Source organism: Cupriavidus gilardii (assembly GCF_008801915.1).
In the GTDB taxonomy this organism is placed as follows: Bacteria; Pseudomonadota; Gammaproteobacteria; order Burkholderiales; family Burkholderiaceae; genus Cupriavidus; species Cupriavidus gilardii.
On the sequence record NZ_VZOV01000002.1, the window covers coordinates 565,646 to 619,389 of the forward strand.

A 53,744-nucleotide genomic window follows, 5' to 3' on the forward strand; every position below is an offset into this window, starting at 1 on the left:
GAACCCGGCGACGGTCGAACGCGCGGTGCAGCTATCGCACGACAAGTATTGCTCGGCGTCGATCATGCTGGCCAAGACGGCCGAGATCAGCCATAGCGTCGAACTGGTCGAGGTGTAAGACCGCAGGCTCGATACCGGCGCATCGGCGCGGTGGAGGCGTTCCCGGTGCGGCGCACCGGGAAGCGAATTCGAAGCGAAGCAGGCCGATAAGCCGGATTCTGTGCGCGACGCGCGGGCCTTGCGGTCCGCGCGTGCGTGACAACCATTCCTCTAGGCCGACCGTTACCGGCCGGCTCCAGCTCCCTACCCGCAGACTCGGCGGGCCGCTTCATCGTCTGCCTATTTGGGATTGCTCCGGGTGGAGGTTACCGCGTTTCACCCTTCGCACCGGGCAAACCCGGCGCGAAGACTCGTCTCTGTGGCCCTGTTCCGCACGTTGCCGTGGATGGCTGTTAGCCACCACCCTGCCCTGTGGAGTCCGGACTTTCCTCCCCTCGCCCGTTGCCGGGCGAGCAGCGGTTGTCTGTCCTGCTTCGCGGGCCGCAGTCTAGCACCTTTGCATCGGTCCCGCCGGTTCCGCCAGCCTCGTTGGCGCCGCGGCGCCCAGGGCGGAACACCGTGGTGTCGTCGTAGAAGGCGGCGTCGGCATTGGCCGGCCACCAATGCGGGATGCCGAGCACCGGCAGCGGCGCGAAGCTGCTGCGGCCGCGCAGCTCGGCCCGCGCCAGCATGTCGGCCAGTGGCCCATCCAGCGTCTCCGGCGTGGCCGGACGCGGATCGGCGGGCGCCATGGCGACCGGCCAGGCGTGCGCGGTGATGGACTTGTAGGGCGCGACCAGCTTTTCCAGCAAGGCATGGCCGAACGGCACCACGGTGCAGCGGCCGTGCCACGCATCCCGGCCCTCGATGAACAGCTCGCGCCAGCGGAAGCCGCGCAGCGCCGCCTCCAGCCGCGGCTCCTCGCTGACGAACAGCACCGCGTTCTCGTCGAACAGCGTGGCCGCGTCGCGCAACGGCCCGCGCGTCGGCTGCACGCCCTCCGCGGCAATGGCCTCGGCCTGCAGCCGGTTCAGCATCGCCTTCGTGCGCGGGAAATGCAGCCAGATCAGGCCGTTGAAGAGATCGTGCAGGTTGTCGCGCGTCGGCACCTCGCCGTGCGCGTGGATATGGGCCTCGTAGGCGCTGCCGGTCGGCAGCGCCTGCTGCGGGACGAAGCGCAGCGGCAGTCCGGCGGCATTGGCCAGCCCCTGCGCGGTGGCAACGGCGTCGAGCACGGCATGGACCGGCCGGCCCTGGCGGACCTCGGCCGCGATCGCGGCGCCCGTCCCGGCGAACGGCGCGAACCAGGGCCGGGACCAGTCGATCCCGGCCAACTGGAGCTTCAGGTCCCCGCCGGACTGCAGACCGCCGGTGGCCCGGCCGCCGTCCCGTTCACCCACCGCTCAGGCGGCCAGCGCCGCCTTCCATTGCAGCGTTTCGCCGCCGCGAAGCGGCACCAGTTCCGTCTCGCCATACGGCAGCGCTTCGGGCAGCTGCCACGGCTCGCGCCGCAGCGTCAGCGTACCGGTGTTGCGCGGCAGGCCGTAGAAGTCGGCGCCGTGGAAGCTGGCAAAGCCCTCCAGCTTGTCGAGCGCGCCGGCGGCATCGAAGGCCTCGGCGTACAGCTCCATCGCATGCAGCGCGGTATAGCAGCCGGCGCAGCCGCAGGCGTGCTCCTTCAGGCCGCGCGCGTGCGGCGCGCTGTCGGTGCCAAGGAAGAAGCGCGGATTGCCGGACACGGCCGCGGCGACCAGCGCCTGGCGATGCGTCTCGCGCTTGAGCACGGGCAGGCAGTAGTAATGCGGGCGGATGCCGCCGATGAAGATCGCGTTGCGGTTGTACAGCAGGTGATGGGCGGTGATGGTCGCGCCGACCGGCCCTTCGGCCTCGCGCACGTAGTCGGCGGCGTCCTTGGTCGTGATGTGTTCGAACACGACCTTCAGCGCCGGGAAGTCTCGGCGCAGCGGCGTCATCACGCGCTCGATGAACACCGCCTCGCGATCGAACAGGTCGATCTCGCTGTCGGTGACCTCGCCGTGCACCAGCAGCGGCAGGCCGACGCGCTGCATCGCTTCCAGCGCCGCGGTGCGGCGGCGGATGTCGGTCACGCCGGCATCGCTGTTGGTGGTGGCGCCGGCCGGGTACAGCTTGACCCCATGGACGAAGCCGCTCGCCCTGGCGGCGACGATCTCGTCGGCCTGTGTGTTGTCGGTCAGGTACAGCGTCATCAGCGGCTCGAACGACAGGCCGGCCGGCAGCGCGGCCAGGATGCGCGCGCGATAGGCCTCGGCCTGCGCCACCGTGGTGACCGGCGGCTTCAGGTTCGGCATCACGATGGCGCGGGCAAACTGGCGGGCGGTATCGGGCAGCACCGCGGCGAGGGCGGCGCCGTCGCGCAGGTGCAGATGCCAGTCGTCGGGGCGGGTGATGGTCAGGGTCTGGGTCATGACTTCGGCAAATCGAAAGCGTAGGGATTGAGCGGGCGGCGGTGGGCGAACGGCGATCGGCGATCGGCGATTACAGGATCAGGATGGCGCGGTAGTCGTTGACGTTGGTGCGGGTCGGACCGGTCACGACCAGGTCGCCGATCGCATCGAACAGGCCCCAGGCATCGTGCGCTTCCAGCTGGCGGCGCGCCGGCATGCCGGCCGCCTCGGCGCGGGCCAGCGTGTCGGGGTCCGCGAGCGCGCCCGCATTGTCCTCGGAGCCGTCGATGCCGTCGGTATCGGCGGCGATCGCGTGGACGCCGGCCACGCCTTCCAGTTCGATCGCCAGCGACAGCAGGAATTCGGAGCAACGGCCGCCGCGGGCGCGTCCGGCGCCGTCCTTGGGCAGCGTCACGGTACATTCGCCGCCGGAAATCAGCGCCACCGGCGCGGCAAACGGCGCATTGTACGCGCGGATTTCGCGCACCAGCGCCGCGTAGACGCGCGCCACCTCGCGCGCCTCGCCGGTGACGGTGTCGCCCAGGATCACCGGGGCCACGCCCTGCGCGCGGAACACCTCGGCGGCGGCGGCCAGGCTGCCGTGGGCGGTGGCGATCATGCGGTTGTCGACGCGCGCGAACAGCGGATCGCCGGGCTTCGGCGTCTCGGCGCGTTCGCCGCGCGCGCCGGCTTCGAGATAGGCCCGCACAGCCGGTGGCACGCGTGCCTCGTAGCGGCGCAGGATCGCCAGCGCATCGTCATAGGTACTGGGATCGGCAACGGTCGGGCCGGAAGCGATGGCGCTGGGATCGTCGCCGGCGACGTCGGAGACGATCAGCGTGGTCACCGGCGCGCGGCTGGCCTGGGCCAGGCGCCCGCCCTGGATACGCGACAGATGCTTGCGTACCACGTTCATCTCGGTGATCGGCGCCCCGCAGCGCAGCAGCTCCTGCGTGGTCGCGCGCAGATCGGCCATCGACACGCCGTCGGCCGGCAGCGACAGCAGGCTGGAGCCGCCTCCCGAGACCAGCACGATCAGCCGGTCCTCGGGGCCGAGCGCCTGCACGCGGGCCAGGATCTCCGCGGCGGCGCGCTCGCCGGCCTCGTCCGGTACCGGATGGCCGGCCTCGATGACCCGCACATGCGCGGTCGGCAGACCGTGCGCGTAGCGCGTGACCACCAGCCCTTCCAGCGCCACGCCGGCGCCGGCATAGGCGCGTTCGACCGCCAGCGCCATCGACGCCGCGGCCTTGCCGGCGCCGACGACCAGCGTGCGGCCCTGGCGGCTCGGCGGCGGCAGATGCGCGGCGACGATGCGCAGCGGATCGGCGGCCGCGACCGCGGCATCGAAGCTCGCGCGCAGCAGCGCGCGCGGCTCCACGCCCAGCGTGGCGGCCCCGCTCACAGGGCTTCCGCGATCGCGCGGCCGAGGTCGGCGGTGCCGGCGCTGCCGCCGATATCGCGCGTCAGCGGCGCGTGCGCGGGTCCGGCGGACAGCACCGATTCGATCGCACCGAGCACGGCGGCGCCGGCATCGGCATGGCCAAGGTGTTCGAGCATCATCGCCCCGCACCAGATCTGCCCGATCGGATTGGCAATGCCGCGGCCGGCGATGTCGGGCGCCGAGCCATGGACCGGCTCGAACAGGCTCGGAAAGGTCCGCTCCGGATTGATATTGGCCGACGGCGCCACGCCGATGGTGCCGGTGCACGCCGGCCCGAGGTCCGACAGGATGTCGCCGAACAGATTGCTGGCCACCACCACGTCGAACCAGTCCGGATGCAGCACGAAGTTCGCGGTCAGGATGTCGATGTGGTACTTGTCGACCTTCAGGCCGGGATAGTTGACCGCCATCGCCTCGACCCGCTCGTCCCAGTACGGCATCGTGATCGAGATGCCGTTGGACTTGGTGGCCGAGGTCAGATGCTTCTTCGGACGCTTGCTGGCCAGCTCGAACGCGAACTTCAGGATCCGGTCGACGCCGATCCGGCTCATCACCGTTTCCTGGATCACGACCTCGCGTTCGGTGCCCGGGAACATGCGGCCGCCGATGCTGGAATACTCGCCCTCGGTGTTCTCGCGCACCACGTAGAAATCGATGTCGCCGGGCTTGCGGTCGGCCAGCGGGCTGCGGATGCCCGGCATCAGCCGGACCGGCCGCAGGTTCACGTACTGGTCGAACGCGCGGCGGAACTGCAGCAGCGAACCCCACAGCGACACATGATCGGGCACTGTCGCGGGCCAGCCGACCGCGCCGAAGTAGATCGCGTCATAGCGCGAGAGCGTATCGAACCAGTCGTCCGGCAGCATCTTGCCGTGGCGGGCGTAATAGTCGCAGCTGGAAAAGTCGAAGTGGTCCCACTGCAGGTCGATGCCGAAGCGGCGCGCGGCGGCGTCCATCACGCGGACGCCTTCGGGCATCACTTCGGTGCCGATCCCGTCTCCAGGGATCACGGCAATCTTGTATTGGCTCATGGCGGAGGGCTCGTTGGAGGCGGATTGAAGCGGATCGACGGGCGATTCGGCCGTGCCGGCGGACCGCGCCGGCAGCCGTGGACGTGCTTGGCAGAACGCCCGGCCCGGCGGGATAATGTCGCAATTCTATTGCAATCGGCCGGCCCTCACGCCGACCCGGTCCCACGCCATGTGCCAGCTGCTCGGCATGAACTGCGCCACGCCGACCGACGTGACGTTCTCCTTCACCGGCTTCGCCGCGCGCGGCGGCGTCACCGATCATCATGCCGACGGCTTCGGTGTCGCGTTCTTCGAGGACAAGGCCTGCCGGCTGTTCATCGACAACCAGTCCGCCGGCACCTCGCCGGTGGCGGACCTGATCAAGAACTATCCGATCAAGTCGAAGAACGTCATCTCGCATATCCGCAAGGCGACCCAGGGCACGGTGCGGCTCGAGAACTGCCATCCGTTCATGCGCGAGCTGTGGGGCCGCCACTGGATCTTCGCCCACAACGGCGACCTGAAGGGCTTTTCGCCATTCCTGTCGGGCGTCTATCAGCCGGTGGGCGACACCGACAGCGAGCTCGCGTTCTGCGCGCTGATGCAGGGCCTGCGCAAGCGTTTCCCGGGCTCGCAGCCGCCGCTGAACGAGCTGTGCCACGCGCTGGCCGACATCACGCGCGAGATCACGCTGTACGGCGTCTTCAACTATCTGCTGAGCAATGGGCAGGCGCTGTTCGCGCACTGTTCGACGCGGCTGTATTACCTGGTGCGCCAGTGGCCGTTCTCGACCGCGCATCTGATCGATGCGGACCTGTCGATCGACTTTGCCCAGGTGACCACGCCGGAAGACCGGGTGGCGGTCATCGCCACCGCGCCGCTGACCGACGACGAAGTGTGGACGCCGTTCGCGCCGGGAGAATTGATGATGTTCGAGGCGGGGCAGCCGACGATGACGCTGACGGTGCCGATTCCGCCCGAGGTGCAGGCGCGCAACGCGGCCAATTCGGCCTGTACTTGAAGGGAAAGCTGGAGGGAGGTTTGACTCCCCCTCGCCGGCTTGCGGGAGAGGGGGTGGGGGAGAGAGAAATCAGTGGCGCAGCGGCTGCTGCGGTTGTTGAAACGACCTCCCTCTCCCCGGCCCTCTTCCCCTGAAGGGAAGAGGGAGAACCGCCGGGACAGCAAGGACCTCAGTGCTGCAGGATCTTCGACAGGAACTGGCGCGCCCGCTCCGAACGCGCCTCGATATTGCCGAAGAACTCCTCCTTCGGCGTGTCCTCGACGATGTGGCCCTGGTCCATGAAGATCACGCGGTTCGCCACCTTGCGGGCAAAGCCCATTTCGTGGGTCACGCACATCATCGTCATGCCCTCGTGGGCCAGCTGCACCATCACGTCGAGCACCTCGTTGACCATCTCCGGGTCCAGCGCCGAGGTCGGCTCGTCGAACAGCATGCAGATCGGATCCATCGACAGCGCGCGCGCGATCGCCACGCGCTGCTGCTGGCCGCCCGACAGTTGCCCCGGATACTTGTTGGCCTGGTTCTTCAGGCCCACGCGCTCCAGATACTTCATGCCCTTGGCCATCGCCTCGTCGCGCGAGCGGCCCAGCACCTTGATCTGCGCGATGGTCAGGTTCTCGGTGATCGACAGGTGCGGGAACAGTTCGAAGTTCTGGAACACCATGCCGACGCGCGAACGCAGCTTCGGCAGGTCGGTCTTCGGTCCGCCGACCGAGGTGCCGTCGACCAGGATCTCGCCCTTCTGGAAGGGCTCGAGCGCATTGACGGTCTTGATCAGCGTGGATTTGCCCGAACCGGACGGGCCGCACACCACCACCACTTCGCCCTTGGCCACGCGGGTGGTGCAATCGGTCAGCACCTGGAAGGAGCCGTACCACTTGGAGACATTATTGATTTCGATCATACAGCCACCTTTTTCTGGTATCGCTTGACCAGCAACGATGCGGAAAAACAGATCACGAAATAGACCAGACCGGCGAACAGCAGCATCTCGACGATGCGGCCATCGCGTTCGCCGATGCCATACGCCTGTCCGAAGAAATCCGCCAGCGCGCTGACGTAGACCAGCGAGGTATCCTGGAACAGGATGATGCCCTGCGTCAGCAGCAGCGGCACCATGTTGCGGAACGCCTGCGGCAGCACCACCAGCCGCATGGTCTGCCCATAGGTCATGCCGAGCGCCTGCGCCGCGTACATCTGCCCGCGCGACACGCTCTGGATGCCGGCGCGGATGATCTCCGAGTAATAGGCCGCCTCGAACAGCGCGAACGCGACCAGCGCCGAGGTCATCCGCAGATCGGTCGCCGGCGACAGATTGAAGATCGACTGCAGCACCTGCGGAATGATCAGGAAGAACCAGAGCAGCACCATCACCAGCGGTATCGAACGGAAGATGGTGACGTAGCCCTGCGCGAACCAGTTCAGCGGCTTGACCGAGGACAGGCGCATCATCGCCAGGATGGTGCCCCAGACGATGCCGACCACCACCGCGGTGGCGGTGATCTTCAGCGACACCATCATGCCCTCGCCGAGCACGTGCAGCGTATCGGCGTTGATCGAGGTGAAATCGAATGAATAAGCCATCGCGTTCCCCTTACTTGCTGCCGATGAAGCCCGGCACGCGCGTGCGCTTTTCCACCCAGCGCATTCCCAGCATGACGACGATATTGATCAGCGCGTACATCAGCGTGACCGCGATGAAGGACTCGTACGGCCGCGCCGTGTAGTCGACCAGCTGGCGCCCTTGCGCGGCCAGTTCCAGCAGGCCGATCGTCGACGCCACCGCCGAGTTCTTGAAGATGTTCAGGAATTCGGAGGTCAGCGGCGGCACGATGACGCGGAACGACATCGGCAGCAGCACGTAGCGATAGGTCTGCGGCAGCGTGAAGCCCATCGCCAGGCCGGCGTTGCGCTGTCCCGGCGGCAGCGAGTTGATGCCCGAGCGCACCTGTTCGCAGATCCGCGCCGCGGTAAAGGTACCGAGGCAGAACATCGCGGCCAGGAATTGCTGGGTGAACGGATTCATCTGCTTGATCGATTCGCCGAACGGCAGCAATTCGGGAATGACGAAATACCAGATGAACAGCTGCACCAGCAGCGGAATATTGCGGAAGATTTCGACGTAGGTGGCCGCGATACCCGACAGGAATTTATTCGGAACCGTGCGCAATACGCCGAGAATCGAGCCGATGATCAGGGCGATCACCCACGAAGTCAGGCCGAGCGCGATGGTGACCTTCAGACCGGAAATCATCCAGTCGAGATAGGTCTCGTTCATCGCGGCTTCTTCGAGGAATACACCCCAATGCCAGTTGTAATTCATGATGCGTCCTCAAAAAGAAACGGAAGGACATGCCTTCGCGCACGCCTTCCGTTTCACACGCGTGACTGAAGCCGAATCAGTCGAGCGCCTTGTCGTTCGGGTTCTTGATCAGCGCCTTCATGTCGTCGGACATCGGGAAGTCCAGGTTCAGGCCCTTCGGCGGCACCGGCTGGGTGAACCACTTGGCGTAGAGGTTGTTGATCTCGCCGGTCTTCATCAGGTTGGCGATCACGTTGTCGGCGACCTTCTTGAACGGCGCATCGTCCTTGCGCAGCATGCAGCCGTACGATTCGCGCGACTGCGGCTTGCCGGTGACGATCCAGTCGGCCGGGTTGCGCGCCTTGGCGCGCTCGCCGTACAGCAGCGCGTCGTCCATCATGAAGGCGGCGGCGCGGCCCGACTCCAGCGTCAGGAACGACTGGCCGTGGTCCTTGGTGCTGATGATGTTCATGCCCAGCTTCTGCTGGTCGTTCATCGTGCGCAGCAGGCGCTCGGACGTGGTGCCGGCGGTGGTGACGACGTTCTTGCCCTTCAGGTCGGCCCAGTCCTTGATCCCGCTGTCCTTCTTGGTCATGAAGCGGGTGCCGATGATGAAGATGGTGTTGCTGAAGGCGACCTGTTTCTGGCGGTCCAGATTATTGGTGGTCGAGCCGCATTCGATATCGATGGTGCCGTTCTGCAGCAGCGAAATGCGGTTCTGCGAGGTGATCGGAATTTCCTTGACCTGCAGATTCGGCAGTTTCAGCTGGTCCTTGATCGCCTCGACGATCTTGACGTTGATGTCATAGGAATAGCCGACGGTGCGGACGCCGCCGAGGTTATAGCTGAAGGGAATCGACGATTCCCGCACGCCCAGCGTAATGACACCCGTGTCTTTGATCTTCTTCAGCGTGCCGGTCAATTGCTCGGCCGCTTGTGCGGTACCGCACAGCACGCCTGCCGCAATCATCAGCGCAGCCAGTTTGGCAACCTTCATAACATCTCCTTGACCATGAGAGAAAGGCGGGACTCTAACAAGAAACGTGCCGCCGACGAAATAGTATTGCGCAAGCCGACGCTCGGATACAACGGGTATTTCCCTAGCCGCCGCTGTCCGGCAATCGGCTGCGCCACGCGGCTGTAATAAAAAAAGCGGCAGCCGGAATTTTCCGGCTGCCGCCTCGCTGTTGTCCGGACCCTGTCTTGGTGCATCGCAACATCCTGCTTGCCCCGACGCGGGTCCGATCGCCCCGATATCGCGCGTGGCGATCAGGGATACAGGCCGCGCATTTCGCGCGCCTGCAGGATACGGGTACAGGCAATGATGAACGCCGCGGTCCGCAGCGTGACCTTGTTTTCCTGCGCGACCTGCCAGATCGAGCGGAATGCCTCTTGCATGATCCGTACCAGCCGCTGATTGATCTCCTCTTCGGTCCAGAAGAAGCTGGAGAAGTCCTGCACCCACTCGAAGTACGACACCGTGACGCCGCCGGCGTTGGCGATCACGTCCGGCGCCACCAGGATATTGCGCTCGCGCAGGATGTCGTCGGCCTCCGGCGTGGTCGGACCGTTGGCGCCTTCGATGACCATGCGGGTCTTGATGTGGGGCGCGTTGGCGGCGGTGATCTGGCCTTCCAGCGCGGCCGGGATCAGGATCTCGCTCTCGGTCTGCCAGAACTGCTCGGCGCTGATCGTTTCGGCGCGGAAGCCCTCGATGGTGCCGTTGTGCGACACGTGTTCGATCAGCGCCGGCACGTCCAGGCCGGCCGGGTCGAACAGCGCGGTCTTGTGGTCCTGCACCGCGATGACCTTGGCGCCGGCCTCGTGGAACAGCTTGGCGGCGACGCTGCCGACATTGCCGAAGCCCTGCACGACGATGCGCGCGCCCTTGATTTCGAGGCCCAGGTTGCGCGCGGCCTCGGCGCCCACGACGAACACGCCGCGGCCGGTCGCCTCGCGGCGGCCCAGCGAGCCGCCCAGCGAGATCGGCTTGCCGGTGACGACGCCGGTCGACGTGCTGCCTTCGTTCATCGAATAGGTGTCCATCATCCACGCCATCACCTGCTCGTTGGTGTTGACGTCCGGCGCCGGGATGTCCTTGTTCGGTCCGATGATGATGTTGATCTCGCTGGTATAGCGGCGCGTCACGCGCTCGAGCTCGGCGCGCGACAGCTTGCGCGGGTCGACGCGGATGCCGCCCTTGGCGCCGCCGTACGGCACGTTGACGGCCGCGTTCTTGATCGACATCCAGGCCGACAGCGCCATCACCTCGGACAGCGTCACGTCCTGGTGGAAACGCACGCCGCCCTTGCCCGGGCCGCGCGAGGTGTTGTGCTGGACGCGGTAGCCCTCGAAGTGGGCGATGGTGCCGTCATCCATCTCGATCGGCACGTCGACCACCAGCGCGCGCTTGGGGCGCTTCAGCGTCTCGACCCAGCGGGCCAGCGAGCCCAGGTAGGGCGTCACGCGGTCCACCTGTTGCAGATAGATGCCCCAGGGGCCGAGGTTGTCGGCGTTCAGATAGGAGGGAACGGAATGCGCGGAGGCGGTGATGATCGGCGAATCGGAAGACATCGTGGAAATCCGGAAATGGAATGGCGACAAGCTTAGGGGCGCCGCCCCGCGGAAATCCAATGCCGTTTGTTCATTCGGTCATGCAGGAAATGCATAACCTTCGAGCGGGCAACGCACCCTTCCAAGGTGGGGTGCGGGCGGGTCTTCCCGGCGGTCCCGGCCGACTCAGGCCGCCCCGCCCTCGATCGGCGCGGCGCCGGACGACAGGCTGGCCCAGATGCGGTCGACCAGTTCGCGCTTGCGGCGCAGCTGGCTGCCGCGCCGGTCGTTGCCATGCTCGCCGGGGCGCGCACGGTACAGCCGGATCTCCATCTCGATCGACAGCGGCGCCGCGCGCGGCCCCTCGGCCCGCACCAGCCGGCCCTGCGCGACCTCCTCGCGCACTGCGCTCTCGGGCAGGAAGGCCAGCCCGTGTCCGGCCAGCGCCATCACCTTGAGCGCCTCGGCCATATCGGTCTCGTAGCATTTGTCCAGCTTGAACGACTCGCTGGTGTCCGACAGCAGCATCTCCACCATGCGGCCGAGGAAGGCATTCGGCGTATAGCTGAGGAAGGACACCGGCTTGCGGTCGGTGCCCGGCAGCCGGTACAGCGGCTTGCCGCTGGCGTCCGGCACGCTGAACGGCGACATCCGCTCGACGCCGAGCACGAGCATGTCGTAGTGCGAGGGATCGAGCTGGATCGCCTGGCGCGGATGGTGGTAGACCATCACCAGGTCGCAGCCGCCCTCGACCAGCATCAGCACCGCGTCGTGCACGTTCAGCGCGCGCAGCCGGCAGGCCAGCGTGCCGACCTGCCGCTCCAGCGCCTTCAGCCATTCGGGGAAGAAGGTCAGCGACAGCGTGTGGGGCACCGCGAATTCCAGCATCTGCGCGTTGGCCGAGCGCTGGCCGCGCATCAGCGCGCGCGTCTCGCTGACCTGGGCGAGCATCGCCAGCGCCTGCTCGTAGAACACCTTGCCGGCCGGCGTCAGGCTGGTCGGATAGCTGGAGCGGTCGATCAGCTCGGTACCGAGCCAGGCCTCGAGCGACTGGATGCGGCGCGAGAAGGCGGGCTGGGTCACGTGCCGCAGCTCGGCCGAGCGCGAGAAGCTGTGCGTCTCGGCCAGGCTGACGAAGTCTTCAAGCCATTTGATTTCCATGGCGCATTATCCCCCGGCGGTCACCGGCGCAAAAATATTCCAGAACGACCTGATAAATCGGAATATCATCCTCCAATGGATCGCTTCGGCACCACATTTTAGATCGGCTTGCTCGGCCCCGCTGGCTATGATCGGACCCATCCGGTCCCATGTCACCGTTCTCTCCTGCGGAGTCCCCATGCCAAGCCTGCACGCCGAACCGAAGCCGCGCCCGTCCTCGTCCCTGCCCACCGGCCCGCAGGCCGCGCTGTCCGCGCTGTCGCCGGCGCTGGCCCGGGTGTTCGACGACAGCGCGCGGACCGTGGCGGCGCAGGTCCAGGCCTGCCTCGGCGACGACGCCGACGCGCTGCTGGCGCTGCTGCCCGCGGCCGCGCGTGCCGGCAGTCCGGAAGGCTATACGCGCCATCTGGTCTATGCCGACCCGATGGCGCGCTTCTCGGCGATGCTGCTGGTCTGGCGCCCGGGGCAGGCGAGCCCCGTGCATGGGCACCGGACCTGGTGCGCCTACCGCGTGCTGCAAGGCACGCTGTATGAGCAGCACTACCGCTGGGACGAGGCGGCGCAGCTGGCGCGGCCGAGCGGCGGCGCGATGCGCGAGACCGGCGCGGTGTTCAGCGTGCCGGCCGGGCTCGAGCATATCCATTCGCTCGGCCATCCCGGCCGTGCGGATCGGGGAGACGGTGCGGCCGCCGACGTCGCCATCTCGCTGCATCTGTACGGCGTCGAGGCCGCGCAGATCGGCACCGGCGTCAACCTGCTGGTGGCGGCCGGCTAGCGCGTCGCGATGCGGTGGCGCGCTCAGGTGCGCCGAGGCCCGCCGGTTCGCGATCCACCGAACCCTGGCAACACCGACGGAGCAAGCGCAATGGATCGATTCGACCGATATGACCGCCAGATCCTGGCCGAGCTGCAACAGAACGCCGACCTGCCGGTGGCCGAACTGGCCGAACGGGTCGGCCTGACCTCGACGCCATGCTGGCGCCGTGTGCAGAAGCTGCAGGAAGCCGGCGTGATCCGCAAGCGCGTGGCGCTGCTCGATCCCGCCAAGCTGAACGTCGGCGTCACCGTCTTCGTGTCGGTCCGCACCAACCAGCACAGCGCGAAGTGGCTCAAGACCTTTCACGGGCTGGTCGCGTCGATCCCGGAGGTCACCGAGTTCTACCGGATGGCGGGCGACACCGACTACCTGCTGCGCGTCGTGGTGCCGGACATCGCCGCCTACGATCGCGTCTACAAGCGGCTGATCCAGGGTGCCGAGCTGGCCGACGTCAGCTCGAGCTTCGCGATGGAGCAGATCAAGTACACGACGGCGCTGCCGCTGGAGTACGTCTGACCTGGCGGGCCATGTTTCTGCTCCCCTCTCCCGCCCTCTCCCGCCCGCTGCGGGAGCGGGGATGGGGAGAGGAGAGACAACCGGGCTGTATCCCGGCCCTTCACCCGCGATGCGCCCAGCCGGTCATCCGCTTCTCCAGCACGGCGAACAGCTCGTACATCGCCATCGCCATCACCGCGATCACCACCAGGCCGGCGAAGGCCAAGGGCATCTTCATCGCCGAGCCGGCCGATACCAGCAGATAGCCGATGCCCTCGTTGGCCGCGTTCATCTCCGACACCGTGGTGCCGACGAAGGCCAGCGTGATCGCGACCTTCAGCGACGCGAAGAAATACGGCATCGCGCGCGGCAGTCCGACCTTGAACAGCACGTCGGTGCGCCGGGCGCCGAGCACGCGCAGCACGTCCTCCAGTTCGGGCTCGAGCGTCGCCAGCCCGGTGGCGATATTGACCATCACCGGAAAGAACGAGATCAGGAACGCCGTCAGGATCGCCGGCCCGGCGCCGAGGCCGAACCACACCACCAGGATCGGCACGAAGGCGGCCTTGGGCAGCGCGTTGAACGCCGTCATCAGCGGATAGCCGGCCGCATACGCGAGCCGCGACGACCCCATCAGCAGGCCCAGCACCACGCCGACTGCGATCGCGATGCCGAAGCCCACCATCGTGGTCCAGAAGGTGCGCCACGCATGGGCCGCGATCACGTCCCAATAGTCGACCAGCGATACCACGATGGCCGCCGGGCTCGGCAGGATGAAGTCGGACACCTCGAAGATCATGCAGGCGCCCTGCCACAGCAGCAGGCAGGCAGCCAGCAGCAGCCAGGGCGCGACGCGCTCCACGCGCCGCTGCGTCGAATCGGTCAACGTGGTCATCTCAGTGCTGGCGGACATGGCCGATCTTCTCGCGCAGCGTGTGCACCAGATCGGCGAAGGGTTCGGTATAGGTCAGTTCCAGATCGCGCGGACGCGGCAGCTCGATCGGCTTGCGCATCAGGATGCGGCCCGGCCGCTGGCTCATCACGTAGACCGTATCGGCCAGGAACACCGCCTCGCGCAGATCGTGGGTGACCAGGATCACGTTGAAGCGTTGGGCCTGCCACAGGTCGCGCAGCACGCACCACAGTTCTTCCCGCGTGAAGGCGTCGAGCGCGCCGAACGGTTCGTCCAGCAGCAGCATGCGCGGCTCGTGGATCAGCGCGCGGCAGATCGACGCGCGCTGCTGCATGCCGCCGGACAGCTGCCACGGGTACTTGTCCTCGTAGCCGGCCAGGCCCACGGTGCGCAGCAGCGTGCGGGCGCGCTCGACGTATTCGTCGCGGCGGGCGCGCAGCGTCGAGCGGTAAGGCTCGACGATCTCGAGCGGCAGCATCACGTTCTGCAGCGTGGTGCGCCACGGCAGCAGCGTCGGCGCCTGGAAGGCCATGCCGACCATCTTCAGCGGCCCGGTCACCCTCTCGCCGGCGATCCTGACCACGCCGCGCGTGGCCGGCTTCAAGCCGGTGGCCAGCTTCATGAAAGTCGACTTGCCGCAGCCCGACGGCCCGACGATCGCGATGAACTCGCCCGGCTGGACCTGCAGCGAGATGTCCTCGACCGCGAACTCGCCCTTGCGGGCGAGCTCGTCGTTGTAGGCCAGCCAGACGCGATTGAAGTCGACGAACGGGGCTTCGGCGTCCGCGCCGGGCGGCGCGGACGGTGCGGCAGCGAACGCAGCGGTTTCCACCGTCATCGCAGCACGTCCAGTTCCGCCGCCGACGGCAGATAGGCGTCGGTCCACAGCGCATCCGGGTTGATCCGGCCCTTGGTGCCGAACGCATCGGCGACCTGCGACGCCATCAGCGACAGCCGCGGCTTGTTGACGCGGCCGAAGCCCTCGGCCTTCGCGTCGGGCGACCTGACTACGCTGTCGAGCGCCAGCTTCAGGCGCCGGACCTCGAGCTTCTCGTCGATGATGCCGTCGCGCGCCTTGACAGCCTTGATGCCCTCTTCGGGCCTGGCGATCACGTCGCGCGCGGACTTGGCGAAGGCGCGCAGGAAGGCCTTGACCGCCTCGGGGTTCTTCTTCAGGAAGTCCTCCGACGCGATCACCGCATTGCCGTACAGCTTGACGCCGTATTGCGGGTACGGCAGCACCACGATGTCCTCGTCCTTCACGCCGCGCGCATTCAGGTTCAGGATCGAGGTGAACGAGAACCCGGTGATCGCATCGAGATCGCCGCGCGTCAGCATGGTCTCGCGCAGCGTCGGGTCCATCGCCTGCCAGTTGAAGCTCGATGCCTGCAGGCCGTTGGCCCTGGCGAAGATCGGGAAGGCGCGGCGGCCGGCATCGAACACCGGCGCGCCCAGCTTCTTGCCGGCCAGGTCCTTCGGCGCCTTGATGCCCGACTTCTTCAGCGCCAGCACGGCGGCCGGCGTGTTGTTGTAGACCATCATCACGGCCACCGGCTTGTTCTTCGCGTCCGGGTTGTTGCCGTAGAACTCCATCACCGAGGCCAGGTCGGCGAAGCCCATGTCATAGGTGCCGGAGGCCACGCGGTTGACCACGTTGCCCGAGCCGTTGCCGGCGTCGATCGACACATCGAGCTTCTCGGCCTTGTAGTAGCCCTTCTGCTCGCCGAGCAGGAACAGCGCCGACGGCCCCTCGAAGCGCCAGTCGAGCTGGAAGCGGACCTTGGTCGCGGCCTGTGCATGGGCCGGCGCGGCCCATTGTGTCGACAGCACCATTGCGGTGCCAAGCATCGTGCCGAGCCGCAGCATCCGGCGGCGCAGCGTCGATGGCGCCGTGCCGGCGCAGCTCTGTCGTGCCTGCTCGTGGCGATGCGTGTCCTGCTGCGTATGCTGGTGATGCGACCCGTGTTGCGACCCGTGATGCGGCGTGTCCTGCGGCATGTTTGCTCTCCTGTTCGTGCCTGTCTTGCGCGAACAGTGTCTGCAAGCGATATGCCAGCCAAAACCGCATCGAAACCGCCCCAAAGCGGGGCATGACCGCGGCGTCTTGTCCAACCAAACTTGTGCATCGGACATGGCCGCGCGCGATTGCGCGCCGCCATTGTCGACAATACGAAGGCGACCTCGGTGGTCTCAGGCGTCCTGCGTCGCGTCGCCGAGATCGGCCGCCACCGCCGCGGCGCCTTCGATGCGGGCCAGCTCGCCGCCGTCCGCGGCGGCGGCGCCCTGCGCCGCGCTGCGCGCCTGGATGCGCCACATCTCGGCATAGCGGCCGTCGGCGCGCATCAGTTCCGCATGCGTGCCGCGCTCGACGATGCGGCCGCGGTCCATCACCAGGATCTGGTCGGCATGCACCACGGTGGACAGCCGGTGCGCGATCAGCAGCGTGGTGCGGTTCTGCGCCAGCCGCATCAGCTCGGCCTGGATCGCCTGCTCGGTGCGCGAGTCCAGCGCCGAGGTCGCTTCGTCGAAGATCAGGATCGGCGGGTTCTTCAGCAGCGTGCGCGCGATCGCCACGCGCTGCTTCTCGCCGCCCGACAGCTTGAGCCCGCGCTCGCCGACCGGCGTGTCGTAGCCCTGCGGCAGTTCGCGGATGAAGGCGTCGATCTGCGCGGCGCGCGCGGCCTCGATGACCTCGTCGCGGCTCGCGCCCGGGCGGCCATAGGCGATGTTGTAGTAGATGCTGTCGTTGAACAGCACCGTGTCCTGCGGCACGATGCCGATCGCGCGCCGCAGGCTGTCTTGCGTCACGGTGCGGATGTCCTGGCCGTCGACCAGCACCGCGCCGCTGCCGACGTCGTAGAAGCGGAACAGCAGCCGCGCCAGCGTCGATTTGCCCGAGCCGCTATGGCCGACCACGGCGGTGGTGGTGCCGGCCGCGATCGTGAAATCGACGTCGTCGAGGATGCGGCGGTTGCTGTCGTAGCCAAAGCCGACATGGCTGAAACGCACTTCGGCGCCGCGCACGGCCAGCGGCCGCGCATCGGGCGCGTCGGCGACTTCGCGGTTGGTGCCGAGCAGCACGAACATCCGGTCCATGTCGGTGGTGGCCTGCTTGATCTCGCGATAGATCACGCCGAGGAAATTGAGCGGGATATACAGCTGGATCATCAGCGTATTGACCAGCACCAGGTCGCCCAGCGTCAGCACGCCCTGCGCCACGCCGACGGTGGCGCGCCACAGGATCAGGATCAGGCCGATCGCGATGATCGCCTGCTGGCCGAAGTTCAGCAGCGACAGCGAATTCTGCGAGCGGATCGCGGCGGTCCGGTAGGTGCGCAGGTTCTCGTCGTAGCGCGCGGCCTCGTAGGCCTCGTTGCCGAAATACTTGACGGTCTCGAAGTTCAGCAGCGAGTCGATCGCCTTCTGGTTGGCGCGCGAATCGAGCTCGTTCATCTTGCGGCGGAAGTGCGTGCGCCATTCGGTCACCACCACCGTGAAGACGATATAGGCGAGCAGCGCGCCGCCGGTGATCGCGGCAAACCAGATGTCGTAGTGCAGCAGGAAGAAGCCCATCACCAGCGCCATCTCGACCAGCGTCGGCAGGATGCTGTACAGCGAATACGAGATCAGCGACTGGATGCCGCGCGTGCCGCGCTCGATGTCGCGGCTCATGCCGCCGGTCTGCCGGTCCAGATGGAAGCGCAGCGACAGGCTGTGCAGATGGCGGAATACCTGCAGCGCGATCTCGCGCACCGCGCTCTGCGTGACCTTGGAGAACAGGATCTCGCGCAGCTCGGTGAACAGCGTGGTCGACAGCCGCAGCAGGCCGTAGGCGACGATCAGCCCGGCCGGCACCGCCAGCAGCGCGCGCGGATCGCCCGGGGCGATGTTCATCGCGTCGATCAGTCGCTTCATCAGCACCGGCACGCCCAGATTGGCGGCCTTGGCCGCCACCAGGCAGGTGAGCGCCAGCATCACGCGCCACTTGTAATGCCACAGATAGGGAAGCAGATTGCGCACGGTCTGCCAGTCGCTGCGCTGGCCGCGCGCGCCGGAGAACAGCGGCGAGGACGGGGCCGTGGGAGCAGGCTCGTCCGTCGTGGAATAGCGTCGCATACGTTAGAATTCGGGCCAATATGCGATTGTCGCAGAGTTCGGCGCGGGGGGTTTTTGCCCGCTTCGCCCCCTTCGCCGTTAGCCGGATTGACCATGAACCTGACCGAAACCCTGTCGTCCCTGCCTCCCGGCAAGAACCCCGCGCTGCGCGTGGTGCCGATGCCCGCCGATGCCAATGTGCACGGCGACGTGTTCGGCGGCTGGATCATGGCGCAGGTCGACATCGCCGGCTCGATTCCCGCGGTCGAGCGCGCGCAGGGCCGCGTCGCCACGGTCGCGGTCAATTCCTTCCTGTTCAAGCATCCGGTGTTCGTCGGCGACCTGGTCAGCTTCTATGCCGACATCGTCAAGACGGGACGGACCTCGATCACCGTCGAGGTCGAGGTCTATGCGCAGCGGATGCGCCATAGCAACGAGATCGTCAAGGTCACCGAGGCCACGCTGACCTATGTGGCGACCGACGAGGACCGGCAGCCGCGGGTGCTGCCGAAGGTGTGAGGGCTGGGGGCATGCCCCAACCCATCCAGGCCATTCAACCGATCAATTGAACTTCGAGAAATCCGGCTTGCGCTTCTCGAAGAACGCCGTGAAGGCCTCCTTCGCTTCCGGCGACTGCAGCAGCCGGCGGAACACCGCGCCTTCCTGCGCCATCTGCGTTTCCATCTGCGCGGTATCGACGCCCTTCATCAGCCGCTTGGTTTCCCGCAGCGACGACGCCGGCAGCGCCGCCAGCTTGCGCGCCTGCGCCAGCGCGAACTCTTGCAGCTCGCCAGCCGCCACCACGCGCGTGACCAGGCCGATCTGCTGGGCCTCCTGCGCACTGAACGGCTCGCCCAGCAGCAGCTTCTCGGCGGCGCGCTGGTAGCCGGCCAGGCGCGGCAGCAGCAGGCTGGACGCCGCTTCGGGACACAGGCCCAGCTGCACGAACGGCAGCGAGAAACGCGCGCCCTCGGCGGCATAGACCAGGTCGCAATGCAGCAGCAGCGTGGTGCCGATACCGACCGCCGGCCCGCTGACCGCCGCCACCAGCGGCTTGGCGGCATGGCTGATCTCGTGCAGGAACTGGAACACCGGCGCCTTGGTGGCGTCTTCCTCGCTGCTCGGCGGCCGCTTCATGAAGTCTTCCAGATCGTTGCCGGCGGTGAAGATCTCGTCCTTGCCGCGGATCACGATCGCCCGCACGGCGTCGTCGCTCGCCGCCGCGCGCAGCGCGTCGGCCATCTGCTGGTACATCGCCGCGGTGATCGCGTTCTTCTTGTCCAGGCGGTCGAACTCGATGGTCAGCACGCCTTGCTCGATGCGGGTCAGGATGCTCATGGTGTCTCCTTGGTGGTCGGTGTTCTTGTCGGGGGGGCGGGCGGCCGGAACCGCCGGGACTCCCGGGAGCCGCCCGCCAGAAGGACGGCCCACGGGACGGCTTGCAGAACGATTCGCGTCAAACCCGTTCGAAGATACCGGCGGCGCCCATGCCCGTGCCGACGCACATGGTGACCATGCCGTACTTCAGGTTGTGCCGTCGCAGCGCATGGACCACGGTGGCCGAGCGGATCGCGCCGGTCGCGCCCAGCGGGTGCCCCAGCGCGATCGCGCCGCCCATCCGGTTCAGCCTGGCCGGATCGAGGCCGAGGTCGCGGATCACCGCCAGCGCCTGCGCGGCGAACGCCTCGTTCAGTTCGATCCAGTCGAGCTGGTCCTGTGTCATGCCCGCCGCCTTCAGCGCGGCCGGAATCGCTTCCTTCGGACCGATGCCCATGATCTCCGGCGGCACGCCGCGCACCGCGAACGACACGAAGCGGGCCAGCGGCACCAGGTTGCAGGCCTTCAGGATCTTCTCCGAGACCAGGATCAGCGCGCCGGCGCCGTCCGAGGTCTGCGAGCTGTTGCCGGCGGTCACGCTGCCCTTGTTGGCGAACACCGGGCGCAGCTTCGCCAGCCCTTCGAGCGAGGTATCGGGACGCGGGCCCTCGTCGAGCGACAGCGTGCGGGTCTTGAGCTCGACCTCGCCGCTGGCCAGGTTCGGCAGCTTCTCGACGATCTCGACCGGCGTGATCTCGTCGGCGAACTCGCCGGCCTGCTGCGCGGCCAGCGCCTTCTGGTGCGAGGCCAGCGCGAAGGCGTCCTGATCCTCGCGGCTGACCTTCCATTGGCGCGCCACCTGCTCGGCCGTCAGGCCCATGCCATAGGCGATGCCGACGTTCTCGTCGCGCGCGAAGATCGACGGCGACATCGACGGCGTATTGCCCATCATCGGCACCATGCTCATCGATTCGACGCCGGCGGCGATCATCACGTCGGCCTCGCCGACGCGGATGCGGTCGGCCGCCATCGCCACGGCGCTCAGGCCCGACGCGCAGAAGCGGTTCACGGTGATGCCGCCGACCGAGGTCGGCAGGCCCGACAGCAGCGCGCCGATGCGCGCGACGTTCAGGCCCTGCTGCGCTTCGGGAATCGCGCAGCCGACGATGGCGTCCTCGATCAGCGCCGGATCGAGGTTCGGCACCTGCGCCAGCGCGGCGCGCAGCGTGGTGGCCAGCAGATCGTCGGGCCGGTAGTGCTTGAACGCGCCCTTGGGCGCCTTGCCGATCGGCGTGCGGGTCGCGGCAACGATATAGGCGTCTTGCAGTTGTTTCATGATCGATTTCCTCGCGTGCCGATTAGTTGCGCACCGGCTTGCCGGTCTGCAGCATGCCCATGATGCGTTCCTGCGTCTTGGGGTTGCCCAGCAGTTCGATGAAGGCGCGGCGCTCCAGCGCCAGCAGCCATTCCTCGCTGACCAGCGCGCCCGCTTCGACGTCGCCGCCGCAGACCGCCTCGGCGATACGCGAGGCGATCAGGAAGTCGTGCGCGGAGATGAAGCCGCCGTCGCGCATGTTGACCAGCGACGCCTTGATCGTGGCGATGCCCGAGCGGCCCGCCACCGGCACCAGTTCGCCCTGCGCGGGCGGCCGGTAGCCTGCCTCGTGCAGCGCGCGCACCTCGCTGCAGGCGACGTGCAGCAGCTCGTGCACGTTGAAGACGATCGGATCGCCCGCCTGAAGATAGCCCATCTGCCGCGCCTCCAGCGCCGAGCCCGAGACCTTGGCCATCGCCGCGTTCTGGAAGCGCTGCGTCAGGAACTGCAGATAGTTGGTGCTGCCTGCCGCCTGCGCCGCGCGCGCGGCCGCCAGCGCGGCTTCCTTCAGGCCGCCGCCGGCCGGCACCAGCCCGACGCCGACCTCGACCAGACCGACATAGGTCTCGAGCGCCGCCACGCGCCGCGCCGAATGCAGCATCAGCTCGCAGCCGCCGCCCAGCGCGATGCCGGACGCCGCCGACACCACCGGCACCGCGGCGTACTTGACGCGCATCATGCCGTCCTGGAACTTCCTGACGAAGGGCTCGACGCCCTTGGCCCCGCCCATCATGAACGCCGGCATCGCCGCCTCCAGGTTCGCACCGGCGGAGAACGGGCCGCCCGGCGCGCCCAGCTGCAGCGAGGTCGGCTGCCACACCACCAGGCCCTTGTAGGCGCTCTCGGCCAGATCGATCGCGCGGATCAGCCCGTCGATCGTGTCAGGCCCGATCGTGTTCATCTTGCTGTTGAACGAGATCACCAGCACGTCGTCCTGGCCCTCGCAGACCCAGATCCGCACCGCGTCGTTCTGCTCGACGGTGCGCCCGGCCTTGCGCGGATCGGCCGCGTCGCTGCCCTTCAGTGCGGCGCGGAAGGCCTGGCGGCGATAGACCGGCAGCGCGCTGCGGCCGGCGAACGACTGCGTGGCCGGCGACCACGAGCCCTGCGCCGAATGCACGCCCTGGTTGTCGGCGACCGGGCCGGCGAAGACCCAGTCGGGCAGCGGCGCCTTCGACAGCGCCTTGCCGGCCTCGATGTCTTCCTTGACCCATTGCGCGACCTGCTGCCAACCGGCGGCCTGCCAGTCCTCGAACGGGCCCGAGTTCCAGCCGAAGCCCCAGCGGATCGCCAGGTCGACGTCGGCGGCCGAACCGGCAATCTGCTCCAGATAGACGGCGATGTAGTGGAACACGTCGCGGAAGATCGCCCACAGGAACTGCGCCTGCGGATTGCCCGATTCGCGCAGCAGCTTGATGCGCTCGGCCGGCTCCTTCTTCAGCATGCGCGCGACGATCTCGTCGGCCTTGCCGCCGGCGTCGACGTACTGGCCGGTCTTGGCGTCCAGCACCTTGATCTGCTTGCCTTCCTTCCTGTAGAAGCCGGCGCCGGTCTTCTGGCCCAGCGCGCCGGCATCGACCAGCGACTTGAGCACCGCGGGGGTCTGGTACACCGGCGCGAACGGATCGTCGCGCAGGTTGTCCTGCATGGTCTTGATCACGTGGGCCATCGTGTCCAGGCCCACCACGTCGGCGGTGCGGAAGGTCGCGGACTTGGCGCGGCCCAGCTTGCTGCCGGTCAGGTCGTCGACCACGTCGAACGGAATGCCGTACTTCTCGGCCTCGGCAAACACCGCCAGGATCGAGAAGATGCCGACGCGGTTGGCGATGAAGTTCGGCGTGTCCTTGGCGCGCACCACCCCCTTGCCGAGCGTGGTGGTCAGGAAGGCTTCCAGGCGGTCGAGAATGGCCGGCTGCGTCGCCTCGGTCGGGATCAGCTCGACCAGATGCATGTAGCGCGGCGGATTGAAGAAGTGCACGCCGCAGAAGCGCGCCTTCAGCTCGGCGTCGAAGCCCTCGGACAGCGCGGTGATCGACAGGCCCGAGGTATTGGTGGCGAAGATCGCGTCGGCGCCCAGATGCGGGGCGACCTTCCTATACAGGTCGTGCTTCCAGTCCATGCGCTCGGCGATCGCCTCGATCACCAGGTCGCATTCCTTCAGCAGCGCGAGGTCGTCCTCGTAATTGGCGGCGCGGATCAGGCCGGCGTCGTCCTTCAGGCCCAGCGGCGCCGGGGACAGCTTCTTCAGGTTGTCGATGGCCCGCAGCACGATGCCGTTCTTCGGGCCTTCCTTGGCCGGCAGGTCGAACAGCACCACCGGCACGCGGGCATTGACGAGGTGGGCCGCGATCTGCGCGCCCATGACGCCGGCACCCAGCACGGCGACTTTCTTGACGATGAAATTGGACATGCGCGCTCCTTGGAGATGAGCGTTGAAATGATGAGTGCCCCTCGGTTTTCTCCCCTCTCCCGCGTGCGGGAGGGGGGTTGGGGAAGAGGGCATGCGGCGGCAATACCGGCGATACCGCACGCTGCCGCCGCTGCCCTCTCCCCTGCCCCTCTCCCAAAGGGAGGGAGAGGGAAACCGACAGAGTGTTTTCAGTGCCTCAGAACAATTCCGCGTCCAGCGCCATCAGCGGCGCGGCGCCGGCGCGCGCCATGCGGATCTGCGCGGCGGTCTCCGGCAGCAGCTTGGCGAAATAGAAGCGCGCGGTGGCCAGCTTGGCGGTGTAGAACTTGTCGCCGCTGTCCTGCTTCTCCAGCGCGATCTTGGCCATCCGGGCCCAGAAGTAGGCCAACACCAGGTGGCCGACCACGCGCAGGTACGGCACCGCGGCGGCGCCGACCTCGTCGGGATTGGCCATCGCCTTCATGCCGATCTCCATCGTCAGCTTCTGCACCTTGTCGCCCAGGTCCGCCAGCGGATTGACGAACTCCTGCATCGCCTCGTCGGTGCCCTCGGCCTCGACGAACTCCTGCACGATCTTGCCGAAGGCCTTCATCTTCGCGCCCATGTCGCCGAGGATCTTGCGGCCCAGCAGGTCCAGCGCCTGGATCGTGTTGGTGCCCTCGTAGATCATGTTGATGCGGGCATCGCGCACGTACTGCTCCATGCCCCATTCGGAGATATAGCCGTGGCCGCCGAACACCTGCATCCCTTCATTGGTGGCGATGAACGCGTTGTCGGTCAGGAAGGCCTTGATCACCGGCGTCAGCAGCGCGACCAGGTCGCCGGCCTGCTTGCGCACGGCCTCGTCCGGGTGCGACAGCTCGCGGTCGATCTGCAGCGCGGTCCAGTAGCTGAACGCGCGGCCGCCTTCGGCGAAGGCCTTCTGCGTCAGCAGCATGCGGCGCACGTCCGGATGCACGATGATCGGATCGGCCGGCTTGTCCGGTGCCTTCGGCCCGGTCAGCGAACGCATCTGCAGCCGTTCCTTCGCGTAGGCCACCGAGTTCTGGTAGGCGACCTCGGTCAGGCCCAGGCCCTGCATGCCGACGCCGAGCCGCGCGGCGTTCATCATCACGAACATCGCGTTCAGGCCCTTGTTGGGCTCGCCGACCAGCCAGCCGCGCGCGCCGTCCAGGTTCATCACGCAGGTGGCGTTGCCGTGGATGCCCATCTTGTGCTCGATCGAGCCGCAGACGATGCCGTTGCGCTCGCCCGGATTGCCGTCGGCATCGGGGATGAACTTCGGCACCACGAACAGCGAGATGCCCTTGGTACCCTGCGGCGCGTCAGGCAGGCGCGCCAGAACCAGGTGGATGATGTTGGCCGACAGGTCGTGTTCGCCGGCCGAGATGAAGATCTTGGTGCCGGTCAGGCTGTACGAGCCGTCGTCCAGCGGTTCGGCCCTGGTGCGCAGGATGCCCAGGTCGGTGCCGCAGTGCGGCTCGGTCAGGCACATCGTGCCGGTCCATTCGCCCGACACCAGCTTGGGCAGGTAGCGCTGCTGCAGCTCGGGCGTGCCGTGGGCGTGCAGCGCCTCGTAGGCGCCGTGCGACAGGCCGGGATACATGGTCCAGGCCTGGTTCGCCGAGTTCAGCATCTCGAACAGCGCGTTGTTGACCAGGATCGGCAGGCCCTGGCCGCCGAATTCGGGATCGCAGGCCAGCGCCGGCCAGCCGGCCTCGACGTACTGCCGGTAGGCTTCCTTGAAGCCGGTCGGCGCGGTCACGACGCCGTCGCCGTGGTGGGTGCAGCCCTCGCGGTCGCCGCTCTGGTTCAACGGGAAAATGACTTCCGAGCAAAACTTGCCGGCTTCCTCGATGACCTGGTTGATGGTGTCCGCGTCGATGTCGGCGTGCGGCGGCATCGCCTTGAGCTCGGCCTCGACGCCGAGCAGTTCGTGCAGCACGAATTGCATGTCGCGCAGCGGAGCGGTGTACTGGCCCATCAAGATCTCCTTGGAGTTGGCGAAGCCGCCGCGCCGCTGGTGCTGTCAAGCACGCCATGCCTGCGGCGGCATCAGGTACGGTAGGACTGAATCAGCTTGTTGAGCGCGACCATGGCAAGCTCGGCGCTGTCGGGCAGGCGCAGGAAGCGGGCGTCGTGATGCAGCCCCAGTTCGAGGCTGTACATCTCGAACAGCATCAGCCGCGGATCGCAGTCCGCGCGCAGATGGCCTTCTTCCTTGGCCTGTTCGATCGCGCGTGTCAGCGCGGCCCGCCAGATCGTGACGCTCTTGATCAGCTCGTCCCGCACCGGGCTTTCCGCGCGGTCATCGTATTCGACCGCCCCGCTGATGTAGATGCAGCCGGTGGTGACTTCCTGGATCCGTTTTTCCATCCAGCGACGCACCATCGACCACAGCCGCGGCAGACCGCGCGGCTCGTTCAGCGAGGGATAGAAGACCTCCTGCTCGAACCGGCGGTGATACTCGCGCACCACCTCCACCTGCAGGTCTTCGCGCGAACCGAAATGCGCGAACACGCCGCTCTTGCTCATTTGCATGCGTTCCGCGAGCAGACCGATCGTCAAACCTTCGAGTCCGTCGCGGGACGACAATTCCAGTGCGGCGTCGAGAATCGCCACGCGCGTCATCTCCCCCTTGCGCATCGGGGTGGGAGTCGCGTTGGCGGCGGATTCGAGACGGGCTGACTGGTGTCGCATGATTTTTCTCCGTACTTTTTGCGGCATCGGTTCGCGATGCCGCGCTTGGCCCTGGCCTGTGATGTCGATCGCCGCCGGCCCGCCCGGTAGAGCGGGCCAGGCGGCGAATGCACGCAGTCTAAGCCAAAAAAGAACGGTCGTTCAGATTATTCTGGCCGCGCCTGCCGCTATCAAGTTTTTAATTAGACCTTCGTTTCTAAACCGCTCGTCGGCCGAACTGCGGTGCAACATCCGGCAGTGGGCATCGGCGGCGAGGCCGAGGTGCCGGTGCGCGCCGCATTTTGCCGCAAGGCAGCACCGGCATGTCACGTTTCAGTAGCGGCCCGCGGCCCCGGCGACCATGACGCCGAAGCGCAACAGCATGTAGGCCATCCAGTCCAGGCAGCGGCGCAGGCGTCCGCGGCGGGCATGGTCCTCGGGCACGACCGGTGCGCTGCGCTGTGCGATCGCGCACTCCAGCTCGTCGCGCAGCCTGGCGGCAAAGGCCTCGTCGTAGACCGCGACATTGGCCTCGCGCGCCAGCAGCAGGCTGAACGGATCCATGTTGCTGGAGCCGACCGTCGCCCAGCTGTCGTCGACCACCGCGACCTTGGCGTGCAGGAAGCTCTCGGCGTACTCGTGGATCTCGACGCCGGCCTCGAGCAGCGTCGCGTACAGCGCGTGGGTCGCGTAATGCTGCAGCCGGTACTCGACCATGCCCTGCAGCAGCAGCCGCACGCGCACCCCGCGCCGGCGGCAGGCCAGCAGCGCGCGCCGCATCTTGGCCCCGGGCAGGAAATAGGCGTTGGCGATGATCACATCGTGCCGCGCTGCGCCCAGCGCCTGCAGATAGGCGCGCTCGATGGTGCGGCGATTGCGCAGGTTGTCGCGCAGCAGCAGTGCCGCCCGCACGCCGCCGCCGCCGTCGGCGGGCGCGGGCAGCGGACCCGGCGGCAAAGGGAACTCGCCGGCCAGGCCCGACAGGCCGCCGGCCAGTCCGCCGCCCTGCATCTCGCCGCGCAGCGCGAGCCGCCACCACAGCCGCTCCGCCGTCAGCGCGATCTGGCTCGCGAGCGGACCGGTGACCCGCACCGCGAAGTCGTAGCGCGGACCGAGCTGGGCCTCGTCGAAGGGGCCGTGATTGTGATCGTCGATGATGTTGATGCCGCCGACGAAGGCGACGCGCCGGTCGATCACCGCCAGCTTGCGGTGCAGCCGGCGCAGATGCCGGCGCGCCAGCCGGAAGCCACGCAGCGGCCGGTAGACGCGCAGCCTGACGCCACCCCGCTCCAGCCGCTCGACCAGCGCCGCCGGCATGTCGCCCGCGCCGAAGCCGTCGACCAGCAGGTGCACGCGCACGCCGCGCTCGACCGCGCGCAGCAGCGCGTCGGCGACGGCCTGGCCGACCTCGTCGTCGGCATAGATATAGGTCTCCAGCGAGACCGACAGCACCGCCTGGTCGATCGCGGCGATCAGCGCGGGAAAGTAGTCGGCGCCGCCGCGCAGCAGTTCGACACGATTGCCGCCCACCGGACGGCCGGGCCCGCCGCGCAGCAGGCGGGACCCGTGGCGCGCGTCGAGGGTCGTGGCGGCGGCCGCCTCCGTCGTGCCTTCCACCGCATGGGCGACGGCGGTCATGGAAGAGCGGACGGATTCGCTTGGGCTCTCGGGCAAGGACATGACGGCATTATCGGTCACCTGGCGGCGGAAACGCCACCCGGCGCGCAGCGGCGCGGGATGTCGAACCAGGCATCGGGTCCGGCGCGGGGCAGGCGGAACGGGACGGACGGGCGCGGCCCGACTCTGCTATCGTCGCGCTTTATTCCCGACTTTGTTCCCGACTGTCTTCCCGACTTCGTTGGCGTCTGCGTTGACAGCCTCGTCCACGACATCGTCCCACCCTCGCCCCCGCGCACTGAGCTGATTCGATCGTGAAGGTTTTCGGTATCGCCGGCACCTCCGGCAGCGGCAAGACCACCTTGCTGGACCAGTTGATCCCCCGCTTCGTCGGCGCCGGCCTGCGCGTGGCCGGCGTCAAACATACCCATCACGGATTCGACCCCGACACCCCGGGCAAGGATTCGTGGCGCATGCGCGAGGCCGGCTGTGCCAATGTGGTGCTGGTCGGCGCACGCCATCTGACGCTGATGCGCCGCTACGCGCAGGGCGCGCCGTCGCCCGAACTGGCCGACGCGCTGGCGGTGCTGCCGGCCGATACCGACCTGGTTCTGGTCGAGGGATACAAGCACAGCGACGTGCCCAAGCTAGAGGTCTATCGTCCCGGCCATGGCCGGCCGCCGCTGTGGCCCGACGTGCCCGGCATCGTCGGCGTCGCCACGGACGACCCCGAGCAGGTGGCCGCGCTGACCCGGCTGCCAGTGCTCGACCTGAACCGGATCGACGCCATCGAGGCCTTCGTGCGGGAGCAGGCCGGGCTGTAGCTGTGGTGAAAGCGGTAGCGCGGCTTCGCCGCCGGGCCAGCGAACCGGGCGGCTAGCCGGCCGCGCCCGCCGTCTCGTCGCTGTGCCGCGGATTGACCTCGGGTACCTGCGGCCGCGCCAGCTCGGCGACCAGCGGCACGTGGTCCGAGCGCTGCGCCCAGTCGCGGCCGGTCAGCACGCGGGCGCGCTCGATCTCGAAGCCGCGCACGTAGATGCGGTCGAGCTGCCACCACGGCATATGGCTCGGAAAGGTATGCAGCCGAGAACCGCGCGCATGCGAGGCCTCCAGCGCGCCCAGCGTATTGCAGATCAGCGCGTCGAGCCGGTGGTTCCAGTCGTTGAAGTCGCCGGCGATCACCAGCGGCGCGTCGGCCGGCACCACGTTGCGCACCCGTTCGACCAGCGCCTCGGCCTGGCGCGCGCGGCTGCGCGCGAACAGGCCGAAATGCACGCAGATCAGATGCGCCTCGATGCCATGGATGTCGGCCACCGCATGCAGCAGCCCGCGCTGCTCGAAGCGATGGTCCGAGATATCGAGGTTCTCCGACATCAGGATCGGATGGCGCGACAGGATCGCGTTGCCGTGGTGGCCGTGGTCATAGACCGCGTTGCGGCCATAGACCGAATGCGGATAGGCATCGGTCGCCAGGTAGTTCAGCTGCGTGTAGTCGGAATCGAACAGCGCGGCGGCCACCAGGCGGTCGTTGCGGTCCTGCACTTCCTGCAGGAAGACGATGTCGGCGTCGACCGTCTGCAGGCCGTCGCGCACATGCTGGATGCGCGGGCGGCGCGCGAAGCCGGTCAGTCCCTTGTGGATGTTGTAGGTGACCACGCGCAACTTCATCGCGGCCCTCCGGACTGGCCGGCGTCCGCGATGGCGACGGGGCCAACGGCGCCTGCCGCACAGGCAGTCGCCCCGGCCGCGGCGCGCCAGGCCAGCTGGCGGACCGCTTCGGCATTGCTCGACGAGAAGCAGCGCGCGGCCGCCTGCTCCCACGGCAGCCAGACCGATTGCAGATGCTCGCGCGGCGCCAGCGTGACCGGCAGCGGCCGGTCGACGCACAGGCCGAACCAGTGCTCGACATTGCGCGTGACGCCGGGCGCGTAGCGATGGCGCCATTCGGGGTAGATCTCGTACTCGATGTGGTGGCCCCAGTCCTGCAAGCGGTGCTCGCTGGCGACGATGCCGGTCTCCTCGGCCACCTCGCGGGCGGCGGTCAATGCCAGGGGTTCGTCGGGGGTATCGAGACTGCCGGTGACCGATTGCCAGAAGCCGGGACGGTCGGCCCGCTCCAGCAGCAGGACCTGCAGATCGGCCGTATGGATCACGACCAGCACGGATTCGGGAATCTTGTAGGGCATGGGATCGGACGGGAACAGGCTGACAAGCTTAACGCAGTTGCCTGATGGCGCCACCGGGCTTAGTCCGACAAGCCCTGGAGGCGTGGGGATGATGTGATGGCATGGGCACTGGTAAGGCGCCCATGCCCATTGCCCCCGTTCAGGCCCGCTCTTCGCGGACGGAAGCTTCGCGCACCCAGCTGTCGAACACGTCCGGCGAGTCGCCGTGGCCCCAGGCGGCGCGCAGCTGCTGCATCAGCGGCGCCAGCGATTCGGTGTAGCGCGCCGCGGCGGCGTGGGCCTCGGTCGCCAGCGCCTCGGCGGCCTGGGCGGCGCGCGCCTGCATTTCGGTGCGGGCCTGCGCGACTTCCTTCTCGCGCTGGCCCAGCGCGTGGTACTTCTGGATCAGGAAGCGCTGGTAGTCGCCACCCTCGCCTTGCGGCGCCTGCGCGGCCTGGGCGTTCACCTGTTCGAAGCGCAGCACGATGCTGGCGGTCTCCTGCTCGATCTGCGCGGCCTCGGCCACCAGCGCCTGCGCCGCGTCCTGCAGCGCCAGCGCATCGCGGCGGCGGGCCTGCAGTTGCGCGGCCATCGTCTCGAAGGTCCGCTGCGCGGCCAGGTAGGCCTGCACCACGGGCTGCGGCGCGACCACCAGCAGCGGATCGGCACCGCTGCCGCGTCGGCCCGGCAGCAACGCATCTTCCGGCAGGCGCAGGTTGCCGACTTCCTCGAGCCAGCGCCCGCGCGCCATCACCGCCGCCACGGTGTCCAGCGCCACGCGCCGCAGCGCCTCGGCGCGCTGCATCTGCACCGCACCGCCCTCGGCCGCCGCGCTGCCGACCTGCGCCGCATGCGCGATATCGGGAACGCAGGCGGCCACCGTGGTCGCCACCGATTCCGACATCGCCTGCGCGGACTTGCGCACCGCGCGGCGCAGCTCGAAGCGCGCCAGCAGCATCATCACCAGCCCGGCCACCAGCCAGGTCAGGATCGTCTCCGCATGCTGCAGCAGGAATTGGCGGATCAGTTCGATATCCAGTGTCACCTTTGTTCTCCGTTGTCAGGCGCTGCTGCCGGGGGCAGCCCGATGGATGACCCAGCGAGGTGGCCGATCGTTCCCACGGGAAACAATTGGAAACCTCGATCGCCCTCCCCAGCCTACACAAACAAAAAACGGCCGCGCTCGCGCACGGCCGTCGTCTCTGTCGCTAGCGCGCCAGCGGCATCACGCCGAAGCCTTCGGCTCGGGCGTGCGCAGCCGGATATGCAGCTCGCGCAGCTGCTTCTCGTCGACCGAGCTCGGCGCCTGCGTCAGCAGATCCTGCGCGCGCTGGGTCTTCGGGAACGCGATCACGTCGCGGATCGAATCGGCGCCGGCCATCATCGTGACGATGCGGTCCAGGCCGAAGGCGATGCCGCCATGCGGGGGCGCGCCGTACTGCAGCGCGTCCAGCAGATAGCCGAACTTGGCGCGCGCCTCTTCCTCGTTGATCTTCAGCGCGCGGAACACCTTGCTCTGCACGTCCTCGCGATAGATCCGCACCGAGCCGCCGCCGATTTCCCAGCCGTTGAGCACCATGTCGTAGGCCTTGGCGATGCACTTGCCCGGATCGGTGGCCAGGTATTCCAGATGCTCGTCCTTCGGGCTGGTGAACGGGTGGTGCATCGCGACCCAGCGGGCGTCTTCCTCGTCGTACTCGAACATCGGGAAGTCGACGACCCACAGCGGCTTCCACGCGTCCTCGAACAGGCCGTTGGCCTTGCCGAATTCCGAGTGGCCGATCTTCAGGCGCAGCGCGCCCATCGCGTCATTGACGACCTTGGCCTTGTCGGCGCCGAAGAACAGGATGTCGCCATCCTGCGCGCCCGAGCGCTTCAGGATCTCGGCGATCGCGGCGTCATGCAGGTTCTTGACGATCGGCGACTGCAGGCCGTCGCGGCCCTTGGCCACTTCGTTGACCTTGATCCAGGCCAGGCCCTTGGCGCCGTAGATCGCGACGAATTGCGTATAGGCATCGATCTCGCCGCGCGAGATCTGGCCGCCGCCGGGCACGCGCAGCGCGACCACGCGGCCGTTGTCGCTGTTGGCCGGACCCGAGAACACCTTGAAGTCGACGTCCTTCATGACCTCGGTCAGCTCGGTGAATTCGAGCTTGACGCGCAGGTCCGGCTTGTCCGAGCCGAAGCGGGCCATCGCCTCGCGGAATTCCATCACCGGGAACTTGTCGTCGAGCGCCACGCCGATGGTGTTCTTGAACACCGTGCGGATCATGTTCTCGAACAGGTCGCGGATGTCCTGCTCGGTCAGGAACGAGGTCTCGCAGTCGATCTGCGTGAATTCGGGCTGGCGGTCGGCGCGCAGGTCCTCGTCGCGGAAGCACTTGGTGATCTGGTAGTAGCGATCGAACCCCGACACCATCAGCATCTGCTTGAACAGCTGCGGCGACTGCGGCAGCGCGAAGAAGTGGCCCGGGTTGACCCGCGACGGCACCAGGTAGTCGCGCGCGCCTTCCGGCGTGCTCTTGCCCAGCATCGGCGTCTCGATGTCGATGAAGCCCTGCTCGTCCAGGTACTTGCGCACTTCCATCGCGACCTTGTAGCGCAGGCGCAGGTTGTACTGCATCTGCGGGCGGCGCAGGTCCAGCACGCGGTGCGTCAGGCGCGTGGTCTCCGACAGGTTGTCGTCGTCGAGCTGGAACGGCGGCGTGACCGACGGGTTCAGCACGGTCAGCTCGTGGCACAGCACCTCGATCTTGCCCGAGGTCAGGTTGGCGTTCTCGGTGCCGGCCGGGCGCGCGCGCACCTTGCCGGTCACGCGGATGCAGAACTCGTTGCGGATGTCCTCGGCGACCTTGAACATTTCGGGGCGGTCCGGATCGCAGACGACCTGCACCAGCCCTTCGCGATCGCGCAGGTCGATGAAGATCACGCCGCCGTGGTCGCGGCGCCGTTGCACCCAGCCGGTCAGGGCCACTTCCTGGCCAGTCAGTTGTTCGGTCACGAGACCGCAGTAGTGAGTTCGCATGGAGGACATAGGAGAAATTCCCGGTAAGGCGCGGCCGCGCTCGGGCGGCCCGCGGTCAATTGGAGTGCGATGGGTCGGCGGCGGAGACGCCGGCAGTGGGGCCCGCAGCGGAGCCGGCGGCGCGGTTCGGCGCGGCCTTGCGCGGCAGCTCGGCCGGCGCGACCACACCCATCGACACGATGTATTTCAGGGCGGCATCGACGGTCATGTCGAGCTCGATGGTGTCGGCCTTGGGCATCATCAGGAAGAAGCCCGAGGTCGGATTCGGCGTGGTCGGCACGTAGACGCTGACGTATTCGCCCTGCAGGTGGTTCTGCACGTCGCCGCCGGGCCGGCCGGTCAGGAAGGCGATCGTCCACGAGCCCTCGCGCGGGTACTGCACCAGCAGCGCCTTGCGGAACGCGTTGCCCGACGAGGACAGCAGCGTGTCGGAGACCTGCTTGACGCTGGAATAGATCGGGCCGACCACCGGGATATGGTGCAGCAGCGCTTCCCACCAGCGCACCAGGCGCTGGCCGATGAAGTTGTGCGCCAGCACGCCGACCAGCAGGATGAACAGCAGCGTCAGGATCGCGCCCAGGCCGGGCACGCGCATGCCGAACAGCTGGCGGTCGAACTGCCAGGCCTCGGGCAGCAGCGCGAGGCTCTGGTCCATCGTGCCGATGATCAGGCTGAGCACCCACAGCGTGATGCCCAGCGGTACCAGCACCAGCAGGCCGGTCAGGAACCAGGTCTTCAGTGCGGAAGTTTTCTTGTTGGTTGCCACGTTCCTTCCTGGTTCAGTGGCAGGCGCAGGCGCTGCCGCAGCCGCCGGCCGCGCTCGCCCCGCTGGCGGACGCCGACGTCTCGGCCGGCTTGGCGGCGCCGGCGTCGCCGGTGCCGGCGGACGCGCCCGAGCTGGCGCCGGCGCTGCCGCTGTTGCCACCGCGGAAGTCGGTCACGTACCAGCCAGAACCCTTGAGCTGGAACCCGGCTGCGGTCAGCTGCTTCTTGAAGGCCCCCGCCGTATTGCAGGATGGGCAGTCGGTGAGCGGGGCATCGCTCATTTTCTGCAGCACATCGCGCCCATGGCCGCAGGCGTCGCAACGGTAGGCATAGATCGGCATTGTGGTTCTCCGGGAGATCCCCATTGGGTCAACAAGGGATCAACAAAGGGGTCGACAAAAAATCAATGGAAATCAACGCGCGCGGCCGGCGCGGCGTTCCAGGCTGTCGCCCGCCACCGTCCGGCCATGCAAAGCCTTGAATTATAAACCGTTTGGACGCCGTTGCCGCCGGAAAAGCGGCCGGCCTGGGCCGCAGACCGGCCGATTGGCGGCCGGGGCGCAATCTGGCCGCGCGGCAGCCCTTTCGGGCCGCCAATCAGGCGATATGCACTTCCTTGACCGGCGGGCGGTCGCCGATCCACTGCGGCAGCAGCGAGCCGACCAGCATGCCGCCGAGCGAGAACAGCAGGCCCACCATCTGCGGCGGCACCGCGGCGTCGGCGAAGGCGATCTCGCAGACCAGCCACGAGCTCAGGCCGAGCAGGATCGCCGCCAGGCCGCCCTGGCGCGTGGCGCGCTTCCAGAACAGGCCGAACGCGAGCGGCACGAACGACGACACCAGCGTGACCTTGTAGGCATTCTCGACCATGTGGAAGATCGACAGGTGCGAGTTCAGCGCGAACAGCGTGACCAGCGTGGTGAACACCAGCACGACCGCCTGCATCACCCGCAGGAAGCGCCTGTCGTCCAGATGGCGGAAGTACGGCCGCAGGATGTTCTCGGCGAAGGTCACCGACGGCGCCAGCAGCGTGGCCGACGCGCAGCTCTTGATCGCCGACAGCAGCGCGCCGAAGAACATCACCTGAGCGAACAGCGGGGCGTGGTCCAGGATCAGCGTCGGCAGGATCAGTTGCGAATCGGTATCGATGTAGCGCTGCACCATCGCCGGATCGATCAGCGTGGCCGAATACGCCAGGAACATCGGGATGAAGGCGAAGCAGAAGTACAGCACGCCGCCCAGCACCGAGGCGCGGCCGGCGATCTGCTCGGTGCGCGACGACGTGACCCGCTGGAACACGTCCTGCTGCGGGATCGAGCCGAGCATCATCGTAAACAGCGCGGCGGCAAAGCCGATGATCTGGATCAGGTCGAGTTCGGGCAGGAATTCGAGCTTGCCCGCCGCCGCCGCGTGCGACACCACCGCCGACACGCCGCCGGCCTGGCCGCTGACCTCGTAGCCGATATACAGCATGCCGATCACGATGATGATCATCTGGATGAAGTCGGTGATCGCCACCGACCACATGCCGCCGAACAGCGTGTAGATCAGCACGCTGGCCGCGCCGATCATCATGCCGGCGTCCTGCGACAGCGCGCCGTCCGAGACCGTGTAGAACACCAGACCCAGCGCCTTGATCTGCGCCGCGACCCAGCCCAGGTAGGACACCACGATGCACAGCGTGGTCAGGATCTCGGCCAGCCGCCCATAGCGGTTGTGGTAGTAGTCGCCGATCGTCAGCAGGTTCATCCGGTACAGCGGACGGGCGAAGAACAGGCCGACCAGGATCAGGCACAGCGACGAGCCGAAGGGGTCGGACACCACGCCGGACAGCCCTTCCTTCAGGAATACCGCCGGGATGCCGAGCACGGTCTCGGAGCCGAACCAGGTCGCGAACACGGTCGCGGTGACCACGTAGAACGGCAGGCTGCGGCCCGCCACGGCGAAGTCGGTCGTGTTGCGCACGCGCAGCGCGGCCCACAGGCCGATGCCGACCGAGATTACCCAGTAGATGATGACGAACCAGATCAGCATGCTGCTGCCCTATCCCAAAGAGCCCAGGGGCCAAGAAACCGAATGGCGGACGGCGGCAAGATCATGCGCGCGTCCGCAGTCCAATTCATCGGTCGGGGCCGCGTGGGTGGCGGATCGGGTGCCCTGGGACGAGCACTGGCCTGCGGTCGTAGCCGAATCAAAACGCGGATTATAGCGATGCAAGCGGCGATACAAGCGCGCGCTGCCAAAAAAATCGGCAGCCGCGCGGGACATCGAAGCGGGTTGGACCGGCGACGGCGGCAGGCCGCCCCTCGGCCAATCCCTCAACCGAGCCAGTCGACCAGCTGCGTCGCCGCCACCGCGATGGCCACGGCGCCGATCAGCAGCAGCCCGATCGCCAGCATCCGGTTGGTGCGGCGCTGCTCGACCACCAGCGCCGCCAGCAGGCGGTCCTGCTGGCTGTTGTTGACCAGCGCGCGGCGTTCCAGGAACTGATGCGCCAGGCGGGGAAAGTCGGGCAGCATCTTGGCCCATTGCGGCGCCTCGACCTGGATGCGCTCCCAGGCGCCGCGCCAGCCGACCTGCTCGTGCATCCAGCGCTCCAGGTAGGGCTTGGCGGTCTTCCACAGATCGAGGTCCGGGTCCAGCTGGCGGCCAAGCCCTTCGATATTGAGCAGCGTCTTCTGCAGCAGCACCAGCTGCGGCTGGATCTCGACGTTGAAGCGGCGCGAGGTCTGGAACAGCCGCATCAGCACCATGCCCAGCGAGATCTCCTTCAGCGGCTTGTCGAAGTACGGCTCGCAGCAGGCGCGCACCGCGCTCTCGAGCTCCTCGACCCGGGTCTGCGGCGGTACCCAGCCCGACTCGACGTGCAACAGCGCGACGCGATGGTAGTCGCGGCGGAAGAAGGCGATGAAGTTCTGCGCCAGGTAGTTCTTGTCGAACTCGGACAGCGCGCCGACGATGCCGAAGTCCAGCGCGATATAGCGGCCGAAGGTCTCGGGCTGCACCGACACCAGGATGTTGCCGGGGTGCATGTCGGCGTGGAAGAAGCCGTCGCGGAACACCTGCGTGAAGAAGATCTCGACGCCCTCCTCCGCCAGCCGGTGCAGGTCGACGCCGGCGGCCTTCAGCGATTCGGTGCGCGAGATCGGGATGCCGTGCATCCGCTCCATCACGAACACCTCGCTGCTGCAGAAGTCCCAGAACACTTCGGGCACCAGCAGCAGCTCGGTGTCCTGGAAGTTGCGGCGCAGCTGGCTGGCGTTGGCCGCCTCGATCATCAGATCGAGCTCGTCATGCAGGTACTTGTCGAACTCGGCGACCACCTCGCGCGGCTTGAGCCGCTTGCCGTCGGCCGAGACCCGCTCGATCCAGACCGCGACATCGCGCATCAGCGCCAGGTCGCTGTCGATCACCGGCAGCATGCCGGGCCGCAGCACCTTGACCGCGACCTCGCGGCCGCGATACGGGCCGGCCTTCAGCGTGGCGAAATGCACCTGCGCGATCGACGCGCTGGCGACCGGCTGGTGCTCGAAGGTCTCGAACAGCTGCGTCAGCGGCCGGCCCAGCGAGCGCTCGATGATGGCGACCGCGACGGCCGGATCGAACGGCGGCACCTGGTCCTGCAGCAGCGCCAGTTCGTCGGCGATGTCGGCCGGCAGCAGGTCGCGCCGGGTCGACAGCACCTGGCCGAACTTGACGAAGATCGGCCCCAGCCGCGTCAGCGCCAGCCGCAGCCGCACGCCGCGCGGCACGGTGTCGAGCTTGCGTCCGATCGTGATGACCCTGACCAGCAGGCGGATATGCCGGTTCTGGAAACCGGACAGCACCAGCTCGTCCAGGCCGTAGTAGAAGATGACAAAGGCGATCTTGCAGAGGCGCAGGAAACGGGTCATGCAGGTCTTGTCGGTAAGCCGGCCGGATCGGGACGCGCCGTTGCGCGTCGTTGCCGCCGGCGGGCGGGATTCTTGTCAGCGGTTCCGCGCTCGGCGCGGCTGGCCCGTTCAGCGATGCGCGGACGGCAGCGGGGCGGCGCCGGCACCGGGGCCGGCACCGGGGCCGGCACCCGGACCAGCACCGCGCTCCAGCCGCTCCAGCCGCTTCTCCAGCCTGGCCAGATCGTCGCGCAATGCGGCTACATCGGCACGGAAATCGTCCAGCGCGGCATGGCGGACCAGCGTCGGCTGTTCGTCCAGCAGATATTCGGTCACGTTCTCGACCAGCGCCCGCCCGACCCGCAGCGCGCCGGCGTGGGCCTGCTGCGCGCCGTCGACCAGCCGCTGCGCGACGCTGTCGCCGACGGTGCCGCCCATCACGGCACGCAAGGCCCGCGCCAGATCCTCCGCGGCATCCCAGCGCAGGCTGCGCGCCAGCGTCGACACGGTATTGGCCAGCTCGGCGTCGCCCTCCAGCCGCACATGGCGCATCGCGGCGGCCTGCCCCCCGGCGGCGACATCGGCCACCACCAGCGGCCATTGCTGCAGCGGCACGGCGATCGTCACAGACGGCGGCGGCGCGTCGGCGGCGGCCAGCGCGACCATGCCTTGCGCATCGATCCGCAAGGCCATCGCAAAGGCGGCAGCGTCGAAGCCGATCACGCGGCCGGCATAGGGCGTCAGCAGCTTGCGCGCCCACGGCTCCTGTTCCAGCAGATGATTGAGCGCGGCGACGATGGGGCCGGCCAGCGCGGACGGAAGAGTGTTCATGGCGTGATGGTGCGGACCACGCCGGCCAGGCCGGCGCCAATGAAAAAGGCCCACGCGCGTTGGCGCGTGGGCCTCCATTCTAAGCCAGCGCCGGGCACATCACGCCGCACCCGGGCCTTGGCTCAAGCAGCGACTCGGCCGCGGGCTCAGGATTCCTGCTGAATCCCGGCCAGCACCCAGCCGCCGGCGCCGCTGGCCGGCTTCGCCAGGTTCCACACCTCGGCGAACGGCTGCGCGGCCTCGCCTTCGTTCTCGCGGATCATGCCGCTGAAGCGCACGCTGGCCACATGCTGGTTGTCGGTCGACTCGATGCCCAGCAGCGTCGCGTCCAGCGTCACCACGTCGGTGTGGTTGCTCTGTGCCCCGCGATCGCCCAGGTCCATCTTGATCTCGGCAAACATTTCCGGCGTGGTGAACTCGCGGATGTCGTCGAGATTGCCGGCGTCCCAGGCGGCCTGCAGGCGCACGAAGTACACCTTGGCGTTGCGCAGGAAGGCTTCGGTATCGAAGTCCGCCGGCACGCCCCAGGGCTGCACGCCCTGCGATCCGGCCACCGCGGCCGCCGTGGCCGGTTGCAGTGCCGGCTGCGCCGAGGGCTGCAGCACGGGCTCGCGCATCATCGGCTCCTGGCCGCGGTCGAAGGCGCCGCGGTTCAGGTCGGTCCGGCCGTTCGGCGAACCGGCGGCGCCGGCCGCGCCGGCATACGCCGGCTGCGGACGCTTGGCGCCGCCGCGGAACTTGCGGATCAGCCAGATCGCGATGAAGGCCAGCGCCGCGATCAGGATCAGGTTGGACAGGAAGGTCAGCGCGGCGCCGCCCAGGCCGAACTGCGACAGCAGCCAGCCGATGCCCAGGCCGGCGGCGATACCGCCGAGGATGCCGCCCCAGTTGCGGCGCGGCGCGGCGGCCGTTGCGGCACCGGCGCCGGCGGTCGCCGGCGCGGCCTGCTGGGCCGGCTGCTGCGCCTGCTGCTGCGTCGGCGTCTGCTGCGGCGCCTGCTGGCGCTGCTGGGTCACGTTGGACGATTGCTTGCCGAAGCTGCGGGAGCCGCCCATCCGCTTGGCCTCCGCATCGAACACCATCCCGAAGGCCAGCATGCCGGCCAGCGACCCCGCCAGGAATTTTCCGCGAATGTTGGACATGATTCCTTATCCCCTTTTATTGCGCCGCAATCGGCGCTGATTCAGTACTTACGGCCGACGTGCAAGGCAACCACGCCCGCCGTCAGGTTGAAGTATTCGACGTTTTCCAGCCCCGCTTGTTCCATCAACCGCACAAGCGAATCCTGGTCGGGGTGTATGCGGATCGACTCGGCCAGGTAGCGGTAGCTGTGGGCGTCGCCGGCGACGCGCTGGCCCAGCCAGGGCAGCACCTTGAAAGAATAGACGTCATACGCCTTTTCCAGCGGCTTCCAGACCTTGGAGAACTCCAGCACCATGACCTTGCCGCCCGGCTTCGTCACGCGCCGCATCTCGGCCAGCGCCCGGTCCTTGTGGGTCATGTTGCGCAGGCCGAAGGCCACGGTGACCAGGTCGAAGTGATTGTCCGGGAACGGGATCCGCTCGGCGTCGCACAGGCACGTCGGCGTCACGATGCCGTCGTTCAGCAGCCGGTCGCGGCCCACCCGCAGCATCGATTCGTTGATGTCGGTCAGCCAGACCTCGCCGGTCGGGCCCGCCTGGCGCGCGAATGCCTTGGCCAGGTCGCCGGTGCCGCCGGCGATGTCGAGCACCTTCTGGCCCGGCCGCACGCCGGCCTGGGCGATCGTGAACAGCTTCCACAACCGGTGCATGCCGCCCGACATCAGGTCGTTCATCAGGTCGTACTTCGACGCGACCGAATGGAACACGCCGGCGACCTTGCCGGCCTTCTCGGTCTCGTCGACCTTCTCGAACCCGAAGTGGGTTTCGCTCATCGCTGGCTCCAGAAATCCAGGGAAGTCGGTGGGACCGGCGGCTCAGTGATGGCCGCAGCCATGGCCGTGCGCCGCGGCGGGGGCCATCGGCGTGTCGCGGTCGGCGCCGGCGGCCTCGAGCCGCCGCAGGTAGTCCTGCCACAGCGCGTCCTGCTCTACGCCGAGGCGGTACAGCAGGTCCCACGAATAGATGCCGCTGTCGTGGCCGTCGGAGAAGCGGATCAGGATCGCATAGTTGCCGACCGGCTCGACCGCGGTCACGTTGACGTCGCGCTTGCCGGTCTGCAGCACTTCCTGGCCCGGGCCGTGGCCCTGCACTTCGGCCGACGGCGAATAGACCCGCAGGTATTCGAACGGCAGCCGGAAGCTCTCGCCAGTGTCGAAGCCGATTTCCAGCACGCGCGATTGCGTGTGGACCGTCAGCGCGGTGGGGTGCGGGGTATCTTTTTCCAGTCCTGCCATGATTGTCGGCGCTAGCCGTGTTGGCGCGGACCCGGCCGGGGTTGACGCCCGCGGGCCGAGTTCACGCTTCTTGTACGACCCGATAGCTTACCGCACGCGACCCGCCTTGCCCATCCTCGAGCGCCGGACGGGGCACGCCGGCCCCGGTGTCCGCGGCATCGTCCCGCAGCGTCCCGCGCTCGGGCAGATAGCGCAGCCGGCGATCGTGGAAGGCCGCGACCGTGCTGCGGTGCGCGATGCTGACGATCGCCGCGCCGGGCAGCGCGTCGACCATCAGCTGGTACATCGCGCGCTCGGTCTCCTCGTCCAGCGCGCTGGTCGCCTCGTCCAGGAACAGGAAATCGGGCTTGCACAGCAGCGCGCGCGCGAACGCCAGCCGCTGCTGCTCGCCGGGCGAGAGCCGCAGCGCCCAGTTGTCGAACACGTCGAGCTGGTTGGCCAGTGCGCCGAGCTGGGCGCGGCGCAGCGCGTCGCGCAGCGTCTGCGCCGGATGCACGTCGCCGGCCTGCGGATAGGCCAGCGCGTCGGCCAGCGTGCCGACCGGCAGATAGCTGCGCTGCGGCAGGAACAGCGTGCGCGACGGCGGCGGCATCGCCACCGAGCCGCTGCCGTACGGCCAGATGCCGGCCAGCGCGCGGAACAGCACGCTCTTGCCGCAGCCCGACGGGCCGGTCACCAGCCAGCGCTCGCCGCGCGCGATCGTCAGCGAGAACGCCGACACCAGGGGCCGCTTGACCACCGGCAGGCCGGGGCCGCCCAGCACGGGCAGCGCCAGCGCCAGCGCATCGATCTCGATGCGGTCGCGCTCGCCCGCGCGCCCGTCGGCGACGCTGACCTGGATATCGTGCTCGCCGTCATGCAGCCGTTCCTGCCGCTGGGCCTCGCGGATCGCCTGCTGGAAATCGATCAGGCGGTTCGACGCGGCCTTCCAGCCGACCAGCGTCGCGTAGTTGTCGACGAACCAGGACAGCGCGCCCTGCACCTGGCCGAAGGCGGTCGACATCTGCATCAGCCCGCCCAGCGTCATCTTGCCGGCGAAGTAGCGCGGCGCGGCCACCAGGATCGGGAAGATGATCGCGAACTGGCCGTAGCCCGAGCTGATGAAGGTCAGCCGCCGCGTATAGAACATCAGCTGGTTCCAGTTGACGCGGATCTGCTCGAAGCGCGCGCGCAGCCCGGCCTGCTCGGTCGGCTCGCCGCGATAGAGCGCGACAGGCTCCGCGTTCTCGCGCAGCCGCACCAGCGAGAAGCGGAAATTCGCCTCGTATTGCTCCTGCTGGAAGTTCAGGCCGATCAGCGGGCGGCCGATCCAGTGCGTCAGCAGCGAGCCGAGGACCGCGTAGCCGCCGGCGAACCAGACCATATAGCCGGGGATCGTCATCGTCGTGCCGCCCAGCGCGAAGCTGATCGGCCCCGACACCGCCCACAGGATGCCGACGAAGGACACCAGCGTGACGACCGAATTGAGCAGGCCAAGCGACAGCGACAGCGCGCCGTCGGTAAACAGCCGCAGATCGTCGGCCAGGCGCTGGTCGGGGTTGTCGGTCGCGTGCGTCTGCTCGATGCGGTAGTACGCCTGCCAGGCCAGCCACTTGCCGAGGAACTGGTTGGTCATCCAGGTCCGCCAGCGCATCTGCAGCATCATCGTGTAGTACTGGCGGAAGATCGCGGCGACGATGAAGCAGGCCGCGATCATGCTGAAGCGCAGCAGCAGCTCCTTGAACGAGGCGTAGTCGCGCTGCTCGAGCGCGTTGTAGAACACGCGGTTCCACTCGTTGAGCAGCACGTTGATGTAGACGATGCCCAGGTTCAACGCCACCAGCAGCAGCAACAGGCCGAGCCCGGCCTTGCGGTCCTCGGATTTCCAGTACGGTTTGATCAGCGCCCAGGTCGCGCGAAAGCGCAGGCGGCTCTGGATCTGCAGCTCGCGGGCCGGGACGGCCGGACCGGGCACGGTGGCAGTGGTTGGCGTGGACATGAATGACGGCAGGCGTTAGGAACAACGGCCGCGCCGGCACGGCTGGCCAGCACGGAACGGCGAACAGGCATCAGACGGCAGGGAAACCGCCCGGGTTCCGCGCGGCGCAACGGCGGGCATGCGGCGGGCATTCGGCGCCCGATCTGCGCCCGATCTGCGCGCAGTCACCACACCAGCAGAACGCGTTGCCCGCTCACTCGGCTGACAGCGCGGCGAGCGCCGCGCGCAGCGCCGGCAGCCGCTGCTGCAATGCCTCGATACGCCCGGCGTCCGCCTCGCGCTGCGGCGCGGCCCAGACCGCCTCGGGGAAGTGCGTGTCCCAGCGATAGCGCGGAATGATATGCCAGTGCAGGTGCGGCACCATGTTGCCGAAGGCGGCCAGATTGACCTTGTCGGGCGCCATCACGTCGCGCACGGTGCGTTCGACGCGGGCCACCAGCCGCATCAGCCAGGCCAGGTCGCCCTCGGACAGATCGGTCTGCTCGGCCACGTGGTCCTGCCAGACCACGCGGCAGAAGCCGGGAAAGCGCTCGTGCTCGACCAGGATCACGCGGGCGCGCCGGCCCGGGTCCTGCCAGACCAGCTCGCCGCCATCGCCCTCGCACAGCGGGCAACCCGCCACGCGGGCCGCGCCCTGCTCCGCCGCGCTCATCGCCGGACCCTCACACCAGCACCCGTTCGATGCCGCCGGCGTTGGCCGCGGCGACGTAGTCGGGCATCCAGTTCTCGCCCAGCAGATGGCGCGCCATCTCGACCACGATGTAGTCGGCCTGCACCGAGGCATCCTCGTTGTAGCGCGACAGGCCCTGCAGGCAGGACGGGCAGCTGGTCAGGATCTTGACGTCGCCGTCGAAGCCGTCGGCGCGCAGCTTGCCGGCGCCCTTGCGCATTTCCTCTTCCTTGCGGAAGCGGACCTGCGTCGACACGTCCGGACGCGTGACCGCCAGCGTGCCCGACTCCCCGCAGCAGCGCTCGTTCTTCTCGATGTTGCCGGCCTCGCCGTTGCCGCCCATCAGCTGGTTGACCAGTTTGGTCGGGTCCATCGTCTTGATCGGCGTGTGGCAGGGGTCGTGGTACATGTAGCGCGCCCCGGTCACGCCCTCGAGCTTGACGCCCTTCTCCAGCAGATATTCGTGGATATCGATGATGCGGCAGCCCGGGAAGATCTTCTCGAATTCATAGCCGGCGAGCTGGTCGTAGCAGGTGCCGCAGCTGACCACCACCGTCTTGATGTCGAGGTAGTTCAGCGTGTTGGCGACCCGGTGGAACAGCACCCGGTTGTCGGTGACGATCTTCTCGGCCTTGTCGAACTGGCCGGTGCCGCGCTGCGGATAGCCGCAGCACAGATAGCCCGGCGGCAGCACGGTCTGCACGCCGACGTGCCACAGCATCGCCTGCGTGGCCAGGCCCACCTGCGAGAACAAGCGCTCCGAGCCGCAGCCCGGGAAGTAGAACACCGCCTCGCTCTCGACCGAGGTCGCCTTCGGATTGCGGATGATCGGCACGATCTCGTTGTCTTCGATATCGAGCAGCGCGCGCGCGGTCTTCTTGGGCAGGTTGCCCGGCATCTTCTTGTTGATGAAGTGGATCACCTGCTCGCGCACCGGCGGCTTGCCGACCGTCGCGGGCGGATGCGCGGTCTGCTTGCGCGCCAGCGTCTTCATCAGCTCGTTGCCGGCGCGCTGCGCCTTGTAGCCCAAGTCCATCATGACCTTGCGGGTCATGTTGATGGTCTGCGGATTGGTCGCGTTCAGGAAGAACATCGCCGCCGCGGTGCCGGGGTTGAACTTCTTCTGCCCCATCTTGCGCAGCAGGTTGCGCATGTTCATCGACACGTCGCCGAAGTCGATCTTGACCGGGCACGGCGTCACGCACTTGTGGCAGACGGTGCAGTGGTCGGCCACGTCCGAGAACTCGTCCCAGTGCTTGATCGACACGCCCCGGCGCGTCTGCTCCTCGTACAGGAAGGCCTCGATCAGCAGCGAGGTGGCCAGGATCTTGTTGCGCGGGCTGTACAGCAGGTTGGCGCGCGGCACGTGGGTCGCGCACACCGGCTTGCACTTGCCGCAGCGCAGGCAGTCCTTGACGCTGTCGGCGATCGCGCCGATGTCGCTCTGCTGCATGATCAGCGACTCGTGCCCCATCAGCCCGAACGACGGCGTATAGGCATTGCGCAGGTCGGCGCCGGGCAGCAGCTTGCCCTTGTTGAAGCGGCCCTGCGGATCGACCCGCTGCTTGTACTGGCGGAAGTCGCCGATCTCTTCCTCGGTCAGGAACTCCAGCTTGGTGATGCCGATGCCGTGCTCGCCGGAAATCACGCCATCGAGCGAACGCGCCAGCGCCATGATGCGGGCCACCGCCTTGTGGGCGTCCTGCAGCATGTCGTAGTCGTCGGAGTTGACCGGGATGTTGGTGTGCACGTTGCCGTCGCCGGCGTGCATGTGCAGCGCGACGAAGACGCGGCCGCGCAGCACCTGCTTGTGCATCTTCTGCGCCTCGTCGAGGATCGGCTTGAATTCGCCGCCGTTGAAGATCTTGCGCAGTTCGGCGCGCAGCTCGTTCTTCCACGACACGCGGATCGTGCGGTCCTGCAGCAGATGAAACACGGTGGCATCGGGCTGCTGCATCAGGCGCGCCTCGAAGGCCTGCCCCAGCAGGCCCAGGCCATGGCCGATCAGCGCGGCGCGCGCCTGCGTCAGCGGCGTGTCGAGGTTGTCGCGCAGATAGATCCAGCGCGCGCGCACGTCGCGCAGCAGCGTCAGCGCCTGCTGCACGCGGTCCTCCAGCAGCTCGGCGCTGGGGATCTCGTTGGCGTCGTCGCTGCGGCCCAGCGGCAGGTTGCCGCGCGCGAAGAAGCTCTCGAGCTCGTCGGCGAGCTTGAGCTTGTTCTTGATCGACAGCTCGATATTGATACGCTCGATGCCGTCGGTGTATTCGCCCATCCGGTTCAGCGGAATCACCACGTCTTCGTTGATCTTGAAGGCGTTGGTATGGCGCGCGATGGCGGCGGTGCGCGAACGGTCGAGCCAGAATTTCTTGCGTGCCTCGGGGCTGATCGCGACGAAGCCCTCGCCGCTCTTGCCGTTGGCCATGCGGATCACTTCCGAGGTGGCGCGCGCGACCGCGTTCTCGTCGTCGCCGACGATATCGCCGATCAGCACCATCTTCGGAAAGGCATTGCGCTTGCTCTTGGTGGCGTAGCCGACCGCGCGCAGGTAGCGCTCGTCCAGATGCTCGAGGCCGGCGAGGATCGCGCCGCCCGGCGTCTTCGACTCGATATCGAGGAAGTCCTTGATCTCGACGATGCTCGGAATCGCGTCGCGCGCCTGGCCGAAGAACTCGAGACAGACCGTGCGGATATGGCGCGGCATCCGATGCAGGATCCAGCGCGCGCTGGTGATGATGCCGTCGCAGCCTTCCTTCTGCACGCCCGGCAGCCCGGCCAGGAACTTGTCGGTGACGTCTTTGCCGAGCCCTTCCTTGCGGAACTTGCGGCCCTCGATCGCCAGCGTCTCGCTGCGCAGCAGCTTCTCGCCCGGGGCGCGATTGCCGTCGAACCACTTCAGCTCGAAGGTGGCGACCGGCACGTCGTGGATCTTGCCCAGGTTGTGGTCCAGCCGCGTGACCTCGAGCCAGTTGCCCTCCGGATCCACCATGCGCCACCAGGCCAGGTTGTCCAGCGCGGTGCCCCACAGCACGGCCTTCTTGCCGCCGGCGTTCATCGCGACGTTGCCGCCGATGCACGACGCGTCGATCGAGGTCGGGTCGACCGCGAACACCAGGCCCGCCTTGTCGGCCGCGTCGGCGACGCGGCGCGTCACCACGCCGGCACCGGAGAAGATCGTCGCGACCTTGCCCTGCACGCCAGGCAGCTCGGTCTGCTCGACGGGTCCGAGCTGTTCCAGCTTCTCGGTATTGATCACCGCCGACAGCGGCGTCAGCGGCACGGCGCCGCCGGTATAGCCGGTGCCGCCTCCGCGCGGAATGATGGTCAGGCCCAGTTCGAAGCAGCCCTTGACCAGCCCGGCGATCTCTTCCTCGGTATCGGGGGTCAGCACCACGAACGGGTATTCGACGCGCCAGTCGGTGGCGTCGGTCACGTGCGACACGCGCGAGAGCCCGTCGAACTTGATGTTGTCCTTCTGCGTGACGCGGCCCAGCACGCGCAGCGCGCGCTTGCGCAGCTCGTAGGCGTCGGTGAACTCGCGCTTGAATTCCTCGATGGCCTGCCGGGCGAAGGTGACCAGCTGCTCGACCCGGTGCGAGCGGTCCTCGGCGGCCGGCTCGGCGTGCTCGGCGCGATCGGCGGCGCGGCGCTTCTCGATCTCGGCCAGCCGGTGATGCAGCGCGGAGATCAGCATCTCGCGGCGCTTCGGGTTCTCCAGCAGGTCGTCCTGCAGATACGGATTGCGGCGGACCACCCAGATGTCGCCCAGCACCTCGTACAGCATCCGCGCCGATCGGCCGGTGCGGCGCTCGCCGCGCAGCTCGTCCAGAATCCGCCAGGCCTCCTCGCCCAGCAGGCGGATCACGATTTCGCGGTCGGAAAAGGAGGTGTAGTTATAGGGGATCTCGCGCAGGCGCGGAGGGGCGTCCTGCGCGGCGAGCTTGGCGTCGAGCACGAGTGGGGCATTCATGGGCGGGACCGCGGCATGCGGCGCACGGGGACGGTGCGCCTGTCGTCAACTAAAGCGCGATTGTACTGCAACGGCCAATTTTGCCGCAGCGCAACAATCCCATACCCGCGCAGGGGACAGGGGCGCGGCCGCTAGAACCAGCCCCGCATGATGTCGCCCAGCCCCTGCCAGAAACTGTCCGGAATCCACAGCAGCGCGCTGGTCATCGCCAGATAGCGCAGCAGCTTGCCGACCGCCATATAGCCCAGGCTCGGCCAGAACGGCAAGCGCAGCCACCCGGCCAATGTGCAAAATGGATCACCAAGCATCGGCAGCCACGACAGCAGCAGCGTCTTCGGGCCGAGCCGCCGCATCCAGCGGAAGTAGCGCGCGTCCAGCGGCGGCTTGCGGGGCTTGCGCGGATGCTTGCGGTGCTCGGCATGCTCGCGCTCGTGCTCGCGATGCTGGCGCCGCAGGTGGTAGCGCACCAGGGCGAGCTTGGCCGCGTAGCCGAGCCACCAGTCGATCGCGCCGCCGACAGTATTGCCGGCCGTGGCCACCAGCAACGCTGGCCAGAACATGTCCGGATTGAGCTTGATATAACCGAACACGGCGGGCTCGGAACCGACCGGCAGCAGCGTCGCCGACAGCAGGCTGACGAGGAAGATCGCGCTCAGCCCGACCTTGGGCAGCGCGGCGGTGTCGAACAGCCAGTCGATCAGGCCTTCCATCAATGAATGCGGTGGTTCGGTCGAGGGATCGGAGCGCGAAGCGGCGGCCGTCGGCCCGGCCGTCATGCCGGACGAGCCGGCTCGCGCGGCCGGCCATTCTAGCAAGCGGCCAAGCGGGGCAACCCGCATGGCACACCCCCGGGATTTGTGATTTACTGTTAGAGCCTTTTCGGCCCGAACGTTCACGGCCGATGGGCCGCGACGGATCGCCCGTCGCCCGGATTGACCGCTGCATCGTTAGCTGCATCGTTGCTGTAACACTCGCTGCACCACCATCACGAAATAGCCGCGTTCCAACAAGCGGCAGCACCGCGCCGTAGCCTGTTCCGGGCAGTCATCGCGCATTTTCGGGATACACGCGGGATGTCCGGAGCCGGCCATGTGCGTCCACCCACATGGAGACCAGCATGGCGATTCCGATCCGCCTGACCGTCAACGGCAAGACCGTCGACGCCCAGGTCGAACCCCACACCCTTCTCGTCCAATTCCTGCGTGAACAGCTGCGCCTGACCGGCACCCATGTCGGCTGCGACACCGCGCAATGCGGCGCCTGCACCGTGCATCTGGATGGCCGGGCGGTGAAGTCGTGCAATCTGCTGGCGGTGCAGGCGGACGGTGCCCAGGTGACCACCATCGAAGGGCTGGCTCCCGACGGCGAACTGCATCCGATGCAGGCCGCATTCCGCGACTGCCACGGCCTGCAATGCGGCTTCTGCACGCCCGGCATGGTGATGAGCGCGACCGCGCTGGTGCAGGAGCGCCCGAACGCCGACGCCGCGACGATCCGCGCGCATCTGGACGGCAACCTGTGCCGCTGCACCGGCTATCACAACATCGTGCGCGCGGTGCAGCAGGGGCAGGCCGCGATGGCCGGCGCCTCCGTGCCCGCCGCGGCCGAGTAAGGAGGAGCCTGCCATGAACGCACCCGAGACCCCACGGCTGGTCGGCGCCTCCGTCAAGCGCAAGGAAGACTATCGCTACCTGACCGGCATCGGCCAGTACACCGACGACATCGTGCAGCCGCAGCAGAGCTACGGCTATTTCGTCCGCTCGCCCTACGCGCATGCGCGCATCCGTTCGATCGACACGCGCGAGGCGATGGCCTCGCCGGGCGTGATCGGCGTCTTCACCGGCGACGACATGGCGGCCGACAAGGTCGGCGGCCTGCCCTGCGGCTGGCTGATCCACAGCATCGACGGCTCGCCGATGAAGGAGCCCCCGCATCCGGTGCTGGCCCAGGGCAAGGTCCGCCATGTCGGCGACCAGGTCGCGCTGGTGGTGGCCGAGACGCTGCAGCAGGCGCGCGACGCCGCCGAAAAGATCGAGGTCGATTACGAGGAGCTGCCGGCGGTAGTGCGCACCGCCGACGCGACGTCGGCCGCCACGCTGGTGCACGACGACGTGCCGGCCAACACCTGCTACGTCTGGGGCCACGGCGACCGCGCGGCCACCGATGCCGCGTTCGCCAAGGCCGCGCACGTGACCACGCTGGAGATCGTCAACAACCGGCTGGTGCCCAATGCGATCGAGCCGCGCGCGGTCAACGCCAGCTACAACCGGCAGGACGACAGCTATACGTTGTACGTCGCCAGCCAGAACCCGCACGTCGAGCGGCTGCTGATGGGCGCCTTCGTGCTGGGGCTGCCGGAATCGCGGCTGCGCGTGATCGCGCCCGATGTCGGCGGCGGCTTCGGCTCGAAGATCTTCCTGTATCCGGAGGACGTCGCGCTGACCTGGGCGTCGAAGAAGGTCAAGCGGCCGATCAAGTGGACCGCCGAGCGTTCCGAGTCCTTCCTGACCGACGCCCACGGCCGCGACCATGTCACGCGCGCCGAGCTCGCGCTCGATGCCGACGGCAAGTTCCTGGCGATGCGCGTCCACACGACCGCCAACATGGGCGCCTACCTGTCGACCTTCGCCTCCAGCGTACCGACCATCCTGTACGCGACGCTGCTGGCCGGCCAGTACGCGACCCCGGCGATCTACGCCGAGGTCACCGCGGTGTTCACCAATACCGCGCCGGTCGATGCCTATCGCGGCGCGGGCCGTCCCGAGGCGACCTATGTGGTCGAGCGCCTGGTCGAGACCGCGGCGCGCGAACTCGGCATCGATCCGGCCGAACTGCGCCGGCGCAACTTCATCCGCAGCTTCCCCTATGCCACGCCGGTCGGGCTGACCTACGACACCGGCGACTACGAGCCCTGCCTGCAGCGCGCGCAGGAACTGGCCGACGTGGCCGGCTTCCCGGCGCGGCGCGACGAGGCGCAGCGCCGCGGCAAGCTGCGCGGCCTCGGCTACTCGTGCTACATCGAGGCATGCGGCCTGGCGCCATCGAACATCGCCGGCGCGCTCGGCGCGCGCGCCGGCCTGTTCGAGGTCGGCGAGATCCGCGTCCACCCGACCGGCACCGTGACGGTCTTCACCGGCTCGCACAGCCACGGCCAGGGACACGAAACGACCTTCGCGCAGGTGGTGGCGGACCGGCTCGGCATTCCGCTCGACGCGGTCGAGGTGGTGCACGGCGACACCGGCCGCGTGCCGTTCGGCATGGGCACCTACGGCTCGCGCTCGCTGGCGGTCGGCGGCTCGGCCATCGTCAAGGCGCTCGACAAGATCGAGGCCAAGGCCAGGCAGATCGCCGCGCATCTGCTCGAGGCATCGGCCGACGACATCGAGTTCAGCAACGGCGTGTTCCGCGTGGCCGGCACCGACCGCAGCAAGACCTTCGGCGAGGTCGCGCTGTCGGCCTACGTGCCGCACAACTACCCGCTGGACCGGCTCGAGCCCGGCCTGAACGAGAACGCGTTCTACGACCCGACCAACTTCACCTATCCGTCGGGCGCCTATGTCTGCGAGGTGGAGGTCGACCCGGACACCGGCGAGACGCGGGTCGTCAAGTTCACCGCTGTCGACGACTTCGGCAACATCATCAATCCGATGATCGTCGAGGGGCAGGTGCACGGCGGCATCGGCCAGGGGCTCGGGCAGGCGATGCTCGAGCAGTGCGTCTACGACGGCGACAGCGGCCAGCTGCTGACCGGCTCGTACATGGACTACGCGATGCCGCGCGCGGCCGATCTGCCGGACTTCACCGTCGAGACCGCGCAGGGCACGCCGTGCACGCACAATCCGCTGGGGGTCAAGGGTTGCGGCGAGGCCGGCGCGATCGGCTCGCCGCCGGCCTTCATCAATGCGCTGATCGACGCGCTGTCGCCGCTGGGCGTGAGCGACCTGCAGATGCCGGCCACCCCGCACCGGGTCTGGCAGGCGATCCACGCGGCCCGGCAGGGCGACGGCGCGTTGGGGGCCTCCCCGGCTGCCGGCCAGACCGCCGACCAGACCGCCACGGCGGCCCGGACCATCTGACGCGCGAGGAGACATCCATGTACGCATTCCAGTTCCAACGCGCGACCGATGTCCAGGCGGCGGCCGCGCTGCTGCGCAGCGACCCCGATGCGAAGATCGTGGCGGGCGGGCAGAGCCTGATCGCCGCGATGAAGCTGCGTCTGGCCGCGCCGTCGACGCTGGTCGATATCAACCGCATTCCCGGCATTCGCGACATCCGCATCGAAGGCGACACGCTGGTGATCGGCGCCGGCGCGCGGCACGCCGATGTCGAGGCGCACCCCGAGGTCAAGCGCCGGCTGCCGGCGCTGGCGGCGCTGGCCGGCGGCATCGGCGACCGCCAGGTGCGCGCGCTCGGCACGCTGGGCGGCTCGATCGCCAACAACGATCCGGCCGCCTGCTATCCGGCCGCGGTGCTCGGCCTGAACGCCACCGTGGTGACCGACCGGCGCAGCATCGCCGCCGACGATTTCTTCGTCGGCATGTACGAGACCGCGCTCGAGCCGGACGAGCTGATCACCGCGGTGCGCTTCCCTTGTCCGCGGCAGGCCGCCTACGTCAAGTTCCGCAACCCGGCCTCGCGCTTTGCGCTGGTCGGCGTGATGGTGGCGCGTGGCTTCGGCACCGGCGGCGATGGGAGCGGCGACGTGCGTGTTGCCGTCACCGGCGCCGCCGACGCGGTGTTCCGCTGCCAGCCGCTGGAGCGGGCGCTGTCGGCCGACTTCAGCGCGGCGGCCGCGCGTGCGGTGACGATCCCGACCGAGGGCCTGAACGACGATCTGCACGGGTCCGCCGAGTACCGGGCGCATCTAATCCCGGTGCTGGCCGGGCGCGCGGTCGAGCAGGCGCTGGGGCAATCGTCCCCGCACACTTCCTCGCCATCGCCCTGAAGCGAAACGGCGGGCCGGCTCGCCGGTCCGCCGTTTCGCCGCGGCCTCCCGCCGCTGACCGGATCACGTTCATCAGCACGCCGCCCGCCATCGCCAGCCATCGCCAGCCATCGCCAGCCATAGCCCGACCCGACCCGGCCCGACCTCGCCAGACCTCGCCTTCATGCTGCCCGCTTCGATCGACCAGACCCTGACGCTGCTCCAGCGCGAGCAATACTTCGCCGACCGCGAGACCGCGACCGTGCTGTTCCTCGCGCTGAAGATGCAGCGCCCGCTGTTTCTCGAAGGGGAACCGGGCGTCGGCAAGACCGCGCTGGCGCAGGCGGTCGCCACGGGCCTGGGCACGAAGCTGTTGCGGCTGCAGTGCTACGAAGGGCTCGACGCCGCCAGCGCGCTGTACGAATGGGACTATCCGCGCCAGATCATGGCGCTGCGCCTGGCCGAGGCGCGCGGCGAACGGCCCGAGGCGCAATCGCTGTACCGCGACGAATTCCTGCTCAAGCGCCCGCTGCTGGAGGCGCTGCTGCCGGACCCGGCCGCCCCCGCGGTGCCGCGCGTGCTGCTGATCGACGAGATCGACCGCGCCGACGAACCGTTCGAGGCCTTCCTGCTCGAGGTGCTGTCCGAATACCAGGTGTCGATCCCCGAGATCGGCCGCATCGCCGCGCAGCGCCCGCCGCTGATCGTGATCACGTCGAACCGCACGCGCGAGGTGCACGACGCGCTCAAGCGCCGCTGCCTCTATCGCTGGATCGGCTATCCCGAGCGCCAGCGCGAACTGGACATCGTCGCGGCCCGCGCCCCCGAGGCCGCGGCGGCGCTGCAGACCCAGGCGATCGACTTCGTGCAACGGTTGCGCGGCATCGACCTGTTCAAGGCGCCCGGCATCGCCGAGGCGATCGACTGGTGCCGCGCACTGGCTGCGTTGGGCGTGACCGAACTCGATCCCGACTCGGTGCGGGATACGCTCGGCGTGCTGCTCAAATACCAGGACGATCTCGCGCGCGTCGACGGGCCAACGGTGGCCGAGCTGCTGGCCGGCACGCCGACGGAGCCGGCCGGGGAGCGCTGAGTGGCGCCGCGCCCGCCAGCCGCCGCGACGGCGCCGGACGGCCCGGCCGCGGAGCGTACCGTGCCCGTGCTGCCGGTGCTGGCGCGCAATATCACCCATTTCGTGCGGCTGCTGCGCGGCGCCGGCCTGCCGCTGTCGCCGGCGCAGGCCATCGACGCGCTGCAGGCGCTGCGGCACGTCGACCTGGGCCGGCGCGACGAGGTGCATGCCACGCTGGCCGCGCTGATGCTGTCCGGGCCCGATCAGCGGCCGCTGTTCGACGCCGCCTTCGATCTGTTCTGGCGCGACCCCGACTGGGAAGGCAAGCTGCGCGCGCTGCTGCTGCCGCGCGTCGAGGCCGGCGCGCCGCCGCCCCGCCGCAGCAACCGGCTCGCCGAGGCGCTGGCGGCGCGCGAGCCGCCGG

At 68.1% G+C, this 53,744-nt stretch carries 44 protein-coding genes, 1 other RNA gene and 3 pseudogenes (1 of these 48 cut by a window edge); 11 read left to right on the plus strand and 37 right to left on the minus strand.

Annotated features, from left to right (window positions below):
• Positions 1–118, plus strand: the 3' end of a protein-coding gene (locus F7Q96_RS05380) for an OsmC family protein (protein WP_006576931.1). Its footprint begins 305 nt before the window's first position; 118 of the gene's 423 nt are visible here — the last part of the coding sequence; the start codon falls outside the window, past its left edge; its stop codon occupies positions 116–118.
• Between the two features lie 73 nt (positions 119–191).
• Here F7Q96_RS05380 and rnpB read toward each other — a convergent pair.
• The 5 genes and pseudogenes from rnpB to F7Q96_RS05405 form a co-directional block, all read right to left on the minus strand.
• An RNA gene (gene rnpB, locus F7Q96_RS05385) (RNase P RNA component class A) lies at positions 192–535 on the minus strand.
• Positions 536–590: 55 nt separating this feature from the next.
• Positions 591–1,403: pseudogene (locus tag F7Q96_RS05390) on the minus strand (DUF3025 domain-containing protein); the annotation flags it as partial.
• 39 nt (positions 1,404–1,442) lie between these two features.
• Positions 1,443–2,486, minus strand: a complete 1,044-nt coding sequence (gene pyrC, locus F7Q96_RS05395; RefSeq protein WP_053821101.1) for a dihydroorotase — start codon at positions 2,484–2,486, stop codon at positions 1,443–1,445.
• Between the two features lie 70 nt (positions 2,487–2,556).
• Positions 2,557–3,870 (minus strand): glycerate kinase type-2 family protein, encoded by a 1,314-nt coding sequence (locus tag F7Q96_RS05400; RefSeq protein ID WP_082371386.1) that lies wholly within the window; start codon positions 3,868–3,870, stop codon positions 2,557–2,559.
• Positions 3,867–4,940 carry a tartrate dehydrogenase gene (locus tag F7Q96_RS05405; RefSeq protein ID WP_053821100.1) on the minus strand — a complete coding sequence of 358 codons (1,074 nt, stop codon included), beginning with the start codon at positions 4,938–4,940 and terminating at the stop codon, positions 3,867–3,869. The genes F7Q96_RS05400 and F7Q96_RS05405 overlap by 4 nt, the downstream gene beginning before the upstream one ends.
• Before the next feature lie 169 nt (positions 4,941–5,109).
• Between F7Q96_RS05405 and F7Q96_RS05410 the strand changes: the two genes are divergently transcribed.
• Positions 5,110–5,940: a class II glutamine amidotransferase gene (locus F7Q96_RS05410; RefSeq protein ID WP_053821099.1), complete on the plus strand. Its 831-nt coding sequence runs from the start codon at positions 5,110–5,112 to the stop codon at positions 5,938–5,940.
• A gap of 169 nt (positions 5,941–6,109) precedes the next feature.
• Here the strand turns inward: F7Q96_RS05410 and F7Q96_RS05415 are convergent, their stop codons facing one another.
• The 6 genes from F7Q96_RS05415 to F7Q96_RS05440 form a co-directional block, all read right to left on the minus strand.
• On the minus strand, positions 6,110–6,844 hold the full coding sequence (locus tag F7Q96_RS05415) for an amino acid ABC transporter ATP-binding protein (RefSeq protein ID WP_006578985.1): 735 nt from the start codon (positions 6,842–6,844) through the stop codon (positions 6,110–6,112).
• Positions 6,841–7,524 carry a glutamate/aspartate ABC transporter permease GltK gene (gene gltK, locus F7Q96_RS05420; RefSeq protein WP_006578984.1) on the minus strand — a complete coding sequence of 228 codons (684 nt, stop codon included), beginning with the start codon at positions 7,522–7,524 and terminating at the stop codon, positions 6,841–6,843. Before gltK ends, F7Q96_RS05415 begins: the two co-directional genes overlap by 4 nt.
• A 10-nt stretch (positions 7,525–7,534) precedes the next feature.
• On the minus strand, positions 7,535–8,263 hold the full coding sequence (locus F7Q96_RS05425) for an amino acid ABC transporter permease (protein WP_053821098.1): 729 nt from the start codon (positions 8,261–8,263) through the stop codon (positions 7,535–7,537).
• Positions 8,264–8,339: 76 nt separating this feature from the next.
• The gene (locus F7Q96_RS05430) at positions 8,340–9,239 is read right to left on the minus strand and encodes a glutamate/aspartate ABC transporter substrate-binding protein (RefSeq protein ID WP_053821097.1); all 900 of its coding nucleotides are present in this window, start codon (positions 9,237–9,239) and stop codon (positions 8,340–8,342) included.
• Between the two features lie 272 nt (positions 9,240–9,511).
• The gene (locus tag F7Q96_RS05435) at positions 9,512–10,816 is read right to left on the minus strand and encodes a Glu/Leu/Phe/Val family dehydrogenase (protein ID WP_151022210.1); all 1,305 of its coding nucleotides are present in this window, start codon (positions 10,814–10,816) and stop codon (positions 9,512–9,514) included.
• Between the two features lie 165 nt (positions 10,817–10,981).
• On the minus strand, positions 10,982–11,956 hold the full coding sequence (locus F7Q96_RS05440) for a LysR substrate-binding domain-containing protein (RefSeq protein WP_053821096.1): 975 nt from the start codon (positions 11,954–11,956) through the stop codon (positions 10,982–10,984).
• A 178-nt stretch (positions 11,957–12,134) separates the two neighbouring features.
• On the opposite strand from F7Q96_RS05440, the gene F7Q96_RS05445 reads away from it, so the two are divergent.
• The gene (locus tag F7Q96_RS05445) at positions 12,135–12,731 is read left to right on the plus strand and encodes a cysteine dioxygenase family protein (RefSeq protein WP_053821095.1); all 597 of its coding nucleotides are present in this window, start codon (positions 12,135–12,137) and stop codon (positions 12,729–12,731) included.
• Positions 12,732–12,821: 90 nt separating this feature from the next.
• The gene (locus tag F7Q96_RS05450) at positions 12,822–13,289 is read left to right on the plus strand and encodes an Lrp/AsnC family transcriptional regulator (protein ID WP_053821094.1); all 468 of its coding nucleotides are present in this window, start codon (positions 12,822–12,824) and stop codon (positions 13,287–13,289) included.
• Positions 13,290–13,389: 100 nt separating this feature from the next.
• On the opposite strand, the gene F7Q96_RS05455 is transcribed toward F7Q96_RS05450, so the two are convergent.
• The 4 genes from F7Q96_RS05455 to F7Q96_RS05470 form a co-directional block, all read right to left on the minus strand.
• The gene (locus tag F7Q96_RS05455) at positions 13,390–14,163 is read right to left on the minus strand and encodes an ABC transporter permease (RefSeq protein ID WP_053821093.1); all 774 of its coding nucleotides are present in this window, start codon (positions 14,161–14,163) and stop codon (positions 13,390–13,392) included.
• Position 14,164: 1 nt separating this feature from the next.
• Positions 14,165–15,019, minus strand: a complete 855-nt coding sequence (locus F7Q96_RS05460; RefSeq protein ID WP_053821092.1) for an ABC transporter ATP-binding protein — start codon at positions 15,017–15,019, stop codon at positions 14,165–14,167.
• Positions 15,016–16,029 (minus strand): ABC transporter substrate-binding protein, encoded by a 1,014-nt coding sequence (locus F7Q96_RS05465; RefSeq protein ID WP_390885751.1) that lies wholly within the window; start codon positions 16,027–16,029, stop codon positions 15,016–15,018. The genes F7Q96_RS05460 and F7Q96_RS05465 overlap by 4 nt, the downstream gene beginning before the upstream one ends.
• A 342-nt stretch (positions 16,030–16,371) precedes the next feature.
• Positions 16,372–18,297: an ABCB family ABC transporter ATP-binding protein/permease gene (locus F7Q96_RS05470; protein ID WP_053821091.1), complete on the minus strand. Its 1,926-nt coding sequence runs from the start codon at positions 18,295–18,297 to the stop codon at positions 16,372–16,374.
• Between the two features lie 93 nt (positions 18,298–18,390).
• Between F7Q96_RS05470 and F7Q96_RS05475 the strand changes: the two genes are divergently transcribed.
• Positions 18,391–18,795, plus strand: a complete 405-nt coding sequence (locus tag F7Q96_RS05475) for an acyl-CoA thioesterase (RefSeq protein ID WP_006578336.1) — start codon at positions 18,391–18,393, stop codon at positions 18,793–18,795.
• Between the two features lie 42 nt (positions 18,796–18,837).
• On the opposite strand, the gene F7Q96_RS05480 is transcribed toward F7Q96_RS05475, so the two are convergent.
• The 6 genes from F7Q96_RS05480 to clsB form a co-directional block, all read right to left on the minus strand.
• The gene (locus F7Q96_RS05480; protein WP_053821090.1) at positions 18,838–19,614 is read right to left on the minus strand and encodes an enoyl-CoA hydratase; all 777 of its coding nucleotides are present in this window, start codon (positions 19,612–19,614) and stop codon (positions 18,838–18,840) included.
• Positions 19,615–19,732: 118 nt separating this feature from the next.
• Positions 19,733–20,932, minus strand: a complete 1,200-nt coding sequence (locus F7Q96_RS05485) for an acetyl-CoA C-acyltransferase (RefSeq protein ID WP_053821089.1) — start codon at positions 20,930–20,932, stop codon at positions 19,733–19,735.
• A 19-nt stretch (positions 20,933–20,951) separates the two neighbouring features.
• Entirely contained in the window at positions 20,952–23,378 is a 2,427-nt protein-coding gene (locus F7Q96_RS05490; RefSeq protein ID WP_053821088.1) for a 3-hydroxyacyl-CoA dehydrogenase/enoyl-CoA hydratase family protein, read from the minus strand.
• A gap of 196 nt (positions 23,379–23,574) precedes the next feature.
• Positions 23,575–25,362, minus strand: a complete 1,788-nt coding sequence (locus tag F7Q96_RS05495; RefSeq protein ID WP_053821087.1) for an acyl-CoA dehydrogenase C-terminal domain-containing protein — start codon at positions 25,360–25,362, stop codon at positions 23,575–23,577.
• Positions 25,363–25,433: 71 nt separating this feature from the next.
• Complete coding sequence (locus tag F7Q96_RS05500) at positions 25,434–26,024, minus strand: TetR/AcrR family transcriptional regulator (RefSeq protein ID WP_006578334.1); 591 nt, start codon at positions 26,022–26,024, stop codon at positions 25,434–25,436.
• 366 nt (positions 26,025–26,390) lie between these two features.
• Positions 26,391–27,695, minus strand: coding sequence for a cardiolipin synthase ClsB (gene clsB, locus F7Q96_RS05505; RefSeq protein ID WP_053821086.1), 1,305 nt, complete (start codon positions 27,693–27,695; stop codon positions 26,391–26,393).
• A 293-nt stretch (positions 27,696–27,988) separates the two neighbouring features.
• Here clsB and mobB point away from each other — a divergent pair, with 293 nt between their 5' ends.
• Positions 27,989–28,498 carry a molybdopterin-guanine dinucleotide biosynthesis protein B gene (gene mobB / locus F7Q96_RS05510; RefSeq protein ID WP_053821085.1) on the plus strand — a complete coding sequence of 170 codons (510 nt, stop codon included), beginning with the start codon at positions 27,989–27,991 and terminating at the stop codon, positions 28,496–28,498.
• Between the two features lie 52 nt (positions 28,499–28,550).
• Here mobB and F7Q96_RS05515 read toward each other — a convergent pair whose 3' ends face one another.
• The 16 genes from F7Q96_RS05515 to F7Q96_RS05590 all read right to left on the minus strand — a co-directional run bounded on the left by F7Q96_RS05515 (position 28,551) and on the right by F7Q96_RS05590 (position 48,034).
• Positions 28,551–29,342, minus strand: a complete 792-nt coding sequence (locus F7Q96_RS05515; RefSeq protein WP_053821084.1) for an endonuclease/exonuclease/phosphatase family protein — start codon at positions 29,340–29,342, stop codon at positions 28,551–28,553.
• Positions 29,339–29,860, minus strand: a complete 522-nt coding sequence (gene nudB, locus F7Q96_RS05520; protein WP_053821083.1) for a dihydroneopterin triphosphate diphosphatase — start codon at positions 29,858–29,860, stop codon at positions 29,339–29,341. The genes F7Q96_RS05515 and nudB overlap by 4 nt, the downstream gene beginning before the upstream one ends.
• A gap of 139 nt (positions 29,861–29,999) precedes the next feature.
• Positions 30,000–30,884 carry a hypothetical protein gene (locus F7Q96_RS05525; RefSeq protein ID WP_053821082.1) on the minus strand — a complete coding sequence of 295 codons (885 nt, stop codon included), beginning with the start codon at positions 30,882–30,884 and terminating at the stop codon, positions 30,000–30,002.
• Between the two features lie 180 nt (positions 30,885–31,064).
• Positions 31,065–32,873 carry an aspartate--tRNA ligase gene (aspS, locus tag F7Q96_RS05530; protein ID WP_053821081.1) on the minus strand — a complete coding sequence of 603 codons (1,809 nt, stop codon included), beginning with the start codon at positions 32,871–32,873 and terminating at the stop codon, positions 31,065–31,067.
• Positions 32,874–32,919: 46 nt separating this feature from the next.
• Positions 32,920–33,630 carry a DUF502 domain-containing protein gene (locus F7Q96_RS05535; protein ID WP_053821080.1) on the minus strand — a complete coding sequence of 237 codons (711 nt, stop codon included), beginning with the start codon at positions 33,628–33,630 and terminating at the stop codon, positions 32,920–32,922.
• A gap of 13 nt (positions 33,631–33,643) precedes the next feature.
• Positions 33,644–33,970 carry an FmdB family zinc ribbon protein gene (locus F7Q96_RS05540; RefSeq protein ID WP_053821079.1) on the minus strand — a complete coding sequence of 109 codons (327 nt, stop codon included), beginning with the start codon at positions 33,968–33,970 and terminating at the stop codon, positions 33,644–33,646.
• Between the two features lie 256 nt (positions 33,971–34,226).
• Positions 34,227–35,663: a high affinity choline transporter 1 gene (locus F7Q96_RS05545; protein ID WP_053821078.1), complete on the minus strand. Its 1,437-nt coding sequence runs from the start codon at positions 35,661–35,663 to the stop codon at positions 34,227–34,229.
• Between the two features lie 284 nt (positions 35,664–35,947).
• Positions 35,948–37,522: a ubiquinone biosynthesis regulatory protein kinase UbiB gene (gene ubiB, locus F7Q96_RS05550; protein ID WP_053821077.1), complete on the minus strand. Its 1,575-nt coding sequence runs from the start codon at positions 37,520–37,522 to the stop codon at positions 35,948–35,950.
• 108 nt (positions 37,523–37,630) lie between these two features.
• Complete coding sequence (locus tag F7Q96_RS05555; protein ID WP_151022212.1) at positions 37,631–38,332, minus strand: ubiquinone biosynthesis accessory factor UbiJ; 702 nt, start codon at positions 38,330–38,332, stop codon at positions 37,631–37,633.
• A gap of 146 nt (positions 38,333–38,478) precedes the next feature.
• The gene (locus F7Q96_RS05560; protein ID WP_053821076.1) at positions 38,479–39,474 is read right to left on the minus strand and encodes a Tim44 domain-containing protein; all 996 of its coding nucleotides are present in this window, start codon (positions 39,472–39,474) and stop codon (positions 38,479–38,481) included.
• 41 nt (positions 39,475–39,515) lie between these two features.
• Complete coding sequence (gene ubiE / locus F7Q96_RS05565) at positions 39,516–40,247, minus strand: bifunctional demethylmenaquinone methyltransferase/2-methoxy-6-polyprenyl-1,4-benzoquinol methylase UbiE (RefSeq protein WP_053821075.1); 732 nt, start codon at positions 40,245–40,247, stop codon at positions 39,516–39,518.
• A 42-nt stretch (positions 40,248–40,289) separates the two neighbouring features.
• Positions 40,290–40,709 (minus strand): gamma-butyrobetaine hydroxylase family protein, encoded by a 420-nt coding sequence (locus F7Q96_RS05570; RefSeq protein WP_053821074.1) that lies wholly within the window; start codon positions 40,707–40,709, stop codon positions 40,290–40,292.
• Between the two features lie 61 nt (positions 40,710–40,770).
• Complete coding sequence (locus tag F7Q96_RS05575; protein ID WP_053821073.1) at positions 40,771–42,687, minus strand: ABC transporter ATP-binding protein/permease; 1,917 nt, start codon at positions 42,685–42,687, stop codon at positions 40,771–40,773.
• Positions 42,688–42,880: 193 nt separating this feature from the next.
• Positions 42,881–43,339 carry an HIT family protein gene (locus F7Q96_RS05580; RefSeq protein ID WP_053821072.1) on the minus strand — a complete coding sequence of 153 codons (459 nt, stop codon included), beginning with the start codon at positions 43,337–43,339 and terminating at the stop codon, positions 42,881–42,883.
• A gap of 10 nt (positions 43,340–43,349) precedes the next feature.
• Complete coding sequence (locus F7Q96_RS05585; RefSeq protein WP_151022214.1) at positions 43,350–47,324, minus strand: DUF3683 domain-containing protein; 3,975 nt, start codon at positions 47,322–47,324, stop codon at positions 43,350–43,352.
• 131 nt (positions 47,325–47,455) lie between these two features.
• Complete coding sequence (locus tag F7Q96_RS05590) at positions 47,456–48,034, minus strand: YqaA family protein (protein ID WP_053821071.1); 579 nt, start codon at positions 48,032–48,034, stop codon at positions 47,456–47,458.
• 407 nt (positions 48,035–48,441) lie between these two features.
• Here F7Q96_RS05590 and F7Q96_RS05595 point away from each other — a divergent pair, with 407 nt between their 5' ends.
• The 5 genes and pseudogenes from F7Q96_RS05595 to F7Q96_RS05615 form a co-directional block, all read left to right on the plus strand.
• Positions 48,442–48,936, plus strand: a complete 495-nt coding sequence (locus tag F7Q96_RS05595; protein WP_053822977.1) for a (2Fe-2S)-binding protein — start codon at positions 48,442–48,444, stop codon at positions 48,934–48,936.
• A gap of 13 nt (positions 48,937–48,949) precedes the next feature.
• A pseudogene (locus tag F7Q96_RS05600) lies at positions 48,950–51,319 on the plus strand (xanthine dehydrogenase family protein molybdopterin-binding subunit); the annotation flags it as partial.
• 98 nt (positions 51,320–51,417) lie between these two features.
• Complete coding sequence (locus tag F7Q96_RS05605; RefSeq protein ID WP_053821069.1) at positions 51,418–52,269, plus strand: FAD binding domain-containing protein; 852 nt, start codon at positions 51,418–51,420, stop codon at positions 52,267–52,269.
• Positions 52,270–52,432: 163 nt separating this feature from the next.
• Complete coding sequence (locus F7Q96_RS05610) at positions 52,433–53,341, plus strand: AAA family ATPase (protein ID WP_151022216.1); 909 nt, start codon at positions 52,433–52,435, stop codon at positions 53,339–53,341.
• Between the two features lie 60 nt (positions 53,342–53,401).
• Positions 53,402–53,744, plus strand: a pseudogene (locus tag F7Q96_RS05615) (hypothetical protein); the annotation flags it as partial.

Coding starts and splice junctions, on each gene's coding strand:
- F7Q96_RS05475 (WP_006578336.1), top strand. CDS start 18,391: ATGAACCTGACCGAAACCCTGTCGTCCCTGCCTCCCGGCAAGAACCCC.
- F7Q96_RS05495 (WP_053821087.1), bottom strand. CDS start 25,362: ATGGGCCAGTACACCGCTCCGCTGCGCGACATGCAATTCGTGCTGCAC.
- pyrC (WP_053821101.1), bottom strand. CDS start 2,486: ATGACCCAGACCCTGACCATCACCCGCCCCGACGACTGGCATCTGCAC.
- F7Q96_RS05445 (WP_053821095.1), top strand. CDS start 12,135: ATGCCAAGCCTGCACGCCGAACCGAAGCCGCGCCCGTCCTCGTCCCTG.
- F7Q96_RS05410 (WP_053821099.1), top strand. CDS start 5,110: ATGTGCCAGCTGCTCGGCATGAACTGCGCCACGCCGACCGACGTGACG.
- gltK (WP_006578984.1), bottom strand. CDS start 7,524: ATGGCTTATTCATTCGATTTCACCTCGATCAACGCCGATACGCTGCAC.
- F7Q96_RS05405 (WP_053821100.1), bottom strand. CDS start 4,940: ATGAGCCAATACAAGATTGCCGTGATCCCTGGAGACGGGATCGGCACC.
- F7Q96_RS05540 (WP_053821079.1), bottom strand. CDS start 33,970: ATGCCGATCTATGCCTACCGTTGCGACGCCTGCGGCCATGGGCGCGAT.
- F7Q96_RS05595 (WP_053822977.1), top strand. CDS start 48,442: ATGGCGATTCCGATCCGCCTGACCGTCAACGGCAAGACCGTCGACGCC.
- F7Q96_RS05455 (WP_053821093.1), bottom strand. CDS start 14,163: ATGACCACGTTGACCGATTCGACGCAGCGGCGCGTGGAGCGCGTCGCG.
- F7Q96_RS05435 (WP_151022210.1), bottom strand. CDS start 10,816: ATGTCTTCCGATTCGCCGATCATCACCGCCTCCGCGCATTCCGTTCCC.
- F7Q96_RS05470 (WP_053821091.1), bottom strand. CDS start 18,297: ATGCGACGCTATTCCACGACGGACGAGCCTGCTCCCACGGCCCCGTCC.
- F7Q96_RS05425 (WP_053821098.1), bottom strand. CDS start 8,263: ATGAATTACAACTGGCATTGGGGTGTATTCCTCGAAGAAGCCGCGATG.
- F7Q96_RS05440 (WP_053821096.1), bottom strand. CDS start 11,956: ATGGAAATCAAATGGCTTGAAGACTTCGTCAGCCTGGCCGAGACGCAC.
- F7Q96_RS05450 (WP_053821094.1), top strand. CDS start 12,822: ATGGATCGATTCGACCGATATGACCGCCAGATCCTGGCCGAGCTGCAA.
- F7Q96_RS05460 (WP_053821092.1), bottom strand. CDS start 15,019: ATGACGGTGGAAACCGCTGCGTTCGCTGCCGCACCGTCCGCGCCGCCC.
- clsB (WP_053821086.1), bottom strand. CDS start 27,695: ATGACCGCCGTCGCCCATGCGGTGGAAGGCACGACGGAGGCGGCCGCC.
- F7Q96_RS05560 (WP_053821076.1), bottom strand. CDS start 39,474: ATGTCCAACATTCGCGGAAAATTCCTGGCGGGGTCGCTGGCCGGCATG.
- F7Q96_RS05575 (WP_053821073.1), bottom strand. CDS start 42,687: ATGTCCACGCCAACCACTGCCACCGTGCCCGGTCCGGCCGTCCCGGCC.
- F7Q96_RS05570 (WP_053821074.1), bottom strand. CDS start 40,709: ATGGCAGGACTGGAAAAAGATACCCCGCACCCCACCGCGCTGACGGTC.
- F7Q96_RS05590 (WP_053821071.1), bottom strand. CDS start 48,034: ATGGAAGGCCTGATCGACTGGCTGTTCGACACCGCCGCGCTGCCCAAG.
- F7Q96_RS05465 (WP_390885751.1), bottom strand. CDS start 16,029: ATGCTTGGCACCGCAATGGTGCTGTCGACACAATGGGCCGCGCCGGCC.
- ubiB (WP_053821077.1), bottom strand. CDS start 37,522: ATGACCCGTTTCCTGCGCCTCTGCAAGATCGCCTTTGTCATCTTCTAC.
- F7Q96_RS05610 (WP_151022216.1), top strand. CDS start 52,433: ATGCTGCCCGCTTCGATCGACCAGACCCTGACGCTGCTCCAGCGCGAG.
- F7Q96_RS05555 (WP_151022212.1), bottom strand. CDS start 38,332: ATGAACACTCTTCCGTCCGCGCTGGCCGGCCCCATCGTCGCCGCGCTC.
- F7Q96_RS05605 (WP_053821069.1), top strand. CDS start 51,418: ATGTACGCATTCCAGTTCCAACGCGCGACCGATGTCCAGGCGGCGGCC.
- F7Q96_RS05430 (WP_053821097.1), bottom strand. CDS start 9,239: ATGAAGGTTGCCAAACTGGCTGCGCTGATGATTGCGGCAGGCGTGCTG.
- F7Q96_RS05515 (WP_053821084.1), bottom strand. CDS start 29,342: ATGAAGTTGCGCGTGGTCACCTACAACATCCACAAGGGACTGACCGGC.
- ubiE (WP_053821075.1), bottom strand. CDS start 40,247: ATGAGCGAAACCCACTTCGGGTTCGAGAAGGTCGACGAGACCGAGAAG.
- F7Q96_RS05545 (WP_053821078.1), bottom strand. CDS start 35,663: ATGCTGATCTGGTTCGTCATCATCTACTGGGTAATCTCGGTCGGCATC.
- F7Q96_RS05490 (WP_053821088.1), bottom strand. CDS start 23,378: ATGTCCAATTTCATCGTCAAGAAAGTCGCCGTGCTGGGTGCCGGCGTC.
- aspS (WP_053821081.1), bottom strand. CDS start 32,873: ATGTCCTCCATGCGAACTCACTACTGCGGTCTCGTGACCGAACAACTG.
- F7Q96_RS05580 (WP_053821072.1), bottom strand. CDS start 43,339: ATGAGCGCGGCGGAGCAGGGCGCGGCCCGCGTGGCGGGTTGCCCGCTG.
- F7Q96_RS05480 (WP_053821090.1), bottom strand. CDS start 19,614: ATGAGCATCCTGACCCGCATCGAGCAAGGCGTGCTGACCATCGAGTTC.
- F7Q96_RS05415 (WP_006578985.1), bottom strand. CDS start 6,844: ATGATCGAAATCAATAATGTCTCCAAGTGGTACGGCTCCTTCCAGGTG.
- F7Q96_RS05500 (WP_006578334.1), bottom strand. CDS start 26,024: ATGCGCAAGGGGGAGATGACGCGCGTGGCGATTCTCGACGCCGCACTG.
- nudB (WP_053821083.1), bottom strand. CDS start 29,860: ATGCCCTACAAGATTCCCGAATCCGTGCTGGTCGTGATCCATACGGCC.
- F7Q96_RS05585 (WP_151022214.1), bottom strand. CDS start 47,324: ATGAATGCCCCACTCGTGCTCGACGCCAAGCTCGCCGCGCAGGACGCC.